The sequence below is a fragment of the Dactylosporangium sp. NPDC050688 genome, from assembly GCF_040654515.1.
Classification (GTDB): Bacteria; Actinomycetota; Actinomycetes; order Mycobacteriales; family Micromonosporaceae; genus Dactylosporangium.
In genome coordinates, this window is record NZ_JBFAIC010000061.1 from 3,397 (window position 1) to 59,334 (window position 55,938).

Consider the following 55,938-nt stretch of genomic DNA (forward strand, 5'->3'; position numbering starts at 1 on the left):
CTGGCCGCCCGCACCGTCACCTCCGCTACGCTCCGGCGCCGCCGCGAGCCAAACCTGCACCCATGGTTCGCGGCCCGAGCCGCTCCGCTGGCCGCCCGCACCGTCACCTCCGCTACGCTCCGGCGCCGCCGCGAGCCAAACCTGCACCCATGGTTCGCGGCCCGAGCCGCTCCGCTGGCCGCTCACGTGGTCAGCAGCAGCGTGCCGTCGGCGTCGACGCGTACGTCGTACACGCGTAGCGGCGGCTGGCCGGTGCTTGAGCAACCCGTCGCCAGGTCGTACACGTGCTGGTGCAACGGGCAGATCACGACCTTCGCGTCGATGAGCCCGTCGGCGATGGGGCCCCCGGCGTGCGGGCAGATCGCCGACACGGCCCGCACCGCACCGCTGCGCAGCCGGAAGACCGCGACCTGCTCGCCGTCGACGGCGTAGGCGCGGCCCTCACCGACGGGGATGTCCGTCACCGGCCCGAGCCGGTGGATGGTGCCCGCGTCCACCGGCGGGACGCCGCCCGCGACCGTGGTCATCGGACCGGCACCTGCGGCAGCGGCACCAGCGGCAGCGCGGTGCGGAACTGGCCGGGCACCGTCGGGTCCTGCCCTTCCTTCCACGGGTCACGGTACGCGGCCACCGCGGCCTCCATCCGTTCGTCGAGGCCGGCGCCGAGCCCTTCGCTGTCCTCCACGATGACGGCGCGCAGCCGTTCGATGCCCAGCCGCGGCACGAACGCGTAGGTGCGCTCCAGCCAGTTGGCGTGCTCCCGGTAGTACTGCAGGAACCGGCCGGCCAGCCGGATGACCTCGGCCGGGGTGTCGACGGTGGCGAGCAGGTCACCCTTGCGGATGTGCGCGCCCGCGGCGCCGCCGACGTAGATCTCCCAGCGGTCGCCGTCGATCGCGACGACGCCGAGGTCCTTCACGTACGCCTCGGCGCAGTTGCGCGGGCAGCCGGTGACGGCGAGCTTCATCTTCCCGGGGCTCTCCAGGCCCTGGAACCGGGTCTCGATCGCGATGCCGAGCGCCGTGGAGTCGCCGACACCGAAGCGGCAGTAGTCGGAGCCGACGCACGTCTTCACCGTGCGCATGCTCTTGCCGTACGCGTACCCGGACGGCATGTCGAGGTCCGCCCACACCTTCGGCAGGTCCTCCTTGCGGATGCCGAGCAGGTCGATGCGCTGCCCGCCGGTCAACTTGACCATCGGCACCGCGTACTTGTCGGCGACGTCGGCGATGCGGCGCAGCTGCTCGGGGGTGGTGACGCCGCCCTTCATCTGCGGCACGACGGAGAACGTGCCGTCACGCTGGATGTTGGCGTGCACCCGGTCGTTGATGAACCGGGCGCCGCGCTCGTCGACGTAGTCGTCGCCCCACAGCATCCGCAGCAGCGACACCAGGCCCATCTTGCTCTTCGCGTCCTCCTCACCGCCGGCGAGGGCGTCGAAGACCGCGGACACGCTACGCAGGTTCTGCGCGCGGATCGCGGCGATCAGGTCCGGCTTGCTCAGCGGCACGCCGGGCACGTACCAGTTCGCCGACGGGTCCTCCTCGGCGGCGCCGCCGGCGGCCCAGTCGACGATCTGCTGCACCAGCGCCTTGCACGACCCGCAGCCCTTGCCGGCCCGGGTGCGTTCCATCACGCCGGTCAACGTCTTCATCGTGCCGGTCGCCTCGACGATCGCCGTCTTGCTCACGCCGTTGCAGTTGCACACCTGCGCGTCGCCGGCCAGCTCGGCCGCGGACACGTCCGCGCTGGGCCCGCCGAGGTCGAACAGCAGCCGCACCCGTTCCTGCGGCAGCGGCAGCCCCTGGTCGAACGCCTGCATCAGGTACCCGACCTTCCCGACGTCGCCGAGCAGGGTCGCGCCGACGAGCCGGTCGCCGCGGATGATGACGCTCTTGTACACGCCGCGGCTGGGCTCGGCGAACACCACGAACTCGTCGCCGGGTGCCGGGGTGGTGATCCCCATCGCGGCCACGTCCACGCCGGCGACCTTGAGCTTCGTCGCGGTTCGCGACCCGTGGTAGGCGGCGTGCGGGTCGCGGCCGGTGACGTGGTCGGCGAGCACCCGCGCCTGCTCCCACAGGGGCGCGACCAGCCCGTACGTCTCGCCGCGGTGCTGCACGCACTCGCCGACCGCGTAGATGTCGGGCTCGTCGAGGCAGCGCAGCTGGTCGTCCACGACGATGCCGCGCTCCACCGTCAGGCCGCTGACCTCGGCCAGGGCCGTGTTCGGGCGGATCCCCGCGGCGACGACCACCATGTCGCAGGCGATGACCCGCCCGTCCGCGAAGCGGACACCCCGCACCTTGTCGGTGCCTTCGATCGCCACGGTACGGGCGGCAAGCTCGACGGTGATGCCGAGCCGCTCGACGCTCGCCTTCAGGATCGCCCCGCCCTGCGCGTCGAGCTGGGCGTTCATCAGGTGCCCGGCGGCGTGCACGAGCGTGACGGCGACGCCGTGCTGCTGCAGCCCGCGGGCCGCTTCCAGGCCGAGCAGCCCGCCACCGATGACAACGGCGCGTTCGTGGTCGCGGGCGTACCGGATCATCCCGCGCGTGTCGTCGATCGTGCGGAACGTGAAGACGCCCTGGTGGTAGCCGCGCCGCGGGTGATGCAGGTGCTCGATCGGCGGGATGAACGGCCGGCTGCCCGTGGCGATGATCAGCTTGTCGTAGCGCAGCTCGTTGCCCTCGGAGTCCAGCACGACCTTCGCGAACCGGTCGATGCGCTCCACCCTGACCCCGGCGCGCAGGTCGATGCCGTTCGTCGCGTACCAGGGCAGGCTGTTGAGGAAGATGCCGTCCTCGTCCTCGACGCCGGACAGCACGTTGGACAGCATGATCCGGTTGTAGTTGCCGTACGGCTCCTCACCGAACATCGTGATCGAGTACTGGCCGCGCCCGCCGCGCTCCAGGATCTCCTCCACGGCCCGCGCCCCGGCCATCCCGTTGCCGACGACGACGAGCCGCTGCTTGCCGGCTTCTCGGTCTTCGGCCATCGCTACACCTCCACCAGGCCGAGGTCCACGACGATCGACCCGGTCACGCCCTCGGGCGCCCCGACGAGCAGTTCCACGACGGTGCCGCCGTCGAGGTCCTCCACCACCCGCAGCGGCACGTGCACGTCGCTCTTCGCCCCGATCGGGAAGTACCGCATCGGCGTGCCGTCGCGGGTGAGCACCACGTACACCAGCTCACCGGAGGTGTTGCCGCCGCGGAAGTACACCGTCTGCGCGATCACCCCGACCGGCACCGTGTACGTGAGCGCCGCGTCCAACGGCACCGGCGACTCGATCCCCTTCCCGGCGAACGGAAACACACCCTGCAGGAAACGTGGCGTCGACTGCACCTCAGCCGTCCTCTCCGCCGGACGGACCCCGGCTCCCCCCGATCGTCGCGACCGGCGGTTACACCCCCATACCGCACTTGTTACGCCCGGCGGTGCGGGTCCTATCCGCCCCGTGATCCACGCTGTGAACGGCCCCGGCACAATCGCCCCTGTGACCCGGTTCGGGATCCAGGACTACGACCCCCGCTGGACCAGCGGCCGCAAGCGCATCGCCGCCCTGCACGGTGAGCGGCTCGCCGCACTGGCCGGGCTGGTGCTGCGGCACGTCTGGGTGGTCTGGGACCTCGACGACGACACGTGGTTCGCCGACGCGCCGGTCGTGCTGGACTTCGCCGTCGGTGGCGAGGCGGCGGGTCGCGCGGCCGCCGGTGATCTTGCCGGGGTGATCAAAGTCGCAGCGTGGTCATCCAGACGACCATGCCGCGACTTTGATCACCCCGATGGTCCGGCCGGCGGCACGTCGCCACCACCTGAGCGCCCGCGCGTCGCCTGCCGGGGGTCAGCCGAGGTGCTCGCCGTACACGTGGTCGACGGTCATCGTCATCAGCACGCGGCGGTCGGTGACCATGACGGTGCGGTACTCGTCCCAGTCAGGATGCTCGCCGGCGGCGCGGCGGTAGTAGTCGACGAGCGCCTCGACCTCCGAGCCGAGCGGGTCGGTGCCGGGACCGGTGAGCGTGGCGAGGCCCTCCGCGGTCGCCCAGGACCGGCCGTCGGGGCTGGTCACCTCCAGGGTCGCGCGCGGGTCGCGGCGCAGGTTCGCGGTCTTGGCCCGGCCCTCGGTCATAGACACATAGATGACGGAGGCGGCCCGGTCGTAGAACGGCATGACCGGTGACAACTGTGGGCGGCCGTCGCTCTTGATGGTGGCCAGGACACCGAGGCGGCTGGCGGCGAGCAGATCCCGCGGATCGTATGTCATCACACCATCATGCTGCAGCCGGCGCGGCGCTGAGGGCGGCGGCGAGGTCCGCGGTACGGCCGAGCAGCCGGGCTGTGGCGATCGGGTCCATGTAGTCGTCGTAGGAGACGATCTCGCCGTTGCGGACGCGGATGACGGCAAGGGCGCGGAACCGGTACGGCTCGCCGGTCACCAGCGAGCGGCCGTGGTGCTCGATCTGCGCGACGACGACCTCGGGGTCGTCCGTGTCGCGCACGAGGGCGTCGACGCCGTCCATGTCGAACAGCTGCCGCGAGCCGGCCGCGGCGCCGTGGTACGCGCGGATCGCGTCCCGGCCGCGCAGCTCGGGTGGCTGGCCGGGCAGGGCGAACGGGTACCGCAGCACGCCGTCCTCGGCGAACAGGTCGGCGAAGACGACGCCGTCCCCGGCCACCATGCGGCGTACCTGCTCGACCACCTGGCGCGGGCTGTCCATGCGGCACCTCCGTACAATCGGAACCATGACCCCGGTTCGACGATACGGAACGCCCGCCCCGGTTGACAATGGCTGAGCCGCGGCTGCGCGCCGACGCCCGCCGCAACCGCGACCGCGTCCTGGCCGCCGCCCGCGAGGCGTTCGCCGAGGGCGGGTTCGCGGTGCCCCTGGACGACATCGCCGCCCGCGCCGGCGTCGGACCCGGCACCGTGTACCGGCACTTCCCGACGAAGGAGAGCCTGTTCCAGGCCGTGGTCACCGCCAGGGTCACCGACCTCGTCGCCGAGGCCCGGCGCCGCGCCGACGACGGTGACGACCCGGGCGGCGCGTTCTTCGGATTCCTCGCCCACCTGGGCGCGGAGGCAGCAGCGAAACGCGACACCTCCGACGCGATCAGCGTCCCCGGCCCGCTGCGGCAGGCGATGCACGACGCGATCGACACCCTGCTGACGCGTGCCCAGGCGGCCGGCGCGGTGAAGGCCGGGGTGAGCGCCGCCGACCTGGTCGTGTTCCTGAAGAGCCTGCTCGCCGCCGTCCACGACGACCCCGACCCGGGCCGCGCCGAACGGCTCCTCGCCGTCCTCACCGACGGCCTGCGCCCGTGACCGGGTGGCAGCCCGGGCCGCAGCAGCGCTGCACGACGTGGCCGCACTGTGGAGCGCCGGGCTCGCCTGGCCCGCCGGCGTCGTCCGCGCCGCCTGCGCCGTGCTGCCCGACGGCGGCGACTCCCTCGCGATGCTCGCCGGGCTGCCGGAGGCGACCGCCGACGACACCGACGTCGAGCCGCTGCTGGAGGCGGCGCTCGCCGAGGTCGGCCTCGCCTACCACCCGCCGGGCAGCGCCACCGTGCTCGACCACGCGGTCACGGCGAAAGCCCGGGAGCTGCTCGCCGGCACCATCACTGCGCAGGCGCTCGCCCGGTGGGCGTACCAGGTGAACGGCCTGAACCAGATACCCGCGCTGGAGCCCTTCGGCTTGCTCCACGCCAGCTACGGCTACGAGCCCGGCGACCCGAACCCGCTCGACGACGACGTGTACGCCGAGGCGCGCGCGCTCATCGCCCGGGCAGACAGGCGTCCGTGACGCTCGCCGTCGCCGCGGCGATCACCGCGTCCAGCCGGTCCCTGGTCGCCGCCAGCCCCGTGATCTGCGCGTCGATCCGGTCGCGCTCCGCGGCGAGCAACGCCAGCGTCTGCGGGGTGGCGTAGCCGGTGTACACGCATGGCAACAGCTCCAGGATGCGCCGGCTGGACAGGCCCGCCGCGTACAGCTGCTGCACCAGCACGACCCGGTCGACGGCGCCATCGGGGTACGTGCGCTGCCCGGACGCGGAGCGTTCCGCGGTGAGCAGGCCCTGCTCCTCGTAGTAGCGCAGCGCCCGCACGCTCACACCGGCCTTCGCGGCCACCTCACCGATGCGCATTCTGCGACCCTCCCCACAACACTTGCCTCTGACGTCAACGTCAGGTTTTAGCGTAACCGGCATGGAGATCAACGGATCGGTTGCGCTCGTCACGGGCGCCAACCGTGGCCTCGGCCGGCACTTTGCCCTGGAACTGCTCGAACGCGGCGCGTCGAAGGTGTACGCGACCGCCCGCGACCCGCGCGCCGTGGACCTGCCCGGCGCGCAGGTGCTGCGCCTGGACATCACCGACGCCGGCAGTGTCGCCGCGGCCGCCGGTGCCGCCCAGGACGTGGACCTGCTGGTGAACAACGCCGGCGTCGTCGCGCACACCAACCTGCTCGACGGCGACCTGGACGCCATCCGGCTGGAGATGGAGACACACTACTTCGGCACGCTGCGCGTGGTGCGCGCGTTCGCGCCGGTCCTCGCCCGCAACGGCGGCGGCGCCATCCTCAACATGCTGTCGGTGCTGTCGTGGGCGAACTACGACGGCGCCAACTCCTACAGCGCCGCGAAGGCCGCCCAGTGGAGCCTCACCAACGGCATCCGCCTCGAACTGGCCGGCCACGGCACCACGGTCACCGGCGTGCACCTCGGCGCCGCCGACACCGACATGATGGCCGGCTTCGACGTGCCGAAGCTGGATCCACGGTACGTGGTGACGACCGCCCTCGACGGTGTCGCCGCCGGACTGCGCGAGGTCCTCGTCGACGACGCCAGCCGCGCCGCGAAGGCCGCCCTCGCCGGCGTCTAGGGTCGGGTGCGTGCCGTCGCTCGTGACGCCCGCGCTGCCCGCCGGGACCCTCGCCGCACTCACCCAGCCGACCATCCCCGGCGACGGCGGGCTGCGGCTACGGCCCTGGCGGGCGGCCGACGCACCGACCGGGACCGGCTTTCACACACCCCACTCGCCGCGGCACCCCGCTGCACCGACCTGACCAAACACAAGGCCGTCGACCATCCGGGGGTCGGGCGGATCACCCTGGACCGCGACACCTGTTCGTCGCCGGCGACGACCTGCGCATCACCCGGGCACACCGCCGGACCCGGCACCGACGACGCGCAGTGGCTCGAGCTGGCCGTCGTCCTGGGCACGCAGACGTTCGCCTGAGCGGGTATCGTCCGGCCGGTGACGGGGCTGCTGCTGGTGACCGGCGCGACCGGTTCGTTGGGTCGTCGCGTGTACCAGCGTGCTGCCGCCTCCGGCTGGAACACCGCCGGCACGTACTTCGCCGCCCCCGAGCGCTCCGCCGACCTCCGCCTCGACCTCCGCCTCGACATCCGCGACCGGGCCGCCGTGCACGCCGCGCTGCGCGGCCTGCGCCCCGCCGTGGTGATCCACACCGCGGCCAGCCGGGACCGCGGCGACTGGCGGTCCATCGCCGACGGCGCCGCCCACGTCGCCCTCGCCGCCGCCGAGGTCGGCGCCCGACTGGTCCACCTGTCCAGCGACGCGATCTTCTCCGGCCGCGAGGTCCACTACACCGAGGACGCCCTGCCGGACCCGACGTACCGGTACGGCGCCGCGAAGGCCGCCGCCGAGACCGCCGTGCAGGCGATCGACCCTGCCGCCGTCCTCGTGCGCACCTCCACGATCGTCGGCGACGGCCGCAGCGCCCACGAAACCCTCACTCACGCCCTGTCCACCGGCGAACGCAGCGGGTACCTGTTCACCGACGAGATCCGCATGCCGGTCCACGTCGACGACCTCGCCGACGCGCTGCTGGAGCTCGCCGCGTCCGACGTGCGGGGTCCGTTGCACGTGACCGGCCCCGAACCGGTCAGCCGGCACGCCCTCGGGCTGATGGTCGCCGCCCGCGACGGCCTCGACCCGGCGACGATCCCGGCGGCCCGCAGCGCCGACGTCATGCCGGGCCGCCCCCTCGACGTCCGCCTCGACTGCACCCTGGCCCGGTCCCTGCTGCGGACCCCGCTGCGCCCCGCGTCACAGTTCATGACCGTGCCCCTGCGCTGACCGCATGCCGTGCCGGGCGACGAACTCCAGGAGCGGCGTTGCTAACGAACGTGCGACAGGGGATCAAAAGTTGGTCAACGTGAGTGGGATGGTCCTGGGCTGATCTCGGCGGAATGACGCCGCCGATTAATGGCTCACGGTGTGTCGTTGCATGAGTGCGACGTACCCGTCTTCCAGGGTTGGTGGGACGGAGGTCGCGTCGCGGCTCGGGCGTGCCGGGCTGATGACACGGTACTGGGTGCCGGCTTCGCGGGTGACCGCCGATACGACGACGCCGTCGGTGGGTGGCGCCCCGGCGCTGCTCATCTGCCAGGTGGCTCCCTCGGCGGTTCGGGTCAGGTCGGTCACTGAGCCGGTGTAGATGACCTGGCCGGCGGCGAGTACTGCCGTGTCGTGGCAGGTCTGTGCGACGTCCTCCACGATGTGGGTGCTGAGCAGCACGGTGCGTTGCCCGGCGAGCCCGGCGAGCAGGGTCCGGAATCGGATACGTTCCTGCGGGTCGAGGCCGGCGGTCGGTTCGTCGACGATCAGCAGGGCCGGGTCGCCGAGCAGCGCCTGGGCGATGCCGACGCGGCGGCGCATGCCGCCGGAGAAGCCCTTCATCCGGCGGCCGGCGACGTCGGCCAACCCCACCATGTCGAGGAGTTCCCCGACTTGCCGGCGGCGGGCTGTCGTGTCATCCAGGCCTTTGAGCAGGGCCACGTAGTCGAGGAACTCACGGGGCGACAGGTCCGGGTAGAGCCCCAGCTCCTGGGGTACGTAGCCGAGCCGGCGTTGAACGTTGCGCCGCCCGGATCGGGTCGTCATGTCGTATCCGCCGATGCGCACCTGGCCCTTTCCGGGAGCGATGACACCGGCCATGATCCGCATGAGGGTGGTCTTGCCGGCACCGTTGCCGCCGAGCAGGCCGAACATTCCGCCCTGGACGGTCAGGTCGACTCCCCGTAAGGCGGTGACGCGGCCGAACGAGCGACGCAGTCCCGTGATCGCGATGTCCATGTCGTACACCTTCCGGTCGTCAGGCCGTACGCCGGCGGCTACGCAGCAGGCCGGCCGTCAGGAGCGGGAGCAGGCCGGCGACGACGAGCAGGCTGATGCTCGCCGCCGCGGCGGATCCGGTCGGCACCGGCCGCAGGACCGGCAGCGGGCCGGGTATGCCGGCGTGCAGGACCGGCGTCCCCAACAGCCAGCTCGCCGCGTAGCTGCCGATCGGGCTCAACAGGGAGCCGGTGGGAGTGGGCAGTGTCGCCGGCAGGAGCAGGTTGCCCCAGAACCAGTAGCCGACGAACAGCACCCGGAACAGCGGCGTGGTCAGGACCAAGGGGCAGACCAGCGCGTATCCAGCGACGAAGACCAACGCCGGGGCGAGGACCGCGGCGAACGCTGCGAGGCCCCAGGGGATCATCGCCGGGTCTCCCCGGCGGACCGTCTCGTAGCCGGCCGCGACGAGCATCGCGGCCAGGGCCGGTGCACCGGTCGCCGTGACACTGCCGAGGAACGTTCCGGTGAGCCGGCCCGCCGGTCCGGGTGGCAGGCTCGCCAGCAGTTCGGCGGTGTGCAACCGGCGGTCGCGCAGCAGCCTGTCGGCCAGTGCCATCCCGAACGCGATCGGCAGGATCACGGAGAACAGGAACGCCCACCGGGTCATCACCTCCTGGGCCGGGGCGCCGGGTGGTGCCGGCGCGTACCGGGGGCCCATCCCGAACCGGCCGGCGGCGAGTGACCCCGCCAGCAGTGCGATCGTGATCCACAGGGACCGCTTGCGGATCTGCATCCAGAACTCGTATCGGCAGACGGCCAGCATCTCCCGCACTCCGGTCATGCTTCCTCCTCGGTCAGCATCCGCTCCGGTCGCCGGAGCAGGATCAGGACCCCGGCGGCGAACGGCGCGATCGTGGCGGTGAGAACGAGCCGGTCGGTCATCCAGCCCGGGTAGGCGCCGAGCCGACTGACCGGAAACAGATACAGCGGCCTGGCCCAGTCATGCGCCGCGAAGCCTGAGGCGAACAGCTGCTGCGCCAGCCACACGCCGCCGGCGGCGGTGGTGGCCAGTAGCAGGCTGCGGGTGAGCAGCGCGATGAAGACCGCCAGGCCTCCCAACCAGGCCATGGCCGGCGCCCAGAGCAGCGGTGACGCGACCACCGGTGGCCCCGACCACAGACCCGCCGCCCAGAGGACGCCGGTGAAGGCAACAGCGGCAGCGGAAGTGGCACCGGCCAGCACCCCGAGCCGGCGGCCCAGGACCGTCGCGTACCGGGTGGGGAGCGAGAGGTGCAACTCACGTGCCCGGTCGGTGGCGACGACCGACGTCGCCGCCATCGCCACCGCCAGGGGGAGCAACGCCTCCAGTCCGGTGATCAGGACCAGGGACACCTGCGGACGCCCGGCGCCGTCACCGGCGGTGAGAGCCGCCACCGCCGCCGCCACCACAAGGGCCAGGGCCGGTCCACAACCGGCGGCCCAGCCGAGCCTTCCTGCCTCGTGTCTCCACATCTCCACGTCGCTTGAGTGCACCTGCCGCCCACCCCGGTTCACTCGCCAGCATAGTGATCCAGGTCACAAACCGAACCGGACGATCCGCGACGACGCCAGCCTGGGCGCGATCGCCAGCACTCCACCCACCAGGGCGGCGGAGACGACCAGCGGAGGCCACGACGTGCGCCACATCGCCTCGGCCGCGCCACCGACGGCACCATCGACGGAGCCGGATGCCAGCAGAACCCGCAGCACCCACACGGCCAGAGCAGCCGACAGACCGACCGCCGGACGCCACGCCACCGAGCAGGCGAAGCTCACCGCGGACAGCAGGACCATCGGACCGAGCCAGGCGGCCAGCAGTCTGCCCGGACCACCCGCCCCGGCCACACTCAGCACCAGGGAGCCGATCAGCGCAGCCACGAAGACCGCACCGAGCACAAGGGTCAACCGGGCGAGCAGAACGGTACGCACCGACGTCGGCGTGGCCCGGACCAGTTCGCCGGGCAGCTCGTCTCCCCCGCACGCGCCCGCCACCGCAAGCGCCGCGGCCAACGGTACGACCACCGCGAGCACCGGCTGCGCCGGGACCGACACCCAACCGGCGAGCACGATGCCGGCGACGAGCACCACGGCGGAGACAGCCCACACCCGCCAGCCCACCAACCGCCATTGGTGGGCGAGCAATCCGGCCGCACGTGCCACCGGACGCGCACCGGGCACCGCCCGGTAGACCGGTGGCCCGGCGGCGCGACCACCAGCGTACGAAGCAGCGAGCCGGCGACGTACCGCAACGAGGACAGCGGCAGGCGCAGGCGCCAGCCGGGACCGGACACCCTCAGCCATGTGTTGCCAACCGGCGACCTCCTGCCGGCACGCCACACACTGTGAAAGGTGCGCCGCGACTGCCGCCGCGTCATGCGCGGGGAGCGTGCCAGCCACGTACTCGGCGAGCTGCTCGGTCGGATGTCTCATCGCCGTCCTCCCTGCCCGGCCGCCCGCTGGGCAGCCGCACACCCGTCGTCCGTGTCATTGGCCAAAGCCCGAGCCAGCACGGCTCGGGCGTGGAACAAGCGGCTCTTGACCGTGCCGACCGGCACATCGAGGACGACGGCGACCTCGTCGCGAGTGAGCCCGGCGCCGAAGGTGAGGTCCAGCACCTCCCGATGGATCGACGGCAATCCGGCCATCGCCACCGCCACCGCCCGCGCATCCGCGCGGGCGAGCGTGACCGCCTCCGGGCCAGGCTCGTCGGCGGCCAGCCCGACGGCTGCGTCGATCGGGACGTGCACCGGGCCGCCATGGACGCCCAGACGGCGCAGCGCCTGCCTCCGACATATGCCGAACAGCCAGGTCCGGACCGTGGACCGGCCCTGGAAGGAGCCAGCCCCCCGCCAGACCGCCAGCAGCGTGTCCTGAACCGTCTCCTCGGCGCGGTGCCGATCGGCAAGCAGCCCCTCGGCATAGGACAACAACGCCGGCCCATGCCGGACGTACAGCCCTTCGAGGGCAGACTCGTCACCGGCGGCCACCAGACACAGCAGCCGCCGGTCGGCATCCTGCTGCCCGTCGACCGTCGCACCCATCCCACCTGGGTAGCGGCCCCGCCCCGGCACGTTCACAGCAGCGAACCAGATGTGACTCAAACCACTCGGATGGCGGACCAACAACACCGACGGCAGTTGCTCCACCCGGGTGGGCCGGGCCAGCTACCTGGCCACCATGCGCGCCCGCAGACCTCGACGACGGCGATCGGCACATTTCATGACCGTGCCCCTACGCTGACCGCATGCCGTGCCGGGCGACGAACTCCAGGAAGTCCCCGGCGACAGGCTCGTGGTTCGCGTCGTCGTGGAAGTGGAACCAGACCTGGTCGTGGCAGCGGCCGCCGGTCACCGGGAACCCCCAGTGGTCCCCGGTGCCGACCACCGCGACGGCGACGAACGTGCGGTCCGGGAACTCGGCGTCGTTGACGGTCCGCAGGTTGTCGCGGTACTCGTGCGGACGGGCCACGACCGGGAACAGCTCGAGGAACCCGAAGATCCCGCCGCCGTACTGCGTCATGAACGCCTTGTACTGCTCCGGCAGCACCACGCCCATCGCCCGCTCGACGGCGGCGATCTCCGCGGCGGTGGCGGTGCGCCCGTAGACGAGGCCGAGTCCGTGCTCGGCGTCGGCAGCGGCGGTCCTTCGCAGCACCGGCTCGGCGAGCCGGTGGAACTCGGCCTGATCCATGCCGCGCACCCTACGACCCGGTGGCGCACCACCGACGGGTGGCCGCTGTCCCGTCGGCCGGACCACCGTGGTGATCGAAGTCGCGTCGTGGTCGTTCAGGCGACCAGGCCGCGACTCCGTGGTCGAGAAGCTGCCTCCACTCGGTGCGCAGTGACCGGCGGTGAGGAACATGTCGCTGGAGCCGGAAATCCAGGCAAGCCGGCCGTGCAATTGGTGATCTTGGCGCCGCCGTAGAACTGGCTGGTGTCGGCCTCTCCCGAGCCGGGCAGCGTCTTCACCGAGCTGACCACCCGGACCGCTACGGCGGTGCCCCCGTGCTTGGCAGCCATCCGCCACAGCATCGCGTCGGAGTACCCGTCCACCTCGACAATGATCCGGTTGTGTTCGGGGTCGGGATACGACGGTCGGCGGCGTGCCCGAGCGCGGACGCGGTGCGCCGGACAGCCCGGTCGAGGAGCGGCGAGCTCATCGATGTCGAGCGTGGCGCTGGTGGTGGTGAGCCTGGTGAGCAGCGTCAGGGGCGTCGCCGTGGGCGGTGCCGACCGGCTCGCGGGCGGACGGGGCGCGTCGAAGCCCAGACCGGCGTCGAGGGCGGGAACGAGATCGGCCGGGTGCAGGTCGAGGCGGTAGGCCAACTCGATCAGGACGCGGACGGGCTGGCTGGGCAGGCCGCCGGCCGTGTCGCTCTTGTGCAGGTGGTGGGGGTGGATGCCGAGCAGCTCGCCGAGTTCCCACAGCGACAGTCCGGATGCCTGCATGCGGGCGTAGAGCAGGTCATGGTCCATCAGGAGTGCCAGGCCCAGTGCCGGGAGCGTGCGGCGAGGTCGGGGTCGAGCTGGAACACGGCGAGGCCGCGTTCACCGAGCCAGCCCTGGACGCGTTCGGTGAGCCCGACGTCGCCGCCGTACCGGCGGATACACTCCCAGCCGTGCGGATCGGCCACGGCCGGGTCTCCACCGGCGATCAGAGCCCCAGCGCCCAACCCCGACGCGCTTACCGCGGCCGGCTGCGAGCAGATCTTCGTCGACAAGGCGTCCGGCAAGCTCGCCCGCCGACCCGAGTTGTCCAAGGCGCTGCTGGTCGCCCACCGCCGCGGCGACCAATTCGTAGTCACCAAGTTCGGCCTAGGTCGATCGCTCGAACACCTCATCGACCTGCCGGCCCAACTGCAGGAGCGCGGCGTCGACCTGGTCGGCCTGGCTGCCGCCCGCGCCCGCGGCCGTACTGGCGGGCAGAAACCCAAGCTCACCCTGCGCCAGGCTCGCATTGCCCGGCAGATCTACGAGGAAGTCGGCCCCGGCGGCCGCCGCGTGCACACCGTCGAGCAGATCGCCGCCGAGTTCGGCGTCACCCGGCCCACCATCTACCGGCATCTCGCCAAACTGCCTGCCGACGCCGGGTGATCCGCCAACCTCGTCCAGAACTCGGACAGCGGACGGACTGGCGACCTGCCGGGCGGCTCGACGATCCGCCGGATCATCTGGACTGAAGCCGCTGAGGTTCCCAGTCAGATCGGCTGACCTTTGTCCTGTCTCGTTTGATCTGAGGCATTGACCCTCCGTTGACCTGCGGTGCCTCAACTTGATTGAGACTGGCGGTTGCCTGGCGTCTCATTCTGGTTGAGGCAACTCGCCGTCGGACGAGGTGAAGCCGACGAACCGCATTTCGGCTGGTTTGTCTTGTGTGGCCAGGCGGGTTACTTCGTAGAAGCCGGTCGGTCCGCCTGGTTGTGGCGGCAGATAGAACCGGGTCCGGCTTCCGAGTTCGTTGGTGGCGTAGCCGGTCTGGCCGGCAAGCGGCCCGTCGAGGTGGATGCCGGCGCAGAAGTCGATGGCCGGCATGGTCACGACACGGTCGAGTCGGTACCGGCCGGCGATTTGCTCGTGGGTGAGATCCGGCTCGATCAGCGCCGATGTGCCGTCGGACATGGTCAGCAGTAGTCGTCCGTTCCTGTCGGTCGGGCGGGCGCTGACCACTCCGAGGCGTTCCGGGTCCGTTGGAAACGGGTCCAATTCGGGCAGGATGTTCAGCCAGGCGGCAAGTTCTGCCGAGAGATTGGTGTCTGTGAGGAGGTGCATGACGGGTTTGAGATCGTGCAGCATTCGCTGGATGCCAAGAAGCCGATGGTAGTCCTGGTAGTCGTCGGTGCCGCTCAAGAGCCGGAAGCTCTCCGCGACGTTCTCACCAGGCTTGACGTAGTCGTCATCGGTGATCGGTTTGGCGCGCAGTTCCGCAGCGCGGGCCATCGCCCGCGGGCGAGTGAAGCCGAACTTTCTGAGGGCTTGGCCGGCGATGCTGTCCGGCCGGACGTTTGCGGGTAGGAGGTCGGGGCGTCGACCGGCGGCGAGTCCGGCCGTCGTGAGCTGAACGAGGTTGCCGACGGCGATATCGATCGGGAAGTTCTGCTCCAGTGCCCAGTCGATCAGGGCTGCGGCCAGGTCGAGGTCGGCGCGGGGGCGCGTCCGTGGTCGTCCTTGCTGCTCGTGGCGAACGTCGGACACGGCAGAGTCGATGAGCGCGAGCCACCAGTGAGCTGCTGAGACGGATGTGGATTGGTGGTCGAGCAGCCATTGTTTGCGGACGGACTGATCGGTCGCGAGCAGGTGACGGTAGAGGTCCTCAAAGTCGGTCATGGTCTCCGTCGCTGTGTCGTTGCGCTTGGAACCGTGCTTCCTGTCGCTGTCTGTCGCACCATTGCTGGAGTGGGTCACGCGGGCCCATGAACTCGTAGTCTTCGATTCCGGTGCGCCGGCGTACTTCTTCGGCGAAGCGGCTGCCCTCGGCGCTCACGGTGAGCGGGAACGCCTCGGCTGCCAGATGCCGCCAGTAGGGTGAGACGAGGATGCCGGCCAGACTGACTGTCTCGGGATAGTTGATCAGGCGGAGCAGCGGATCGTTCGGGTTGACGCGGACGTTGCTATGGCCGGTCGCGGTGTCGAGCCGGCCGATCCGAGCCGCGGCCCAGTAGCCCTGCTCGGTCCAGCGCAGCGTGATGTGTGCTGCTTCGTCGTATGCGGCGGCGACCTCGGCGCGGCCGTGCCGCCGGATCAGGTTGTGGTGCCGGCGTTGAGCGGCGACGACTTCGGGCAGCGCGGCGGCGTCGGCCTGGTCCTCGACGCGGTCGTCGCGCGCTCCGATCCAGATGTTGTGCTGGAGGCAGACGTTCTGATCGTTCGTCACCCAGGTGTGGACGGTTTCAGTGATCGCGCGGGCGGCTGCGCATCTGCGGCAGGCTGGTCGATAGTCCCGGCGATGCCGGATGTTCTGGATGCGGCCGACCAGTGGTAAGGGCGGGTCCGTTTCCGGCGAGCGCAGTTCGGGCAGGGCGAGCAGCAGCGACCGTCGTGGTAGCCCGGTGAGGATCGTCAGATCGTGGATCGTCGGGGAATCGCCGCTGCGCAGACCGGCGTGGGCGCGCAGGTGCTCGATGGTGAGGTGGTTGGCGTTGGCGAGGCGCCGTTCGTATGACTGGCAGGTCTCGTCCTGAACCGGGACGACCACGCGGGGCAGCACCTGCCTGGGTCGCTCAAGGCGGAGGACGAGTGGCGGCGCCGGTGTCATGACGCCGGCCTCTTGCGCCGGGCTGGCTGCGGTGCGGTGTCTTCGGCGGCGTGGTCGAGGCGGATGCCCCGGGTGATCTTCTCGGTGCCGTCCATGATGGCGCTGATCGCGGACGCCCGGACCAGATGCGACAGGCTGCTGATCACGCCGCCGGTGCGCTGATGCAGGTATTTGGCCAGCGTGACCAGGCTGCCCGGCGCATGGTGGTGCAGGCGGAGCGCGTCTTCGAGCGCGGCGACGAGTCCTTTCCATTCCTGTTGGAAGGGGAAGGGGAACGGGCCGGTGCGGACCATGACGCAGCGGCCGGCGATCTGCTTGCCGCGGATGCCGGTGAACAGCCCGGAGGACTCGACGTTGATCCCGGAGTAGACGAACGTGGCGGGCAGGTGCTCCGTGAAGTACTTCAGGTGGTCGGACATGTCCTCACCAGCACTGGTGGCCAGGTTGAGATTGTGGATCTCGTCGACGATCACCAGGTCGGTGCGGGCATCGGTGAGGACCTGGCAGACGGCGTCGGCGATGTCGGTGACGTTGTAGCGGGGCTTGACCGTGGGCAGGCCCAGGAACCGGGCGAACTCCGCGGCCAGTTTGCGCGGGGAACCTTTCGGTGGGGTGGTGACGTAGACGACCGGGATCCGTTCCTCGCCCGGGTGCCGGCGGCGGACCAGCAGTTCGTGTGTGCGGCCGAGCTGTTTGATCGCGGTGCTCTTGCCGGTGGCCCACGCGCCGGAGACGATCAGGCCGCGGCGAGCGGAGATCTCCCGCTGGTTGAGCATGGTCAGCAGCCGCCCCTGCCGCATCACCTCCCGGACCGTGGAGGTGGCCACCACGACGAGTTCGGAGTGGTAGCGGATGCGTTCCTCGTCGTATGCCATCCGGGTGTCATCGTCCAGACCGGCCCGGTCCGGCAGCGTCGTGGTCACCGGGTCGGCGTCGACGAACTGCCGCCAGCCGGGCAGGGTGGTTGTCGGTGTGCGGTAGTCGGTGACGATCACGTCGTCGGGGATGCTGCTCACCACCACGTCTCCGCTTCCTTGCGGGCGTCGAAGACACCGAGAGGGATCACCTCGGCGAGTGGGCCGTCATCGACGGCGGTTTCATCCTCGATGCTGTCCACCGTGCCCGGTTCCGGCTCGGGTTCAGGCTCGGGCTGCCAGGCCGGTGGCGCGGTGGCCCGGGTGCGGCCGGCAATACGTTGCTCCCGCCGGGACAGTTTCTGTCCAGCAGTACCGCCGGTCTCCGCCCGGTCGATCAGGGCCGTGGCGGCCTCAGCGATCTGCTGTTCGGTCACCGGATCCCCGCCGCGGCGGGCCAGCGCCTTGCGGGCGTGGTCCCATGCCTGTTCCCCGAAGGGGACGGCAGCGGTGCGCAGGTGCGTCCACGGGACGGTGATCCACCCACTGTCGTGGTGGTTGCGCACCCAGCCAAAACGGCTGGGACGACACCGCCGTAACCCGCCGATCGAAGTCGAGCCGCATCACGTGATCGCGTTCCAACCACGACTCGTAGCCCACGTGATCACCCGTCTTCGCGAACCACCACCACCCAGGAAACCCGCGCTGCCTCCGCCGCGACGAGAACTTCCGAACCGGCATCACCCGCTCGAACGGCGCGTTCCAACCGACCGTCAGCGCCTCACGCCGACGATCCCCGCCCACCACCGCGAACTCGACATCGAACCCGGACGCAGCCGCCGGCGCCACTTCGGCCCAGACGCGAACGGCGGTCACCGGCGTACTCCTCTAATCCGGCGTACAGAGCAGGACCAGAAGAACCTACCGGCATGCCTCAGATTCAATGAGACAACACGCCGGATGCCTCGGACCCGGTGAGACTGCCTCAGCTCGGCTGAGACAGGACAACCTTCGGTGTCACTCAACAACGGGCTTGGACGCCGAGGCCGCGATTTCATCGCCTGCCCCGCGCATAACAGTGATTATGGTGTACACACTTACGGCGGGTTTATCGGATTATCGGTAATCGCAATCCGGTAATGCGGCGTGTCGTGTGCTGGAGTTGCCGCTGGAAGATCTACGCTCGTCGCCGTGAAGGAAGCCAGGGAACGCGGTGCGGCGGTTGTCCATGCGAGGGTTCCGGACAAGGCCCGGGACGACGGTCCGGACAGCGGGGAAGGAAGCGCGGACGCCGAGCGACACGCTCCGCGGGAAAGCCGGCGGGGCACCGGCCGCAAAGCCGGACAGGCCACGGGGCAGGCAGCGGGACAGGCAGCGGGGCACAGCACCGAACCGGCGGTCGGATCAGCACCTCATCCGATCAGCGGGCTGCGGCCCGGATCAGCGCCGCAGCCGGCGACCAGACCGCCAACCGGACCAGCGACCGGCTCAGCGACCGGCTCAGCGACCGGATCGGGAACCCGAGCAGCGAGCGGAGCAACGGGCGGATCGCCGGGCGAGCACGATGCCGACGGTGATGAGCGGCCGTGTGCGCACTGCGGCCGGCCCGTTCCGCAGCGCAACGCCGCCGGGCGGCCGTTCCGGTACTGCCGCGACAACGACGGCGAGTGCCAGCGCGCGGCCCGCAATGCCCGGTTGCGGCACCGCTCCTCCCCCGGGTTGAGTGGTCAGGTCGCGCGGGCGTTCGAGGTGGCCGAGCGGCTCGACCAGGTGGTGGAGGCGCTGGTGGAGGCGCTGCACGGCGAGCTGTCCCCGGCCGGCGTCGAACGGCAGATCGCGCACGCCAGGGCGGAGGCGGCCGCGAGTGTCCTGGCCGCGCACACCGAACGCGACGACGCCCGCTCCGCCGTGCAGCAGGCCCGCGCGGCGGTGAACGCTGCCGAGGCCGCGGCCCGGGCGGCCCAGGCGGACGCGGACGCGGCCCGGGAGCAGACGGCCGCCGCCGAGCACGCAGCACGGCAGGCCGCCGAGCAGGCCCGGCAGGAGATCGAGCGGGCGCGCACCGAGGCCGCCGTCCTCGTCGCGGAGGCCCGGCACGCCGCCGAGCAACAGGTCGCGGCGGCGGAGACCGCCGCGGAGCAGCTGGTCGCCGCCGCGAGAAGCAGCGCCGAGCAGCAGGTCGCCGTCGCAGAGGCCGCCGCCGAGCGGGTGAAGGAAGCCGCCGACCACCAGATCGCCGCGGCGCAGGCCGCGGCCCGGGATGCTGACGCGGCGGCCACGCTCGCCAATGTGGAACGCGACGCGGCCCGCAGGGAAGCGGCGACGGAAGCGGCGTTGCGGGCCGAGGCGTACCGGGAACGTGACACCGCCCGCGCCGCCGCCGACGCGGCCGGCCGGGACCGTGACGCGCTGGAGCGGACGCTGGTAAACCAGCGGGACGAGGTGACCCGGTTGCAGCGGCGGCTGGAGACGGTCCAGGCCACCGCGGACCGCCTCGAGGGTGACAACCGGCGGTTGGAAGGTGAACTGGAGCGGGTGAAAGATCGGGCGGAGGATCTACGCTCGCAGCTGGCGCGGGCGGTGCAGCGGGAGGTCACGGCGCAGGCGCAGGTACAACAGCAGCTGGCGACGCTGACCGGGGCCCTGGCACAACTGGCGGGTTCCCGTCAACCGGCGCCGTCACCTGCCGAAACTACGGACGGGTGAGACGCGCCACGGCGCGGCTGAACTGGTCGATCAATGAAACCCAACGTAAAATAACCGTACCGACCCGGCGACTGGACTACCGCAGGACCGGCAAGGTCGTGTAATCTGCCCGCCCGCAGTGGGAATCGTCAGACCACGTGGTGTCGTTGGTTACAACGAAGCGCAACACGATTCGAAGGGGAAGACCGACCATGGGCGAGCGCATGCTGCGCGGCAGCCGTCTCGGAGCCGTCAGCTACGAGTCCGACCGCAACACCGAGCTGGCTCCGCGTCAGACCCGAGAATACCTGTGCGCCAAGGGGCACCAGTTCGAGGTGCCGTTCGCTGTCGACGCCGAGGTCCCGATGACCTGGGAGTGCAAGTTCGACGGCAGTGTCGCCCGGCTGGTGGACGGCAACGAGCCGGAGGCGAAGAAGGCGAAGCCGCCGCGCACCCACTGGGACATGCTGCTGGAGCGGCGTTCGATCGCGGAGCTCGAGGACATCCTCAACGAGCGCCTCGAAGAGGTCCGCCACCGCCGCGGTCGTTCCGCCTAAGCGCGACCCCGGACGAAACACAGGCAAGGAACACCGCATAAACACGCACGACAACGTGGACGCCCCGGCGGTCGATGACCGCCGGGGCGCTCTGCGTGCCGACTGCGGCAGCTGTTTCGCGCTGTGCTGCGTCGCGCCGGCGTTCGCCCGGTCCGCGGACTTCGCGATCGACAAGCCCGCCGGCCACGCCTGCCCCAACCTCGCGGCCGGCGGGTTCGGCTGCGGCATCCACGGTGACCTGCGGCGGCGCGGGTTCGCCGGCTGCACCGTCTACGACTGTTTCGGCGCCGGCCAGCAGGTCGCGCAGGTGACGTTCGGCGGCCGCGACTGGCGGCAGGACCCGGCGTCGGCGCCGCTGATGTTCGCCGTGTTCCCCGTGATGCGGCACCTGCACGAGCTGCTGTGGTACCTGACGCAAGCCCGTGACCTGCCGGCCGCCGCGCCGGTCCACGCCCGCCTCGACGACGCGATCGCCGGCACCCGCCGCCTCACCGGCCTGCCCGCCGCCGACCTCACCGGGGTCGACGTCGACGCGCACCGCGCGCAGGTGGTGCCGCTGCTGCGGGAGGCGAGCGAGCTGGCCAGGGCGGCTCAGCACCGCAACCGCCGCCCGTACCAGGGCAGGCACCTGGTCGGCAAGGACCTACGGCGCACCGATCTGCGGGGTGCGGACCTGCGCGGCGCGTCAGCGGTCGGCGCGGACCTGCGCGGCGCGGATCTCACCGCCGCCGACGTGACCGGGGCGGACCTGCGCGGCGCCGACCTCCGCGGGGCGGACCTGCGCGGCGTGCTGTTCCTGGTCCAGGCGCAGCTGGACGCGGCCCGCGGCGACGGCACGACCCGCCTGCCCCGCGCGTTCAGCCGCCCCGCGCACTGGCCAGGCCGTCGCTGACAGCGACAGCACTACCCGCCTGCGCTCAGCCGTCCCGCGCACCGGCCAGAGCGTCGCTAGCGCCGCGACCTGCGGGTGTTCAGCCGTACGGCGCACCGGCCAGAGCGTCGCTGACGGTGGCGTGCACCGGGATCCGGCCGGTGAGCCCGACCGTCTCCAGCAGCCCCGCCAGGAACGGTGAGGGCGCGGCGAGCCGCAGATAGCCTCCGTCGGCGACGCACCGGTTGTGGCTGTACGCGAACGTGCCGAGCCCGACCGAGTCGCAGAACTCGACGTTGCCGAGGTCCACCACGATCCGGGAGCGGCCGCGGTCCAGCGCGCCGTGCATCGCCTCGCGTAACCGTGGTGCCGAGTCGATGTCCAGGGCTCCGCTCACCGCCATGAGCACGACACCGTCGGCACGGTCCGTCACTGCTACATCCATCACTCGATCCTGTACCGGTTCGCCGCGGCTCGCAGGACAGCGGGTACGTTGCTGCGATGCTCGCCCGTCTGCTCACGGCCGCGGCCCTGGCCAGGACCGCTGACGCGGGTGCCGCGGTCGTGCTGCTGCTCGCGTCGGTGCGGCACACCGGCGACCCGGCGCTGGGCGCGCTGATCCTGGCGGCGTTGCTGGTGCCGCACGTGCTCGCCGGTCCGTTCGTCGGGCTCGTCACCGACCGTGCCCGCCGCCCGCGGCTGGTGCACGCGGGGTTCGCGGCGGTGTTCGGCGCGGCACTCGGCGGGGTGCTGCTGCTGACGGGTGTGGCGCCGGCGCCGCTGGTGGTCGCGCTGGCGCTCGTCGCGGGGGCGTGCGGGCCGATGATCTTCGGTGGGCTGTCGAGTCGGCTGGATGATGTGGTACTGCCACCGCGCCGCCCGCACGCGCGGGGCCTGGACGCGGCGACGTACAACGTGGCGGAGATCGCGGGCCCGGCGGCGGGGGCGCTGCTGGTGACGGCGCTGGGGGTGCCGGTGACGGCGCTGGTGCTGGGCGGTGCGTGCCTGCTCGCGGCGGCGGTCCTGCTCACCGTCACCGGCCCGGCCGCGCCGCCGGATCACGCTGTCGGGCCCGGCGACACGGCAGCAGCGAGCACCGGCAGCGCGGCAGCAGCGAGCACCGGCGGCGCGGTCGCCACGGCTCCCACCGTCACGACGGCGGCGCCGCGGGTCGGGGTGGGTGCCGGTCTGGCGGCGATCGTGCGCAGCCGCCCGCTGCTGGCGGTGACGGCCGCGACCGGCGTCGCCGCGTACGGCGCCGGGATGATCACCCCGGTGGCGGTGGTGCTCGGTGTGGCGGCGGGGCACCCGGCCGGTGGTGGGTTGCTGGTGACGGCGCTGGGGGCGGGTGCGTTGTGCGGTTCGCTGCTGGTGGCGCGGTTCCCGGTACGCCCCGCGGCGCACCTGGTCGTGGTCGGCTGCCTGCTGGGGGTGGGGGTGGGGGCGGTGTTCGCGGCGCTGGCCGGCGCGGTCGCCGGTGGGGTGCCGTGGCCGGCGCTGGTGGCGGTGTTCGCGGTCGCCGGGGTCCTGGACGGGCCGTTGCTGTCCTCGCAGCTGCAGGTCCGGTCCCAGCACGCACCGCCGGGAACCCGTACGCAGGTGTTCACGCTCGGCGCGGGGATCAAGCTGACGGCGGCGGCGGTGGGTGCGGGCACGTTCACGCTGGTGGCGGGGGCCCCGCCGGCGGTCCTGGCCGGGTTCCTGGCCGCCAGCCACCTCCTTGCCGCCGCGCTGGGCGCGCTGCTGCTGCGCACCCACCGCCGACGCGCAAACGGCCGCAGCACCCGGAAACCCGTCACGTGAGGTGCAGTTCCAGCACGGTCCCACCGGCGGTGAACGGCTTGCGCCCCGTCGCGGTGAACCCGGCCCGCACATAGGTGCGCATCGCCGCGTCGTTGCCGGCGGCGACCTCCAGCTCGACCCGGCACGAGCCGCGCTGCCGGGCCCACCCGGCGACCGCGTCCACGAGCCGCCCGGCGGCCCCGCGCCCGCGCGCGGCCGGGCACACCCACATGCTGATCAGGTGCGTGACACCGGGCTGGGCCGGGGTCGTCCACCCGCACGCGATCCCGACGGGTTCGGCACCGTCGAACACCGCGAACGAACTGCCGTGCGGCGGCCAGTCCCGCCACTGCGTCTCGCTGCGGCCCGCCTCACGGGCGTGGCTGCTGGCGAACACGGCCGGGCTGTCCAGCAGCGCCGCGAGCCGCAGCCGCCGTTTCAGCTGCCACTCATCGCCGGTCAGCGCCCGTGTCTGCCAGTGCCCTGGCGCCGGTACCGCGGTCACCGGGCCGCGTGGTCGGCGTCCAGCTGCGCCACGACGGGTCGTACGACGTCGTCGAGATGCCGTACGAGGACGGCGACGGCCCGGTCGGCGGCGGCGTCGACGTGCCGGTCCTGCGTCGGGGTCGGCAGCCCGTCCAGCGGCAGCGGCGTCTCCAGCAGCAGCGTGCCCCGCAGGTGCGGGTGCCGGGCGAGGTCCTGCGCGGACGGCTGCACGAACTGCCCGAACAGCTCCGGCCAGCCGCGCCACCCTCGGTCGCGCCACCAGGTGCGGGACGCGGTCAGCTGCGCCGGCAGCGGCGACACCAGCTCCACCCGGGCGGTGAGCCCACCGTCGAACGGGTTGCGCAGGCACTGCGCGGTCAGCACCCGCCGGTGCCAGCGCACGTACCCGGGGTCGAGGGCGGGCGGGACGGCGACGGTCCACGCGACGCACGCGAACGCGACGGGTGCGATGTCACCGACGGTCGCGGCGAACTCGGCGGCGCGGTCACGCACGGCGGTGAGGTACCGGTCCCGGTCACGGTCGACCCAGAACGTCTTCACACCTTGCGACGGTAGCCCGTCCATGGTCACCCCGTGCCCAGGACCGGCGCGCCGGGGGCCGCGGTCCCGCCTGCGGTGTGCAGGACGGCGGCGGCGACCGCGCGGCGCAGGTCGGCACGGCAGAGCAGGTCGCTGCTGTCGGCGTACTGGTCGATGCCGCCGACGGGTGGCAGCACGGCGACGGCCGGGTCGCTGATCGCGGCGGTCAACGCGGCCGCGTACCGGCCGGCGTCGATCACCTGATACGGCCGGTCGAAGTACGGCCGGCGGGCCGTCTCCAGGGCCGCGCACAGCCCGAGGGTGTTCTGCCGCCGTGCGGTGTCCTCCAGCGCCCCGCACACGTCGTCGACGTCGATGCCGGGTCCGGGCAGCGCGGCGTGGGCGGTGCCGAGCCATTTGCTGTACGGCGGCCACCGCCGCGCCTGCAGCAGCCGCAGCCGCATCAGCTGCCGGACGAGCCGTGCGGTGACGACCCGCGCGCCGAGCACGTCACCGGCCTCGAGGGCCCGGCCGGGGAACGCCTCCTCCTGCGCCAGATGCGTCCACTGCGCGGCCAGCACGTACCGCCACACGTCCGTCGGGTACCAGGCGACCAGGTCCCGCAACGCGGTCAGCTCGCCGTGGTCGTCGTGGTAGACGGCACCGCCGACGGTTTCGGCGAACACCTGCGTGGGGTGGCGAGCCAGTCCAGCAGGGTCCCGGTGAACGGCGCCCCGAACCGGGTCCGGGTCCACCCGGCCACGGTGGTGATGTCGACGCGGTGCGCGACGGGCCCGCCGGTCGCGGTCATCACCCGCACCCGCGCGTCCGGCGGCGTGAAATGCGTCGGCCACCCCAGCACGTGTTTCGGCAGCCGCTGCCGCAGGGTCGCGTCGACCGCGGCGGCGTGCCGGGCGTGGTCGGCGGGGTCGAGGACCAGGGTGAGCTGCGGCCCCCAGTCGTGGTCGGTGGACCGCGGCGTGTCGTAGCCGAGCACGTCGCTGCCGGGCCCGATGCGCGCGGCGGCGTGCGGCAGCCCGGGGAAGTGCCGGTCCAGCAGCGGCCGGACCGCGTCCCGGTAGAACACCTCACACAGCCGCACCCCGGGCACGAACGCGCCGGTCACAGCACGAGCGCCGGGTGGCGGGGGTCGTCGGCGCGCACGACGATGTCGGCGAGGGCCTGCGGCATCACCTCCTCGTCGTAGCGCTGGAACGCCGGCAACGTCCACTGCATTTCCGCCGGGGTGCGCCGCGCGATCGCCGCCGCGGTCTGCGCCAGGTGGACGGTGACGTCGAAGTCGAGACCGGCGCCGAGCAGCATCGTGCCCGACATCACGACGACCGTCCCGGCGGGCAGCTGCAGGTACGCGGCGCGGGTCGCCCGGTCGGTGACCGGGTCCCACAGCGACGGCAGGACCCGTCCGGTGCCGCCCGCCGCGGCGGGGGTCAGCACCTCACGGGTGATCGCCCGCAGGTCCAGCCAGTCCTCGTAGTACGCGTCAGGGTTGGTACGGCCACGCTCCAGCCGCAGCGACGCCTGCCGCAGGAACCCACCGGCGGGGATGTGCACCGCGTGCCCGCCGTCGGCGTCGATCTGCGCGACGACCCGGTCGGCGAGGGCGGCCCCACCGGCGGTCGGTGCCCCGTCGACCGCGACCCGGGTCGCGTGGGTCGTGGCCACCCGGGCGGCGATGCCGGCGGCGAGCCCACCGACGGTGACGGGGCGGGCCTTCACGCGCTGTGGTGGCGGTGCTGCGGGTCGATCACGTCACCTTCGAGGACCTCGCCCTGCACGACGTCACCGGCGCCGGGCTGCACCGGCACGGGCCCCGGTTCGGCGCGGGTCGCCTTGACGATCCTGGGGCCGAACAGGTCCCCGGCCGCGGCGGCGGAGATCCGCGCCTCGGTCGCCTGCCGGATCCGCCGCCCGGTGAACGCCCGCACCGGCGGCACGAGCAGCAGCAACCCGACGGTGTCGGTGATGAACCCGGGGCCGAGCAGCAGCAGCGCCCCGGCGAGCCCGGCGACACCGGTGCCGGCGTCACCGCCGGGTGGGCGCCCTTCGTTGACCGCGGACCGCAGCCGCTGCCACGCCCGGACCCCTTCACGTTTGAGCAGCACCGCTCCGAGCACCGTGGTCACGATCCCGGCGAGGACCGCCCACCACCAGCCGATCGCGTGCGCGACGAGCACGAACACGACGATCTCGGCGATGACCAGCAGCAGCGCCCCGGCAGCGGCGAATCCGAACACCCGCATCGTCACACCTCAACTGTTCTGCCGGGTCCGCTGCCTGGCGTCGGCACGCGCGTCACGGGACCTACCGCCGGCGGCGGCGCGTCGCAGCGCCTCCCACCGGGCGGCCGCACCCCACACGGTGACCCGCCACAACGCTTCCTGCACGATCGACGAGCTCATCTTCGAGTGCCCGCGCTGCCGTTCGGTGAACGTGATCGGCACCTCCTGCACCCGGAACCCGTTGCGGTGCGCCCGCCATGCCAGGTCGACCTGGAAACAGTACCCCTGCGACTCGATCGAACCGAGGTCGATCTTGTCCAGGACGGTGGTGCGGTAGGCACGGTACCCGCCGGTCGCGTCCCGCAGCGGCATGCCGAGCGCCAGCCGCACGTACACGTTGCCGCTGCGGGAGATCAGGTGCCGGTGCCACGGCCATCCGACGGTCTTGCCGCCGGTGACGTAGCGGGAGCCGAGCACGACGTCGGCGTCGCCGAGCGCGTCGAGCAGCCGCGACAGTTCCTCCGGGGCGTGCGACCCGTCGGCGTCCATCTCCACGACCGCGTCGTAGCCCTGGTCGCTGCCCCACGCGAACCCTGCCAGGTACGCCGCGCCGAGCCCCTGCTTGCCGGGCCGGTGCAGCACGTGCACGGCCGGGTCGGCGGCGGCGAGCTCATCGGCGATGCGCCCGGTGCCGTCGGGACTGTTGTCGTCGGCGACGAGGACGTCGACGGCAGGGGTGGCGGCCCGGACCCGCCCGACGATGAGCCGCAGGTTGTCGGCCTCGTTGTAGGTGGGGATGATGACGAGGACCCTGCCGACCCCGGGGTACAGGTTCACGCCTCGGTCGGTTGCGCTCACACGTCCTCCTCGGTCGGTTGGCGCCGGTCGCGCCGCCGGACGGCGGCGGCGGCCACCAGTGCGGCAATACCCAGCACCACGATCACATATTCGGGACCCGCGCCCAGCGTCGTGGCGAGCGTCCGCCCGCTGCCGAGGCGCACCTCACCGACGATCACGGCAGCGTCGTTGAACCGGGTCTCCTGGTGGGTGCCGCCGGCGGCGTCGACGAACGCGCTGATCCCGACGGTGGAGGCCATGAGCGCGTCCCGGCCGTGTTCGACGGCCCGCAGCCGCACCATCGCCAGCTGCTGGCGGGCTTCGGCCTCGTCGAACGTGGCGTTGTTCGTCTGTACCGCCAGCAGCTGCGCCCCGCCGGTGACGGTGTCGCGGACGAGCCCGTCGTAGGCGACCTCGAAGCAGATGACGTCACCGACGGTCGCCGGCCCGACCCTCAGCACCCCGGGCGTGTGCCCGGGGGTCATGTCGGAGACCCGGTCGACCTCTTTGCTGACGATGCGGGCGATGTCCCGCAGCGGCATCGTCTCGGCGAACGGCACCGGGTGCCGTTTCGTGTACCGCGCCGACACGCCGCCCTGCCGCGGGTTGCCGGCCGCGTCGACGTCGGGTTCCCAGACGAGACCGGCGTTCTCGACACCGACGCCGGGGTCGGTGAGGACGGCCCCGACGAGGATCGGCACGCCGACGGCGCGGGCGGCGGTGCTGATCGCGGCGGCGGCGTCGGCGTTGCGCAGCGGGTCGATGTCGGAGGAGTTCTCCGGCCACACGACGAGGTCGGGGCGGCGGGCACCGTCCTGCGTGACGGCCCGGCCCAGTTCGACGGTGGCGCGCACGTGGTTGTCGAGCACGGCGCGGCGCTGCTCGTTGAAGTCCAGGCCGAGCCGCGGCACGTTGCCCTGCACCACCGCCACGTACACGCCGCCGCCACCGGGCCGGTGCACCGGCGCGAGCAGCGCCGCGGCGACGAGCAGCACCGCGGCGGCGGGCCCGGCGACCAGGTTCACCCTGCGACTCCACCCGCGGGTGACAGTGGTCCCGGCCGCGTCGTGGGGTGTGCTGGTACGCAGCAACGGCACAGCGAGGAGGGCACCGGTGAGCGCGACGGCGAACGTGACGAGCGGGGCACCGCCGGCGGCGGCGAGCCGCAGCAGCGGTGACGTGTCCTGGCTGAACGCGAGCCGCCCCCACGGGAACCCGCCGAACGGGGCCCGGTCCCGTAACGCTTCCTGCGCGGTCCACGCGGCGGCGAGCGCCGGCGCCCACAGCCACGCCCGGGCCCGCAGCGGGCTGATCCAGGCGGTGGCGGCGCCGAGCAGCCCGATGAACAGTGCCTGCAGCGTCGACAGCAGCAGCCACGGCACCATGCCGGTGTGCAGGTTCGTCCATGACAGCAGCGGCGTGAAGAACCCGGCGCCGGTGAGGACCCCGAGCCCGAACCCGGCCCGCAGCCGCCGCCCGTGCACGGCGACAGCGGCGGCGGCGACCGCGATCGGCGCGCACCACCACCACCCGTACGGGGGGAACGCGACGAGCATCACCGGCCCGGCAGCGGCGGCGAGGAGCGTGGCGGCCCACAGCGGCAGCGGCGCCGGCAAGAGGCGACCGGCCGGGGCAGTCGGGGTAGCAACGTCCGGCGCCGGGCTGCCCTGCCTTTCTGGGCTGCCTGGGCTGTCTGCCGCGCTGCCGGTGCTGACCAAGGTCACCTGCGCCATCCCCTGCCGTGTCGAGCGGCCCGCCACCCCCACCGCTCGGGTGGGGCAGGGCCTGCGCGCCGGTGCGGCCCGCGGCGCCAATTATGCGGCCCCGGCACGCCGGACAGGGAACCGGCGGTGGTGCCCGCCGCTGTGAATGTGCTGGGATGTGGCTGGACTGTGCCCGGCCCGTGACAAGGGCCGCTGACCTGGGCCCTGACGTACGCCCCTGACATGGGCCCCTATCACGTGCCGGGCCGGCCGTCACCACACCCTCGCGACCGTTGCCGGTGCCCGCCGGGCGGCTGCCTGCGGGGGCGGCCGTGGCGGTGGTGCGCTTCGGGGCGGAAATCGGGCCGCGACCGAGGTCGCGGCCCGCGCTCCCAGGCCCTTGTCCGGCCGGTGCCGCAGGAGTGTGCGGGCGCGGCCTTCGTTCCGGCGCGGCGCGGGCTGGCTGCCCGGGACGTGCCGTTGTCTACTGGTCGCGTGACCCCCCTGCCCTGACACCGGTGGATGCCCGGCCCGCGGCCCCCGCCGACCCCCGCCCGCTGGATCCGGTGGCGTCCCGTCGGTTGACGGGGACGTCCGGTCAGTGGGCGTTGGGGAGTAGCGAACCGTGGTCACCCGCGCCGAAGTAGGACGCAAAGACGTTACGCGCTCGGCGGGGGGCCCTGTCAACCGTCGCATGCAATGTAATTCACCCCGATCGGCGTGTCGGGTGCTCGGGGTGCGGTGTGTCGGGCCTCGTTCACCCGCCGCGGATGACCCGCCGCCCGGAGTGTACGGCTGCCCCGCCCGTCACCCGCTGTGCAGGTACGCGCGCAGCAGCGCCGCGGCGGCGGCCGGGTGTTCGGCGGCGAGGAGCCCCGCGGGGGCAAGGACGTACCGGTCGTCGACGGTGACGTGCGGTGCGCGGGGCAGCGCCCACCCGCCGGCGTGGTCGTGCACGACGGGGTGCAGCGCGGCGCGGGCCGCGGCCGGGTCGGCGTGCCGGAACACGCCACCGGACGCGACGAGCGTGCCGACGTTGCGCAGGTCCCGGCCGCTGCGCGCGTGCCGGCGCACCCCGATGACGGCCGCGGCGGCGGCGACGCCGAGGTCACCGCCGGCGACGGTGACGCGTTCACGGGCGGCGGCGGCGTGGACCCCGTCGACGTTCCACCGCACCCCGAGGTCCCCTTCGACGGTCCTGGCCCGCCACAGCGTCCCCGCGACCCCGCCCCCGCCGTCGCCGCCGTCGGGCACGAGGCAGCTGTACACGTCGGTGGTCGCCCCACCGACGTCCACGACCAGCAGATCGCAGCCGTCGGGGCGGGCGCCGGCGAGCCCGTCGGCGAACAGGGACACGCCGGTGAGGACCGCGTCCGGGGTCGCCATCCGCACCAGCCGCGGGAACCTCGGCCCGCGCGACAGGTGCTTGCCGCCGATGACGTGCCGCAGGAACACGTCACGGATCGCGGCGCGGGCCGGGCCCGGGTCCAGCACCCCGATGCGGGGCAGCACGTTCCCGGCGCCGACCGCCGGCACCCCCCGCCCCGTCAGCACGTCCACGGCGGTGTCCCGCACGTCGCTGTTGCCGGCCACGACGACCGGAACCCGCCACCGGGCCGCGGCGACCCGCCGCGCGTTGTGCAGCAGCACGTCACCGTCGCCGCCGTCGGTGCCGCCGACGAGCAGCAGCACGTCGGGCCGGTCCGCGCGCACGGCCCGGATCCCGGCGGGGTCCTGCGGACCGGCGGCGACGTGCACGACCCGCGCCCCCGCCGACAACGCGACCCGGTGCGCGGCGTCGGCGGACACCAGCGCCTCGTACCCGATCACCGCCAGGCGCAGCCCACCCCCGGCCGACGAGCAGCAGTACACGTCCGTGGCCGGCCCGGCGTGCGCCCGCGCGTCGGCGAGCAGCGCGTCGACGCCGTGCAGGACGTCACCGCCGGTCGTCGGGTGGGTGCCGGTCCGCACGAGGGTGCCGTCGGTGACGTCGACGACGGCGAGTTTCGTGTCCGTCGACCCGACGTCCACACACGCGACCAGCACCACAGCACCCCGGCGGTTACGGCACGACGACGGTGCCGGTCGCCGACACCGCCAGCAGCGGCGGGTCCAGCACCTGCGCCGCCGACGAACGCACCTGCGGCGTACCCCGGCACACGACGTGACACGCGAAGTCGACGGTCCTGGACCGGGTCCCGACCCGGGTGATCGTCGCGGTCACCTCCAGCACGTCACCGGCGTGGACCGGCGCGTGGAACGCGACCGTCGAGTACCCGGCGAACAGGCCCTCGTCACCGTCGGTGCGGATGCACAGCTCGGTGGCGACGTCACCGAACAGCGCCAGGCTGTACGCGCCGTCGACGAGGTTCCCCGCGTAATGCGCATGCGAGTACGGCACGTACCGCCGGTGCACCACCTGCACCCCGACCTGCGCGCCGGTCACCGGGCACCGACCGCGTGCACGAGGTACGAGGCGACCTCCCGCGGGGTGGTGCCCCGCCCGAAGATCCGGTCGACGCCGAGGTCAGCGGTCTGCAGCTCGTCGAAGCGGGGCCCGCCGACGACGAGCAGCGGCCGCCGCGCCGCCGGGAACGCCTCCCGGAACGCCGCCGACATCTCCCGCGTATTGGAAAGGTGCGCGTCGCGTTGCGTGACGACCTGACTGACCAGGACCGCGTCGGCCTTCTCCGCGCGGGCGTGCTCGACGAGCGCGGGGACCGCGACCTGCGCGCCGAGGTTCACCACCCGGCACTCCCGGTAGTACTCGAGGCCTTTCTCACCGGCGATGCCTTTCACGTTGAGGATGGCGTCGATACCGACGGTGTGCGCGTCGGTGCCGATGCACGCACCGACGACGACGAGTTTGCGGCGCAGCTTCGCCCGGATCGCCGCGTTGACCTCTTTCGCCGACAGCAGCGGGTAGTCACGTTCAGCGACGATCACCTTGCCGGGTTCGACGAGATGGTTGACCCGCCCGTACACGACGAAGAACGTGTGCTGCTCACCGATCGCCCGGGTGTGCACGACCATCGCCGGGTCGATGCCCATCTTCCCGGCCAGCTGCAACGCCGCGCCCTCACCGCGTTTGTCGGCGGTGAGCGGCAGCGTGAAACTCACCTGCACCATGCCGTCGCCGGTGGTGTCCCCGTACGGCCGCACCACGGCGCTCATGCCGGTCCCTCCTGCGCGTCGAGCAGTTCGATCGCCGGGTTCCAGTACCCGGGGCCGCGCGCGGCGACCCCGTCGAGGCCTTTGCCCCGGTCGGCGGGGCGGCGCATGATCCCGAACGTGCCCTCACCGATCGCGGTCAGCAGCCCCTGCCTGCCGATCTGCCGCAGCAATGTCACCGCCTCGTCCAGCACCGTGTGCGCCCGCTGCCGGATGAACGGCCCGGGCGTGAAGTCCTCGTGCAGGTTCCCGGCGGCGCCCAGCACGTACCGCACGTTCTGCAGCGCGATGTCCCGGTCCGACAGCCACGGCGTCACCACCGCCTCCGTCATCATCCCCACCAGCAGGATCCCCTGCCCGGTCAGGACCCCGGCGAGGTTGAAGAACCCGTCGAGGAGGTTGCCGCGGAACACGTCACCGGTCATGTGTTTCGTCGGCGGCATCCACTTCAGCGGCGCGTCCGGGAACAGTTCCCGCGCCAGCAGCGCATGCGCCAGCTCCAACCGGAACGACTCCGGCAGGTCCGGGTTGATCTCGAACGCGTGCCCCAGCCCCAGCTGCCAGTCCGCAAGCCCCGCCTCGTGCGCGAAGTACTCGTTGAGCAGCTGCGACACCGTCACCGTGTGCGCCGCGTCGACCGCGTCCGCGGTCGTGAGGTAGTTGTCCTCACCGGTGTTGATGATGATCCCGGCCCGGGCGTGGACCTGCCGGGAGAACCGCTGGTCGACGAACGTGCGGATCGGGTTGATGTCCCGGAACAGGATCCCGTACATCGAGTCGTTGAGCATCATGTCGAGCCGTTCCAGCCCGGCGAGCGTCGCGATCTCCGGCATGCACAGCCCCGACGCGTAGTTCGTCAGCCGCACGTACCGGCCGACCTCCTTCGACGTGTCGTCCAGCGCCGCCCGCATCAGCCGGAAGTTCTCCTGCGTCGCGTACGTCCCGGCGAACCCTTCCCGGGTCGCGCCCTCCGGCACGTAGTCCAGCAGCGACTGCCCGGTCGAACGGATCACCGCGATCACGTCCGCACCCGCCCGCGCCGCCGCCTGCGCCTGCGGGATGTCCTCATGGATGTCACCGGTCGCGACGATCAGGTAGATCCACGGCCGCTGCCGCGGGTCGCCGTGCCGGCGGATCAGCCGCTCCCGCTCCGCACGGCGCCGGTCGATACGCGCCAGCCCCGCTTTCACCGCCCGGGTCCCGGCCCGCCGCGCCGCCGCCGGTACCGCACCGGCCCGGGGTTCGCGGAACGTGACACTGCCCGCCGCCGCCTTCTGCGCCAGCAACGTCAAATCCTGGTGCCCGTCGCGCAGCAGCGCCTCGAACACCGGCCCGGTCACCCCGTGCTCGAGCCCGACCTGCTCCACGACCGTGTCCACGAGCCGGTTCACCCACGGGATCCCGTCCGGGTCCGCGCCGCTGATCCCGGCCAGCCGCAGCGTCGCCCGCTCCACCGACACCGTCGTGTGCGACCGTGCCAGCTCCACCACCGGCTTCCCGGCGGCGGCCGCCAGCCGCCGCGCGGTCGCGACCGTGCGCCGGTCCAGTTTCAGCTTGCTCACCGCGGCTCCTGCCTGACATGGATCGGCCGGCCCCGCAGCACCGTCACCCGCGCCCGCGGGTTGTCCTCCGTGTGCAGCACCTCGCTGATGTCCTCCGTCGTGTCCCACACCGTGAACGTCGCCGACCAGCCCGGGTTCAGCACCCCCTCGTCGTCGACGCCGACGGCCCGCCACCCGCCGCGGGTGTGCGCCGCGAACGCCGCCTTCGCCCCGATACGCTGCACCGGGTTGTGGTGCCGCATCGCCGCCCGGCACGACCCCCACGGGTCCAGGTCCGTCACCGGCGAGTCCGACCCGAACGCCAGCAGCACCCCCACCCCCGCCAGGGCCCCGATCGGGTTCGACGCCAGCGACCGGGCCTTGCCGAGCCGCTGCGCGTACATGCCGTGCTCACCGCCCCACAACCGGTCGAACGCCGGCTGCACACTGGCCACGATCCCGTGGTCGACCAGCCCCGCGATCAACGCCTTGTCCAGCAGCTCCACGTGCTCGATGCGGTGCCGCCCGGCCCGGATCCGCTCCAGCCCGACCCGTTTCGCGGCGCCCGCGAACCCGTCCAGGACCGTCGCGATCGCCTGGTCGCCGATGGCGTGGAACCCGCCCTGCACCCCGTGCTTCGCGCAGTCCACCAGGTGCTCCGTGACCTGCGCCGCGCTCAGGTACCCGTGCCCGTGCTCCCCGCCGCCCTCACTGCCGGCCGCACCGGCGGCCCCGTCCAGGTAGGCGCTGCGCAGGTGCGCGGTGCGGGCGCCGAGCGCACCGTCGGCGTACAGGTCCCCGGCCGCGCCGACCGCACCGAGCTCCCTGGCTTTCGCGGCCGCGTTCGGCTCGCCCCACAGCCCGAACACCTGCGGGTACCCGTCGCCGTGCGACAACGCCGCGACGAAGTCCGCCTCGCCGGACGTGCCGGGCCCGCCGCACTCGTGCACCGACGCGATCCCCAGCGACGCGGCGTGGGCGAGCGCGGCCCGTTGCGCGTCGAGGACCTGCGCGTGCGTCACCGACCCGAACGCGACCTCCCGCACCAGGTGATGCGCGTCGCGGCGCAGCCACCCGGACGCGTCGTACCCGGCCGCCGCCCGCACCTGCCCGGTGAGCAGCCCGCTGGACACCAGCGCCGCGTGCACGCACGCCCGGGACAGGTACACGCCGCGGCCGCCGCCGGCCCGGTCGAGCTCCGCCGCGGTCGGGGTCCGCTGGTCGGCCCACCCGGACTCGTCCCAGCCGTGCCCGATGACGATCGCGTCCGCCGGCAGCGTCGCGGCGTGCGCGGCGACCGCGTCCAGGACCGCCGCCCGGGAGCGGGTGCCGGCGAGGTTCAGCCCGCGCAGCGTGAACCCGGTCGCCGTGGTGTGCACGTGCGCGTCGACGAACGCCGGGGTGACCAGGGCCCCGTCGAGGTCCACGACCCGGTCGACGCGGCCGCCGGCGACGCTCGGCGCGTCGGCGGTCGGGCCGAGCCAGGCGATCGTGTCACCGTCGACGAGCATCGCGGTCGCGGACGGGTCGGCCGGGGTGTGGACGCGGCCGTCACGGAAGAGGGTTCGCATGCGGCTCAGTCTGCCAACCCGGGCGGCGCTTCGGCCCCCAGCCGCGCCTCAAAGAGGGCCCTGACACCACTACTGACACCACTACTGGCGCCGCTGTCGCCGCTGTCGCCGCGCAGCAGCCGCAGCGCGTAGTCGGCGTGGCCGGGCACGTACCCGTTGCCGATGAGCATGGTCACGTCGGCGGCGAGCCCTTCGGCGCCGAGCGCGGCGGCGGGGAACGACGTGGCCATGGAGAAGAAGATCACAGTGCCGCCGGGGGCGGTGGCCAGGATCGCGGCGTGTTCGCAGCCGGGGACGTCGACGCAGACGACGGTGACGTCCGCGGCCCCGGCGCCCGCACCGCCGCCGGCCGCGCCGTCGAGGGCGGCGGCAAGCCCGACGGCGTCGCGGGCATCGGCGATGAGCACGGTGTCGGCGAGGCCGGCGGCGGTGAGCCGGGCCCGTTCGGCGTCGTCGCGGACCACGCCGACGGTACGGACCGCCAGGTGGCCGCCCGCGTCCCCACTGCCGCCGCGGCCGGTCGCTTCCCGGGCGGCGTCGCGGGCCGCGGCCAGGGCCAGGGAGCCGCTCTTGCCGGCCGCGCCGAGCACCGCCACCGTCAGCGGCCTGCCCGACTCCGCCACCGTGCCGTCCGTCTGGGTGCGGGTGTGCAGGGACTGGCGCACGACCCGGGCGACCAGCGCCGGCGCCCCGCACACGTCCAGCACCGCGAGCGCCAGCTGCGGGTCCAGGTCGCCGGGCAGCACCGCGGCGATCGACCGGGCGAACAGGATCGCGTGCCCGTCGCACGGCACCTGCTCCGACAGCCCGTCCCAGTCGCGCAGCCCGTCGGCGATGTGCAGCGGCGTCAGCGTCAACGACACCAGCGTCGCCACCTGGTCCCCGACCCGCAGCCCCAGCGGCGAGTCCGGGCCGACGGCCTCGACGGTGCCGATGAGCATCCCGCCGGAGCCGGTGACCGGGTTGTGCATCTTGCCGCGGCTGCCGACGATGTCCAGCACCGCGGCGCGGATCTTCCCGCCGTCGCCGGCATGCTCGGTGCGCAACTGATGGAACGACGCGGCGTCCAGGTTGAGCCGCCGCACCCGGATGCGGACCTCGTCGGCGCCGATGACCGGGTCAGGGTCCAGCCGGTCCGCGGCCTGGGGCAGCACCCCGGCCGGCGCCAGCACCCGATGCAACCCGATCGGCGAAGTCATTTCCCGCACTGCCACAAGTTAGCCGAAGATTTTCCGGCACACCAGCGAACAGGCGGGAAAAACTACCGTACCGGGGTGGTCGACAGCGTCAACACATGCTCCACCAGGCCGATCAGCACCGCCTTGCTCGACTCCCGGTCCCGCGCATCACACAACAGCAACGGCACATGCCCGTCCAGATCCAGAGCCTCCCGCACCTCCGCCTCCGTGTACGCCGACGCATCCTCGAAACAGTTCACCGCCACCACGAACGGCGTGCCCCGCCGCTCGAAGTAGTCGATCGACGGGAAGCAGTCCGCCAACCGGCGCGTATCGGCCAGCACCACCGCCCCCAACGCACCCAGCGCCAGCTCGTCCCACAGGAACCAGAACCGGTCCTGCCCCGGCGTACCGAACAGGTACAGCACCACGTCCTGCCCGATCGTGATCCGCCCGAAGTCCATCGCCACCGTCGTGGTCGACTTGCGCTCCACCCCGGTCAGATCGTCCGTGCCGATCCCCGCCGCCGTCAACGACTCCTCCGTCTGCAACGGCCGGATCTCACTCAGTTGAACGCCTCACCCACCTGACCGATCTCGTCCGAGCCCAGCCGCAACGGCGGCACCTCCGCCGACACGTCCACCTGCACACCCCGGCGCAGCCGCGCCACCACCGACGGCAGCCGCTCGTCCGCCAGCTCCAGCGCCGCCACCCGCAGCCCGTCCAGCCGCCGGGCCAGGGACCGACCGATCCGCACCGACAGCACCAGCGTCAGCACCACCGCCAGCAGACCCAGCGCACCCGCCACCCCCAGCCGCAGGAAGATCGCGTCCGACGCGTCCTGCGCCGCCTGTACGTTGTGCCGCTGCACCTGCGCCCGGAAGTTCTTCAGCTCCACGTTCACCGGGTCGAACGCCGACCGCCACGCCCGCAGGTCGATCCCCGCCGCCTCCGCCGGCCCCGGCGCCGTGCCCAGCAGCTGGTTCTCCAGCTGCGTCAGCTTCAGCATCGCCCCACCACCGGACAACGCACCGAACTGCGCCTGCGTCCGCGCCGGCAGCAGCGTCACCCCGTACGGCAGGATCAGCCGCTGCTGCCCGACCAGCGCCACCAGCTCCGTGTGCGCCTGCGGCGTGAACACGTTGCTCACCGCCGCCTCGGTGACCAGCGCGTCCTCCTGCGAGAACAGGTCCCGCGACAGGCCGAGCACGAACACGCCCGTCGCCTCCTCGGTCACCTCGGAGTCCTGGTGGTTCGTCACCGACTCCGCGATGCCGTACGTGCCGGTGATGATCGCCGAGTACGCCTGCCGCACCGCACTGGACTGCCCGCCACCGTCGGCGAGCTGCCGCAGCTGCGGCAACCCGTCCAACGCCCGCACCGACGACGCGATCGCCTGCTTCGACTCCTCGCTCGCCACATCCTGCAGGTCCCCGTCCGCGGCCAGCTGCCGGAACGCCGCCACCGCCACGTCGGTCCTCGCGCGCTGCTCCCGCACCGCCGCCGCGTCCTTGCGGCCACCGGCCACGTACACGGTCGTCAGCTGCCGCTCGACCTGCAGCTGCTCGACCATCGCCTCCGCCGGCTCGGTCACCTTGTCCGCGACCAGCTTCGAGTTGCGCAGGTCCAGGGCCGGCTGAAGGGTGAAGCTCACCGCGAACAACCAGATCGCCGCGAGCATGACGATCGGGATCGCCAGCATCGCATTGATCTTCGCGCGGATCGACCAACGGTGGTTCATGAGACCTCGGGCATCGCTCGGGTTGCGGTTCGGTTGCGGACCGCCACCGTAAGCGTGACCGGCGGTGACCCACCGTCATGTCACAGGCTCCGCTTTTCCGCCCAGCCGGATGACAGACAGAAGGATCTCCCGCCACGACTCGATACTCCGAAGAATCTTCGCTAGTGTGACGGTTCTAGCGGAGAATTTCTGGAGGTGTGTCGTGCAGCCGTACGCGTATCAACGCCACGAGCTCGTCGAGCCGGACTGGCGGCGCCTCCCCGGCTGGCGCGACGTCACCCGCGACGAATGGGAATCCGCCCAATGGCAACGGGCCCACTGCGTCAAGAACATCAACCAGCTGCGCACCGTCTACGGCGACCTCATCTCCGCCGACTTCTACGACGACCTCGCCCTCGACCAGGCCAACCAGGCCACCATGTCGATGCTCGTCCCACCCCAAATGATCAACACGATGGTCCCCACCGGCGAGATCACCGACAAAACCCTCCTCGCCGACCCCATCCGCCGCTACATGCTGCCCGTCGCCTCCGACCGGCTCACCGACTTCCCCTCCCACCCTCACGCCAGCCGCGACTCACTCCACGAACACGACATGTGGGTCGCCGAAGGCCTCACCCACCGCTACCCCACCAAGGTCCTCGCCGAACTGCTGTCCACCTGCCCCCAGTACTGCGGCCACTGCACCCGCATGGACCTCGTCGGCAACAGCACTCCCGCCGTCGCCAAACTCAAGCTCTCCCTCAAGCCCGTCGACCGCTACGACGCCATGATCAACTACCTCAAGGGGCAACCCGGCGTCCGCGACGTCGTCGTCTCCGGCGGGGACGTCGCCAACGTCCCCTGGCCCCAGCTCGAGACCTTCCTCATGCGACTGCTCGCCATCGACACCATCCGCGACATCCGCCTCGCCACCAAGGCCCTCGCCGGCCTGCCCCAGCACTGGCTGCAGCCCACCGTCGTCGAAGGCCTCGAACGCGTCGCCCGCACCGCCGCCCGCCGCGGCGTCAACCTCGCCATCCACACCCACGTCAACCACGCCCAGTCCCTCACCCCGCTCGTCGCCAAGGCCGCCCACACCGCCCTCGAGGTCGGCGTCCGCGACGTACGCAACCAGGGCGTCCTCATGCGCGGCGTCAACGCCACCGCCGCCGACCTGCTCGACCTGTGCTTCGCACTGCAGGGCGAGGCCGGCATCCTGCCGTACTACTTCTACATGTGCGACATGATCCCCAACGCCGAGCACTGGCGCGTCGCCGTCTGGCAGGCCCAGCAGCTCCAGCACGACATCATGGGCTACCTGCCCGGCTACGCCACCCCGCGCATCGTCTGCGACGTGCCCTTCGTCGGCAAGCGCTGGGTCCACATGGTCACCGAGTACGACCGGGAACGCGGCATCACCTACTGGACGAAGAACTACCGCACCTCCATCGAGGACTCGTCCATGGACCTCGACCGCACCTACCCGTACTACGACCCCATCGACACCCTGCCCGCCTCCGGCATCGCCAAGTGGCGAGCCGAGACGCAACTCCCCCTGGTCGCCTACTCTGGGTGAGTGCGCCGTAACCTTCTGCGCCTCCTCGGGCTGGGTCTCGCCGCGGTCGCCCTCATCCTCTACATCAACTCCATCGGCGACGACGGAGGCGACACCAGCGGCGGCCAGACCGGCGGCGGGACCGACCCCGACCCAGCCGCACGGCTGCAGTGCGCCAAGAACAGCCGCATCGCCGCCGCCCGCGCGACCGCCGCACCCACCACCCGCGAAACCCGCACCCCGGAGCAACTGGCGACCGCCTGGGCCCAGGCCCACTCCAGCACCCTGCTCGCCGGCCTGCACCGCGTGTACGAGCGGCCCGACCGCATCGACCTCGCCTTCGACGCCGAGGCCCACACCGTCGCCGTGCTGACGTTCCGCTCCTACGAGCTACTCGGCTGGCACCTCGACGCGGTCGTCGCCTGCCAGCAGCCCTTGGCCGACCAGCCCTCCACACCGGCCACCTCGCCCAGCGGTCCCTGAGCAAGCAAAAACGGAAATCTGCCGCGCAGCGGCCGCTTTTTGTTCTGACGTGGCGGTAGCCACGTCATCTAACGCATCCTAGGACGCTAGGATAAGAGGTGGGAGCTGGACCTGGTGCCAGGCGAGATCGCCGCCGGCCCCGTCGCAGGCCGTCCAGGAACGCCAGGACGGCCTCAACATGACCCGGGTCGCCTTCAGGGGCACACCAGGTCGGCGAGCCGGTCGTCCGCACCGCCGCGGCCCCTGGCGCTCACGGATCCCCGCGAGTAGACCCACCGCGTTGAACGGTTCGACCCCGTGGGAGGAGCACGACGCAGTATCGCAACGGTGCAATACGGGCCGCCAGCAGCTCGGCCAGCTCGACCAGAGCACGCCGGGTCAGCGCGACGGCCTGCCGGACGAGCAGCCGGGCGTGCTCCCGCGTGCAGAACCACTCACGGCAGCCGACCTCCATGAGCCGCACGACCAGCTGCGGGCGTCCAAGGCGGTGACCCCTATGCCGGTGCGCACAGTGCGTGAGGCTTCCTAGGATACTAGGTGGACACTTCAGGACACCGACAGGGAGTGGACCGCGCCGGCGCGGGTGCCGAAGTACATGGCGCCCTTCCAGACTGCGGGGGTCGACTCGATACAGCCGCCGATCTTCATCTCCCAGAGGAGCTTCGGCTGGGCGTTGGTGTCCTTGACGTCGTACGCGTGCATGACTCCGGAGCAGTCGCCGATGAAGAGCGTGTCGTCCACGACGACCGGGGACTGCCAGGTCTCGTTGCCCGGCACGTGGAACTTCCAGCGGACCGCGCCCGTCTGGCGGTCCAGGCCCAGCACGTCGCCGCCGGTGGTGTCGAAGATCGCGATGTCCTTGAACAGCGCCGGGGTGCCCCAGATGCCGGCCGGCTTGGTGCCCTGGTCCTTGACCGACCACACGACCGGGTTGTCCGGCTTGGACGGGTCCAGCTTCAGCATCTGCCCGACCTGCTTGGCGCGGGCGTTGCCCTTCTCGTACTCGGAGCCGACGTACAGGAAGCCGGCCTCGTCGATGACGATCGAGGCGTCGGTGTCGTCGCCGGTCCAGAAGCGGAACACCCGGGTGGGGGTCTTGCCCTCCTTCAGCCCGCTGATGTCCCAGCCCTGCACGAGCCCGCCGGAGTTGGCGAAGTACACGACGTTCTTGTAGATCGACACGGAGTTCTCGATGGAGACGTTGGTGTCGCCGAAGTCCTTGAGCAGCTGCTCGTCCCAGCCGGGGGTGTTGAACACCAGCTTCGGGTTCACCGTGACCTTGCCGTTGGCGTCGTAGCCGCGGTTGAGCTTCACGATGTGGAACTGGCTGTTCTCGCCGCCCTCGAACAGGTAGTCGTCGATGATGAGGCCGGAGCCGTCCCAGTCGTCGTTCCACATCGTCGGCTTCACCGCGCTCGCCGACAGTTTCCACAGCTCGGTGGGCTTGTCGCGGTCCAGGGCGATGACCCGGTAGTAGTTGTCGCGGGAGCCGGAGTACAGCAGCGGGTAGCCGTCCGGGTCCATCGTCACGGTGCCCTTGATGATGTCGCCGGTCGGGAAGTCCGGCAGGATGCGTTCGCCGGTGGCGGCGTCCAGGAAGTGGATGGCACCGTCGTACGCGCCGAACACGACCCAGGTCCGGCCGTCCTTTTCGAAGACCGCGGGCTGGCCGGTCCAGCCGTTGCCGCACCACTGCGTCGTCTTGCCCTTGTCCTCCGACATCCGGCACATGCCGCCGGTCTTCGGGAACTGCCACTTGTGCACCGGCATCGTGCGCGGCACCGGGCCCTGCCCGTAGTAGGTGCGGGTCGGGTTGCCGCGGAACGTCAGCAGGCCCTGCACCTTCGTCCCGTACGGCTTGCCGACCAGCTCCGGGTCCGACCAGCCGGTGAACGCCGGCTTCGCCGGTGACGGCGAGGTCGAGGCGGCCTGCGCGCCGGTGGAGGGCGTGTCCGGCGTCTGCGACGCGGCGTCGCGCAACGCGTAGGCGGTCGTGGCGATGCCGCCCAGGACGAGCACAAGAGCGCCGGCGAGCATGAGACGGAGGGTCCCCGTACGTGACATGGCGACATTATGTCGATCCCTTGCCACTGGGCGGCTCCCCCGAACGGCGCTACGAGCTCCGTGCTCCCCGCCTCACCCGGGCTTCTCGAAGTGCTGGTAGTCCACTCCGGTGCGCCATGCGCCGCCCCACGCGAAGCCTTCGGCCTTGAACGCGGTGACGACCGCGTCGCCGGCCACGATCATTCCGGTCCTGACGTTGCGCCGGTCGAGGTAGTCCTTGCCGGCCGGCGGCATGATCAGTTTAGCCTGCAGGTAGGGGTTCTCGACGGTGTTGATGTCGATCGCCCGGCCGTAGGCGTGGTTCGACCAGTGCTTGGTGTTGGGCACGTCGCGGCAGTTGAAGCCCGACGTGTTGTCCGCCGCCATCGAGGCGTCGTCGCTGCCGTCGTACGCCTCGATGGTGCGCATGCTGCGGATCGGGAAGCGGGCCGCGTACAGCTTCGCGAAGACCCGCACGACCGCGTCGGCGATCGCCCGGTGCACGACGAGCTCGCCGACCTGCGGGGCGCCGGTGAAGTCGACGTAGGACAGGCGCAGCAGGCGCAGGTCGTCGAGGCCGACGGGGCAGCCCGGCCGCCACGACACGCCGGTCATCCGCTGCCGGACCTCGGGCGTCAGCACCTCCACCGTGCCGACGAACGCGGCGGTTGCCGACGGTGACGGCGACGGTGGCGCCGCCGGGGAGGTCGCCGACACGGTGGGTGACGGGGGTGCGCCGCTCGCCGGGGTGCCGCCGGTGCCGCCGCCGCAGCCCGCGAGCAGCAGCGGGACCAGCGCGAGCACCGGGATCAGGCGGATCGGCAGGCGGATCGGCATGGGATCGATACTATGTGTCGTGCCGGTTGACCAGCGCAGACGACGCGCCCTGCGGGCCATGCTCGCGACCGTTGCCGTGCTGGCGGTGCTGGCCGCCTGTGGCGGGAAGCCTGCTGGCTCGGCCCGGCCGGTCGCCTCCCCCACCGCCGGACCGTCCAGCGAGGCGCCGCCGCCGGTCGATGCGTCACCGTCGGTGTCGGCCTCGACCTCGCCGTCCCGGCCGCTGTCGCCGTCGCCGTCGCCGTCGGTGTCGGTGTCGGTGTCGGTGTCGGTGTCGGTGTCGGTGTCGGTGTCGGTGTCGAAGAAGGCGGCCGCGGCCGGCACGACGGCCGCGGCGAACGACGCGTCCCGGTTGCGGACCCTGCCGGGCACCACCACCCAGGTGGTGATCGTGCAGGCGGCGAGCGTGTCGGCGACCACGGCGAGCCTGCAGGCGTATGCGAAGACGGGCGGGGTCTGGCGGCCGGTGCTGTCGGCGATGACGGCCCGCATCGGCGGCAACGGCTTCAGCGGCGACAAGCACGAGGGCGACAAGACGACCCCGACGGGGGTGTACGCGTTCGACGCCACCATGTACGGCATCGCCGCCGACCCGGGGGTCCGCTACACCTACCACCGGATCGTGCAGGACGACTGGTGGGACGAGAACAGCTCCTCGCCGGGCTACAACACGTTCCACCACGGGGCAGACCCGGGCGGGCCGAGCGAGCCGCTGTGGCAGATCAGCCCGCAGTACACGTACTTCGCGGTCATCCGGTACAACATGCCGGCGACGCCGGGGCGCGGCTCCGGGATCTTCCTGCACCAGTCCAACGGCAACCCGACGCTCGGGTGCGTGAGCCTGGCCCAGCCGGACCTGGTGGCGTTGCTGCGCTGGCTGGATCCGGCGGCGAACCCGCGCATCGTGCTGTCGCCGACCGCGCAGCTGTCGCGGTACTGACGCCGCCGGCCGCACGGGCGCGCCGTCACACGGTGTGGACGGTGCCGCAGTCGGGGCAGGCGAAGACGTGCAGGTCGCCGTCGAGACGCAGGCCGGTCGGGCGCCGGTGGCTGTCGCCGTGCGGCGCGGACCAGTCCAGGTCCTGCTCCTCGAGCGGGATCCAGTGGTACGTCTCACTGTCGTACTCCTGCTCGGCGATGAGCAGCAGCAGGTCGGTCGGGTTGCCGCAGTGCGGGCAGGGGGTCTGGCCGGGGCGGCGCGGGTAGCCGCCGACCTTCCAGCCGGGTGCGACGAACCCGGCGGCCACGCCGGGCGGCATGCGGTCGCGCACGGGGGCGGGCAGGGCGTCGGCGCCGGGGCGGTCGGTGATCTGCTCCGGGTGCAGCACGCACGGCACCGGGATCCACTCGGCCCGCTCGACGTCGCCCTGCGGCGGGTCGGTGAGCAGGTCCCCGGGCAGGTCCGCGGAGCGGCGGCGGCGCACCTGCACGGCTGGGCCGCGGCTGGGCCGGAGGTGTTCGACCGGGCACCACAGCACCTGCAGCAGGTCGAAGCCCTCGGCGCCGGCGCGGCCGCCGGGGATGCTGCGGGGCAGGTCGGGCACGTCGGAGGCCCACAGCTGGGCGACCGGCACGAGCGGGTTGGGCCGGGCGTGGCGGTGCCCGTCGCGCAGCTGCTGGGTGCACACCGGCCAGGGCTCGCCGGCGGGCCAGGCGAGGGGGCCGCCGGCGTGGCTGTCGCCGACGCCCGGCGTCCCGCGTCGCGGGTGCAGGCGGGTGGCGGTCCTGCCGAGGCCGGCCAGCTCCGGGTACTCGGCGAGGATCTCCGGCGCGAGCGGCGGAGTGATCATGAAGTCGAGGATAGCCGTGGCGAAAGTGGCAAAGCGGGAACATCGCGTAGCTTGCTCGTTCTGCGCAACCGCTTGGCAACCGAGCCACGAGATGATCATGGTGGCGGAGGCCGTTGCTGGCGCGTTGCGCAATTGTTACCGGCAACAACAATTTCGAAATCGTGGCGGCCTTGTGCCCACCGGCCACGGGGGAATACGTTGCCGGACACAACAATCACCGTCGTCCCCATGCCCCACCCCCGACGGTGGACTTCCGCCCGAACACCCCTAGCGCCCGGTCGAGGCGCATATCCGAAAGGACCCGTGCAACATGCGCAAAGGGATCCTCTCCCTGTTGGCGGTAGGCGTCCTCGCCACCGGCGGGCTCACCGCCTGCGGCGACGACAAGGCTGCCGAGCCCGGCACCGGCGGCAACGCCAAGAAGGCAAAGATCGGCGTCATCCTGCCCGACAGCAAGTCCTCGGCCCGCTGGGAGACCGCGGACCGCAAATACCTCGAGCAGGCGTTCAAGACCGCCGGCGTCGACTACGACATCCAGAACGCGCAGAACGACAAGGCCGCGTTCCAGACCATCGCCGAGCAGATGATCACGGGCGGCGTCAACGTCCTCATGATCGTCAACCTGGACTCCGGCACCGGCAAGGCCGTGCTGGACAAGGCGAAGGCCGCCGGCGTCGCCACCATCGACTACGACCGGCTCACGCTGGGCGGCTCCGCGGCGTACTACGTCAGCTTCGACAACGTCGCGGTCGGCAAGCTGCAGGGTGAGGGCCTGGTCAAGTGCCTCACCGACGCGAAGGCGACCAAGCCGATCATCGCCGAGCTCAACGGCTCCCAGACCGACAACAACGCCACGCTGTTCAAGCAGGGCTACGACGGCGTGCTCAAGGCCAAGTACGACAGCAACGAGTACGTCAAGGGCCCGGACCAGTGGGTTCCCGATTGGGACAACACCACCGCCGGCACCGTGTTCGAGCAGATGCTGACCTCGACGCCGAACATCGCGGGCGTCCTGGCCGCCAACGACGGCCTCGGCAACGCCGCGATCAACATCCTCAAGAAGCAGAAGCTCAACGGCAAGGTCCCGGTCACCGGCCAGGACGCGACCGTGCAGGGCCTGCAGAACATCCTCAACGGCGACCAGTGCATGACCGTCTACAAGGCCGTCAAGCAGGAGGCCGACGCGGCCGCCAAGCTCGCCATCGGCCTGGCCAAGGGCGAGAAGGGCGCCACCTCGCAGAAGGTGACCGACCCGGAGGGCAAGCGTGAGGTCGACGCCGTCCTGCTGACCCCGAAGGCGATCACGAAGGACAACGTGAAGGACGTCGTCGACGACGGCTACGTCACGGTCGCCGAACTGTGCACCGGCGACTTCGCCGCCAAGTGCGCCGCGGCGGGCATCAAGTAACCACCGGTTCGCAGGGCCCGGCGTCCGCAGTCCCCGCTGCGGACGCCGGGTCGCCGCCTGTGAACGGCCACCCGTCGGACATGCAAGAAGGAGCATCGTGACCGACACACCTCTGCTGGAGGTCCGTGGGCTCAACAAGAGCTTCGGACCGGTCCAGGTCCTGCGCGACGTGGACTTCTCCGCGTACGCCGGCCAGGTCACCGCCCTCGTCGGCGACAACGGCGCCGGAAAGTCCACCCTGGTCAAGTGCCTCGGCGGGATCTACTCGATCGACTCCGGCGAGTACCTGTTCGACGGCAAGCCGGTCAGCGTCCACGGGCCGCGCGACGCTGCCGCGCTCGGGGTCGAGATCGTCTACCAGGACCTCGCGCTCTGCGACAACCTCGACATCGTCCAGAACATGTTCCTCGGCCGCGAGATCAAAAGCGGCATCGTCCTGGACGACATCACGATGGAGCAGAAGGCCGCGGAGACCCTCGCGGGGCTGTCGGTGCGCACCGTCAAGTCGGTCCGCCAGCACGTGTCGAGCCTGTCCGGCGGCCAGCGGCAGACCGTCGCCATCGCCAAGGCCGTGCTGTGGAACAACCGCCTGGTCGTGCTCGACGAGCCGACCGCGGCCCTCGGCGTCGCGCAGACCGCCCAGGTCCTCGAGCTGGTGCGCCGCCTCGCCGACAACGGCCTCGCCGTGGTGCTCATCTCGCACAACATGAACGACGTGTTCGCGGTCGCCGACCGCATCGCCGCGCTGTTCCTCGGGCAGATGTGCGCCCAGGTGAGTGCCAGCGACGTCACCCACGCGCAGGTCGTGGAACTCATCACCGCCGGTCGCAGCGGCGACCTCGGGCTGCGCCAGAACGGAGCGACCGTATGAACGGTCCGAAGCGAAGCGGAGGAGCCGTGCATCATCGGCTCAGTGTCGGGTCAGGGCGGCGCCGGAGCGCAGCGGAGGTGACGTCATGACCGTGTCCACGGTGCCGCCGGAGGAGAAGGTGTCCGGTGGTCAGGCGCCGACGCTGGGGCTCTACGTCCGCACGTACCTCGCGAAGGTGCGCGGCGGGGACATGGGCGCGCTGCCCGCGATCCTCGGCCTGGTCGTGCTGACGATCATCTTCTCCGCCGCGCGTCCGGTGTTCTTCAGCGCGGCCAACTTCGCCAACCTGCTCTCGCAGGGCGCCGCGATCACGGTCATCGCCATGGGCCTGGTGTTCGTGCTGCTGCTCGGTGAGATCGACCTGTCCGCCGGCTTCGCCAGCGGCGTGTGCGCGGCCGTGCTGGCGACCCTGCTGACCACGCACGGCTTCCCCTGGTACGTCGCGATCCTCGGCGCGATCCTCACCGGCGTCGTGATCGGCGTCGTCATCGGCCTGCTGGTGGCGAAGATCGGCATCCCGTCGTTCGTGGTGACGCTCGCCGCGTTCCTCGCCTTCCAGGGTGCGGTGCTGCTGCTCATCAAGGGCGGCACGATCATCGCCGTCGACGACCCGACCATCAAGAAGATCAACTTTGACGGCCGGTTCACCCCGCTGCAGGGCTGGATCCTGTACGGCATCACCATTGCCGCCCTCGCCGCGCTGCAGCTGTGGAAGCGCGCCAGCCGTGCCCGCCGCGGCCTGGCCGTGGAGCCGATGTCGGTGGTCACGCTGCGGGTCGGCGGCGTCGCCGCGCTCATGGGCATCGGCGTCTACGTGCTCAACCTCGAGCGCGGCCGCAACATCCTGTTCTCGCAGAAGGGCGTGCCGATGGTCGTCCTGCTCATCGGCATCCTGCTGGTGGTCTGGACGTTCGTGCTGGGCCGCACCGCCTACGGCCGGCACCTGTACGCCGTCGGCGGCAACAAGGAGGCGGCCCGCCGGGCCGGCATCAACGTCGACGGGATCCGCATCTCCGTCTTCGTCGTCTGCTCGGCGATGGCGGCGGTCGGCGGCATCATCGCCGCGTCGCGGCAGGCGTCCGTCGACCCGAACACCGGCGGCAGCAACGTGCTGCTCTACGCCGTCGGCGCGGCCGTCATCGGCGGCACCAGCCTCTTCGGCGGCAAGGGCCGGGTCCTCGACGCGGTCCTCGGCGGCGCGGTCGTCGCCGTCATCGAGAACGGCATGGGCCTCATGCAGTACAGCGCCGGGCAGAAGTTCATCGTCACCGGTGTCGTCCTGCTCGCCGCCGCCGGCATCGACGCACTGTCGCGCCGACGGGCCGCGTCCGCCGGACTGAGATAGCCGCACCGTCCTGCCGGCCCCACAGGGCCGGCCCCGGCTCACCCCAGGCGGGTACCCGCCGGGAGCCACGTTGCCGGAACGGCTCTGTTCCGGCCGGCAGGACGGCCGTACGGTTAGCGGCAGGCACCACCAACGAGAAAGTCGAGCATGCGCGTCGGACCCAGCCAGGAGGAGATCCGTAGGAGCAACCTCGGTGCTCTCCTGCGTTCCGTGCACCTCCACGGCGCCATGTCCCGCGCCGACCTCACCACCAGCCTCGGACTCAACCGCAGCACGATCGGCGCGCTGACCGCCGACCTCGCCGCCGCCGGGCTGGTGACCGAGGGCGTGCCCCGCGAGCAGCGGGGCCGGGCGGGCCGCCCGTCACTGGTCGTGCGCCCCGAGTCCGAGCACGTGTACGTCTTCGCGTTCGCCGTCGAGGTCGACCGCATCGTCGCGGCCCGCGTCGGCCTCGGCGGCGTCGTGCTGGACCGGCACGCCGCGGTGCGGGAACGCGGCGACCGCAGCGCCGCGCAGGTCGTCGCGCCGATCGCCGACTTCGTGCGCAAGATGCAGCAGGCCGCCCCGCCCGGCGCCCGGCTCGTCGGCAGCGCCGCGGCGGTCTCCGCCATGGTGCGCCGCGAGGACGGGTTCGTCCGGCTCGGCCCCGAGCTCGGCTGGGTCGACCAGCCGCTCGGCGAGGCCCTCGCCGAGGTCATCGTCAGCACCGGCGTCGACCTCTTCCCCGCCACCGGCCTGCGCGTGCCCGCCGGATCCGCGACCGGAGGCACGGCCGCCGTGCCGGCGCAGCGGCAGGCCCCCGACGCCGACCTGGTCGACGCCGGGGTCGCAGCGCCGGCCCGCACCGCGGCCGGCGGCACCGGGGGCGACCCCGACGACCTGCTCGACGACGACCTCCCCGACCCCGGCGAGCCGGGACGGCCGCTGGTGCAGGTGCGCAACAACGCCGACCTCGCCGCGCTCGCCGAGCACGCCCGCGGCGCCGCCGTCGGCTGCGACAACGTCGTCTACCTGTACGGCGACGCCGGCGTCGGCGGCGGGATCATCGCCGCCGGGCGCCCCGTCACCGGCCACGGTGGCTACGGCGGCGAGGTCGGCCACATGGTCGTCAACCCGGCCGGCAAGCCGTGCAGCTGCGGCTCGCACGGCTGCTGGGAGACCGAGATCGGCGAGCACGCCCTGCTCGCGGCCGCCGGGCGCAACCCGTCCGCCGGGCGCGAGGGCATCCTCGCCGTGGTCGACGCCGCCGGGCGCGGCGACGCGTCGGCGCAGGCGGCGGTCCGGCAGGTCGGCGACTGGCTCGGCTTCGGCGTGGCCAACCTCGTCAACATCTTCAACCCGGAGATGGTCATCTTCGGTGGCACGCTGCGGGAGGTGTACCTGGCCTCCGCCGCACAGGTGCGCAGCCGCCTCAACCGCAACGCCCTGCCCGCCTGCCGCGAGCACGTCCGGCTGCGCACCCCGGTCCTCGGCGAGGACGCCGCCCTGCTCGGCGCCGCGGAACTCGCGTTCGAGCCGCTGTTCGCCGACCCGCTCGACTTCGCCTGACCCTCTCGCACCCGGTCCCCACCCGGTCCTGCCGGGTCCGGCCGGGTGCGGTGCGGTTGCCGGGCCGCCCGACGCCTCAGCTCCCGCGCCTGTCGCCCGATCTGGCAGGTCACTGGACGACATCGGCGACAGGGGGCGACATTGCTGGGCACGTTGCTGCGCGCCGCCGCCCCGACCCGCGGGTACGCGATCCTCTGCGGCGCCGCCGCCACCGTCACCGCAGCATTGTTCGCCGCGCTCGTCACCGGCGCTGGCGGGCCGGTCACCGCGCAGAACACCTCCAACGTCGCGCTGTTCGCCGCGGCCCTCGCCGCCGCCTGCGGCTGCCTGGCCACGGCGTGGGTGACGGCGCGGCGGCCGGCCGCCGCCCGCGTGCGGTGGGCGTGGGCCCTGACCGGGCTCGGCGCCCTGTCCTGGGCCGCCGGGCAGCTGTGCTGCATCTGGTACGAGACGGTCCTGCGCACCGACGTGCCGTTCCCGTCCGTCGCGGACGCCGGGTACTTCTGGATGATGCCGCTGACCGCCGCAGGGCTGCTGGTGCTGCCGGTGCGCCGGCTGAGCGTCGCGCAGCAGGCCCGCAGCATCCTCGACGGCCTCATGATCGCCGCGTCGCTGCTGCTCATCACCTGGAACCTGATCCTCGGGCCGCTCGCCGCGCAGGGCGCCGACAGCACCCTCGCGCTGCTGGTCACCCTGTGGTACCCGGCCGGCGACGTCGTCGTGCTCACCATCGTGCTGTTCATCCTCGCCCGGCTGCGCAGCGGCGGGCCGCGGCCCATGTCGCTGCCGCTGGTCGGCGGCGGGCTCGCCGCGTTCACCGTGTCCGACAGCGGCTACGCCTACCTGACCCTCATCGACGACTACGGCTCCGGCGCCGTGCTCGACCTGGGCTGGTTCATCGGCTTCGCGCTGATCCTGCTCGCCTCCCGCAAGCCCGACGGCCGGCCCGAGGCCGAGGACGCCGACGCGCTGGTGCGCCCCCTCGGCGTCATGCTGCCCTACATCGCGGTCCTCGGCGCGCTGGCGACCAGCACGTTCGAGGTGCTCCGGCACGCCACCCACGACCCGGTCGTGACCATGACCCGCTCCGTGATCATCCTGCTCATCGTCGGCCGGCAGCTGCTCACCCTGCTGGAGAACCGCAGCCTGACCCGCGACTTGGAGCACCGCGTCGAGGTCCGCACCGCCGAGCTGCGCGCCAGCCAGCAGCGCTTCCAGGCACTCGTGCAGCACAGCTCCGACGTCGTCACCGTCGTGTCGCTCGACGGCGTCGTCACGTACCAGTCCGAGTCGATCGCCCGGGTCTTCGGCTACGACCGGGAGCAGATCGCCGGGCGGCGGCTCACCGAGTTCCTGCCCGACGACGCCCGCGAACGGCTCGAGGAGGCGTTCGGCGCGGTCGCCGGCGCCCCGTACGCCAGCCGCGTCGTGGAGATCCCGATGCGCCACGCCGACGGCCAGCACCGCCTCGCCGAGGTCACCGTCACCAACCTGCTCGGCGACCGCAACGTGCAGGGCCTCGTGCTCAACGCCCGCGACATCTCCGAACGCAAGGAGCTGGAGGACCAGCTCGTCCACGAGGCCTTCCACGACGGCCTCACGAAGCTGGCGAACCGGGCCCTGTTCAAGGACCGCGTCGAGCTGGCGCTGCGCCGCCGCGGCGAGGCCGACATCGCCGTGCTGTTCCTGGACCTCGACGGGTTCAAGGAGGTCAACGACAGCCTCGGGCACGCCGCCGGCGACCACCTGCTCGTCCAGGTCGCCGGTCGGCTCACCGCCGCGGTGCGCCCCGGCGACACCGTGGCCCGCTTCGGCGGCGACGAGTTCGCCGTCCTCATCGACCTGACCGGCACCGCCGGCGACGCGGCCGGTGACGCCGACAAGCTCGCCACCCGCATCATCGACGGGCTGGACCGCCAGTTCGACATCGACAACACCGAGATCCACGTCCAGGCGTCCATCGGCATCGCCGTCACCGGCCCGGACGCCACCGACGCCGACCAGCTGATGCGCAACGCCGACCTGGCCATGTACCGGGCCAAGGCGGCCGGCGAGGGCACCTTCGCCCGGTACGACCCGGCGATGCACTCGGGTCTCGTCGACCGGCTGCAGCTCGCCGCCGACCTGCGCCGCGCCCTGGAGACAGGCGGCGAGCTCGTCCTGTACTACCAGCCGACGATCGAGCTGCGCTCCGGCACCGTCACCGGCTTCGAGGCGCTCCTGCGCTGGCAGCACCCGGTGCGCGGGATGATCTCCCCCGCCGACTTCATCCCGCTCGCCGAGTCCACGGGCCTCATCCGCCCGCTCGGCCAGTGGGTCCTCGCCGAGGCCAGCCGGCAGTGCGTCGAATGGAGCCGGCACGACCCCGACCGGCCGCTGACCATGGCGGTCAACGTGTCCGGCCGCCAGTTCGACCAGACCGACCTGCCGGCGATCGTCGCCGGGGTCCTCGCCGTCACCGGGCTGTCCGCGGAGCGGCTGTGCCTGGAGATGACCGAGAGCGTCCTGATGACCGACACCGAGGAGAACCTCGCGGTCCTGCTCAGCCTCAAGGAGATCGGCGTCAAGCTGGCCATCGACGACTTCGGCACCGGGTACTCGTCGCTGGCGTACCTGCGCCGCTTCCCCGTCGACACGCTGAAGATCGACCGGTCGTTCGTGGAACGCATCGGCGGCGCCACGCCCGACGCGGCCCTCGCCCGCACGATCGTGCAGCTCGGGCAGAGCCTCGGGATGGCCACCGTCGCGGAGGGCATCGAACAGTACGCGCAGTTCCACGCCCTGCGCCGGATGGGCTGCGACGTCGGCCAGGGCTACTACTTCTCCCGGCCGCTGCCCGCCGACGAGGCCGGCGCGCTGCTGCGCGACCCGGCCGCCCTGGCCGCCTGAAGCCCCGCCGTGTGAAGCCCGCCGCCCGCAGCCGCACCGCCGGCGCATGACCTGCTCGACCGGCGCCGCCGCGAGGTTGCCGGCACGGTGCGGGACGGCCTCGATCCGCCCCGCACCCGCAACGGGGGTCCTTCGCAGCCGCGCGCCGCCCCGTGCCGATGTGTGGACCGACCCGCACGACCACCCGCTTTGCGAAGGAGCCCGGTACATGACGGCTGTCACCGACCAGGCGCGTCTGGACCTTCCCGGTCACTGGCCGGCCGCCCTCGGCCCGCGAGCCCTGGCGGCGTTCGACGTGCCCACGCCGTTCCTGGCGGTCGACCTGAGCACCGTCGTGGACCGGTACACCGCGTTCGCCGCCGCGATCCCGGGCGTGTCCACCTTCTACGCGATGAAGTGCAACCCCAGCACCGACATCCTCGGCACCCTCGCCGCCCTCGGCTCCGGCTTCGAGGTCGCGTCCATCGGCGAGCTGCGGATGCTGCAGGAGATCGGCGTCGACCCCGCCGAGGTGCTCTACAGCAACCCGATCAAGCCGCCCACCGCGATCGTGGAGGCGCGCAAGGCCGGCCTGTGGCGCTTCAGCTTCGACTCCGAGGGCGAGCTGCACAAGCTTGCCCAGCTCGTGCCCGGCGCCGCGGTCTACATCCGGCTGCGGGTGGACGACTCCACCAGCAGCTTCCCGCTGTCGCGCAAGTTCGGCGCCGAGGCCCACGAGGCGCGGGCGCTGCTGCTGCTCGCCCGGCAGCTGGGCCTGCGGCCGTACGGTGTCACCTTCCACGTCGGCTCGCAGTGCGCCACGACGAGCGCGTGGCGGCAGGCGATCGCGGCCGCCGGCCGGCTGATGGCGGTCCTCGCCACCGACGGCGTCCACCTGGAGATGCTCGACCTGGGCGGCGGGTTCCCGGCCCGGTACGTCGAGCGCGTCCCGTCCCTCGACCAGATCGCCGGCGCGATCGTGCCCGCGTTGGAGGAGCTGCTGCCGTACCGGCCGCGGCTGCTGGCGGCGGAGCCTGGCCGGCACCTCGTCGCGGAGAGCTCCGTCATGGTCGCCTCCGTGCTCGGCCGCGAGGTCCGCGCAGGGGAGAACTGGCTGTATCTCGACGTCGGCGCGTACCACGGCATGATGGAGACCCAGCAGACCGTGCAGCAGTGGCGGTTCCCGCTGTGGACGTCCCGCACCGACCACGCGCTGGTGCCGCACCTGCCGTTCACCGTCACCGGCCCGTCGTGCGACAGCTCCGACACGATGTTCTACGGCGTGCACCTGCCCTCCACCGTCGACGTCGGCGACCGGTTGTACATCGGCTCCGCGGGGGCGTACACGCTCAGCTACGCGTCGCACTTCAACGGCTTCCCGCCGCCGCGGCCCGTCTTCGTCGGCGGCGTGGCCCCGTCGGCACCGCCCGTGCACCTCCCGGCGGCCCGGGCCGGCGGCAGCTGATGGCCGTGGCCGTTGCGCCCCCGCGGACGCACCGGCCCGCACGCCCGCCCCGCCACCGCAGCGTCACCCCCGGCGGGCGCCGGCGCGCCGGGCGGCTGCGCGAGCTGATGGTGTCCGGGCTGGTCGACTCGTTCGGCCTGGCGCTGGGCTGGACGGTCTTCAACCTGGTCGCCGTCGAGCGCGGCGGCCTCGCCCTCGCCGGGCTGTTCAACGCCGCCATGCTCGTCGGCGTCATGCTGTCCGCGCCCGTCACCGGCCGGCTCGCCCGGCACCTGCCCGGCCGCACCCTGCTGCTGCTCGCCGCCGGCACCGAGGGACTGCTGCGGGTCGCGACCCTGGCCGCGCTGCTCGCCGGCTACGACGGCAGGGTCATCGCGGCCGGGATCGTGCTCATGCACGTCGCCGCCTACGCCGGGTTCGCCGCGATGCGCGCCGAGGTCGCCGCCGTCGACGCCCGGCCGCAGGCCATGACCCGCTATGCGCTGTCGATCGCGGCGGTCGAGGCCGCCGGTGCCGGTGTCGCGGCGCTCCTGCCGCTGCACGGCCGCTTCCTGATCGCCGTGTTCATGGTGTACGCCCTGAGCCTCGTGCCCACCGTCCTGACCGCCCGCCGGGCCCGGGTCCGCGACGCCGGGACCATCCCCGGCACCGGGCCCGTCACCGGGGCGGGCGCGCCGCTCACCCGGGCCGCCCGGCGGCTCGCCCGGCGCGAGCACGCCCGGGTCCGGTCCGCCCGGCCCAGGCTGCCGTGGCCCGTCCTGGCCGGCGGCGGGACCGTCACCCTGCTGGCCGCCGGGCCGACGCTGCTGTCGGTCGCGCTCGCCAGCGAGCTGCACGGGCAGCAGGCGGTGGCGGGGGCGGCAATCGCGTTCAGCGCCGGGTGCCTGCTGTCGTCCTCCGCCGTGACCGCCGTCGACCGGCTCCGGCTCCCCCCGCAGGTCACCTGGCCGATGTGGGGCGTCGGCATGCTCGCCGGGTGGTTGCTCGCCCCGGCGCACCTGCTCGGCCTGTTCGCCGCGCAGCTGCTGTCGGGGCTGAGCATGACCGCGTTCGAGGGCGGGATGGACGCGCGGATCGCCCGCGACGCCCCACCGGGCACGGTGACCACGGTGCTGGCGTGGAGCGCCTCGACCCGCGCCCTCGGTGGCGCGGTCGCGGTGCGGCTGCTGCCGGCGCTCGTCGCCGCGCCCGCGATCGGCCTGACCATCGGCCTGACCAGCGGCGTCGCCGCGGCGGCACTGGCCGCCGCGGCACTGACCGCGCTCGTCTGCAGCCGCCTGCCCCGCCGCGCCCCGGTCCGGGGCGAAAAGCGCTGAGGGCGCCCCGTAGCGGGGCGCCCTCAGCGGATGTGGTGCGGAACCTTCAATGTCCTGCCTCGGCGTGGTACCGCTCGACGAGATCCGAACGGATCCGGCCGCGGTCGGACACCTCAATGCCCTTCGACAGGGCCCATTCACGGATGGCCCGGTTCTGCTCCCGCTCCGCGCGGGCGGACAGGACCGGCCGGACCCGGCCGGCCGGACGAGCCGGCGCGGCAGGTGCCGGGGTGAGACGGCCGACCTTCGTCGCCGCACCGACGAACTGCGCGAGGGCGTCGCGGAGTTCGGCGGC

General features: G+C 72.4%; 58 protein-coding genes and 2 pseudogenes (1 of these 60 only partly in view). 20 read left to right on the forward strand and 40 right to left on the reverse strand.

What is annotated here, in order from left to right:
- Nucleotides 1-182 precede the first annotated feature (182 nt).
- The 5 genes from AB0H83_RS39475 to AB0H83_RS39495 form a co-directional block, all read right to left on the reverse strand.
- Nucleotides 183-527, reverse strand: a complete 345-nt coding sequence (locus tag AB0H83_RS39475) for a Rieske (2Fe-2S) protein (protein WP_360104650.1) — start codon at nucleotides 525-527, stop codon at nucleotides 183-185.
- On the reverse strand, nucleotides 524-2,998 hold the full coding sequence (gene nirB / locus AB0H83_RS39480) for a nitrite reductase large subunit NirB (RefSeq protein ID WP_360104653.1): 2,475 nt from the start codon (nucleotides 2,996-2,998) through the stop codon (nucleotides 524-526). The genes AB0H83_RS39475 and nirB overlap by 4 nt, the downstream gene beginning before the upstream one ends.
- 2 nt (nucleotides 2,999-3,000) lie before the next feature.
- Nucleotides 3,001-3,348 (reverse strand): molybdopterin oxidoreductase, encoded by a 348-nt coding sequence (locus AB0H83_RS39485; RefSeq protein ID WP_360104656.1) that lies wholly within the window; start codon nucleotides 3,346-3,348, stop codon nucleotides 3,001-3,003.
- A 499-nt stretch (nucleotides 3,349-3,847) separates the two neighbouring features.
- Entirely contained in the window at nucleotides 3,848-4,270 is a 423-nt protein-coding gene (locus tag AB0H83_RS39490; protein WP_360104659.1) for a PPOX class F420-dependent oxidoreductase, read from the reverse strand.
- A gap of 7 nt (nucleotides 4,271-4,277) precedes the next feature.
- A complete protein-coding gene (locus AB0H83_RS39495; RefSeq protein WP_360104662.1) occupies nucleotides 4,278-4,724 on the reverse strand; it encodes a nuclear transport factor 2 family protein in 447 nt (148 codons plus the stop codon).
- 68 nt (nucleotides 4,725-4,792) lie between these two features.
- Between AB0H83_RS39495 and AB0H83_RS39500 the strand changes: the two genes are divergently transcribed.
- Complete coding sequence (locus AB0H83_RS39500) at nucleotides 4,793-5,329, forward strand: helix-turn-helix domain-containing protein (RefSeq protein ID WP_360104665.1); 537 nt, start codon at nucleotides 4,793-4,795, stop codon at nucleotides 5,327-5,329.
- 4 nt (nucleotides 5,330-5,333) lie between these two features.
- Nucleotides 5,334-5,807, forward strand: a complete 474-nt coding sequence (locus AB0H83_RS39505) for a hypothetical protein (RefSeq protein ID WP_360104668.1) — start codon at nucleotides 5,334-5,336, stop codon at nucleotides 5,805-5,807.
- On the opposite strand, the gene AB0H83_RS39510 is transcribed toward AB0H83_RS39505, so the two are convergent.
- Entirely contained in the window at nucleotides 5,779-6,147 is a 369-nt protein-coding gene (locus AB0H83_RS39510) for a MerR family transcriptional regulator (RefSeq protein WP_360104671.1), read from the reverse strand. The two genes, AB0H83_RS39505 and AB0H83_RS39510, sit on opposite strands and share 29 nt — an antisense overlap.
- 61 nt (nucleotides 6,148-6,208) lie before the next feature.
- Here AB0H83_RS39510 and AB0H83_RS39515 point away from each other — a divergent pair, with 61 nt between their 5' ends.
- The 3 genes from AB0H83_RS39515 to AB0H83_RS39525 all read left to right on the forward strand — a co-directional run bounded on the left by AB0H83_RS39515 (nucleotide 6,209) and on the right by AB0H83_RS39525 (nucleotide 8,104).
- A complete protein-coding gene (locus AB0H83_RS39515; protein ID WP_360104674.1) occupies nucleotides 6,209-6,883 on the forward strand; it encodes an SDR family oxidoreductase in 675 nt (224 codons plus the stop codon).
- Between the two features lie 10 nt (nucleotides 6,884-6,893).
- Complete coding sequence (locus AB0H83_RS39520; RefSeq protein ID WP_360104677.1) at nucleotides 6,894-7,067, forward strand: hypothetical protein; 174 nt, start codon at nucleotides 6,894-6,896, stop codon at nucleotides 7,065-7,067.
- A 191-nt stretch (nucleotides 7,068-7,258) separates the two neighbouring features.
- Nucleotides 7,259-8,104: a sugar nucleotide-binding protein gene (locus tag AB0H83_RS39525; RefSeq protein WP_360104680.1), complete on the forward strand. Its 846-nt coding sequence runs from the start codon at nucleotides 7,259-7,261 to the stop codon at nucleotides 8,102-8,104.
- Nucleotides 8,105-8,230: 126 nt separating this feature from the next.
- Here the strand turns inward: AB0H83_RS39525 and AB0H83_RS39530 are convergent, their stop codons facing one another.
- From AB0H83_RS39530 to AB0H83_RS39570, 9 genes and pseudogenes are all read right to left on the reverse strand, one after another.
- Nucleotides 8,231-9,103 carry an ABC transporter ATP-binding protein gene (locus AB0H83_RS39530; protein ID WP_360104683.1) on the reverse strand — a complete coding sequence of 291 codons (873 nt, stop codon included), beginning with the start codon at nucleotides 9,101-9,103 and terminating at the stop codon, nucleotides 8,231-8,233.
- Between the two features lie 19 nt (nucleotides 9,104-9,122).
- Nucleotides 9,123-9,926 (reverse strand): hypothetical protein, encoded by an 804-nt coding sequence (locus AB0H83_RS39535; protein WP_360104686.1) that lies wholly within the window; start codon nucleotides 9,924-9,926, stop codon nucleotides 9,123-9,125.
- Complete coding sequence (locus AB0H83_RS39540) at nucleotides 9,923-10,603, reverse strand: hypothetical protein (RefSeq protein ID WP_360104689.1); 681 nt, start codon at nucleotides 10,601-10,603, stop codon at nucleotides 9,923-9,925. The genes AB0H83_RS39535 and AB0H83_RS39540 overlap by 4 nt, the downstream gene beginning before the upstream one ends.
- A 57-nt stretch (nucleotides 10,604-10,660) precedes the next feature.
- On the reverse strand, nucleotides 10,661-11,212 hold the full coding sequence (locus AB0H83_RS39545; RefSeq protein ID WP_360104850.1) for a hypothetical protein: 552 nt from the start codon (nucleotides 11,210-11,212) through the stop codon (nucleotides 10,661-10,663).
- A gap of 249 nt (nucleotides 11,213-11,461) precedes the next feature.
- Nucleotides 11,462-11,554, reverse strand: a pseudogene (locus AB0H83_RS39550) (zf-HC2 domain-containing protein); the annotation flags it as partial.
- On the reverse strand, nucleotides 11,551-12,165 hold the full coding sequence (locus AB0H83_RS39555) for a sigma-70 family RNA polymerase sigma factor (protein WP_360104692.1): 615 nt from the start codon (nucleotides 12,163-12,165) through the stop codon (nucleotides 11,551-11,553). The pseudogene AB0H83_RS39550 and the gene AB0H83_RS39555, both read right to left, overlap by 4 nt.
- A 190-nt stretch (nucleotides 12,166-12,355) precedes the next feature.
- Nucleotides 12,356-12,814 (reverse strand): SMI1/KNR4 family protein, encoded by a 459-nt coding sequence (locus AB0H83_RS39560; protein WP_360104695.1) that lies wholly within the window; start codon nucleotides 12,812-12,814, stop codon nucleotides 12,356-12,358.
- A gap of 95 nt (nucleotides 12,815-12,909) precedes the next feature.
- Complete coding sequence (locus AB0H83_RS39565) at nucleotides 12,910-13,599, reverse strand: hypothetical protein (protein WP_360104697.1); 690 nt, start codon at nucleotides 13,597-13,599, stop codon at nucleotides 12,910-12,912.
- Nucleotides 13,599-13,757: a hypothetical protein gene (locus AB0H83_RS39570; protein ID WP_360104853.1), complete on the reverse strand. Its 159-nt coding sequence runs from the start codon at nucleotides 13,755-13,757 to the stop codon at nucleotides 13,599-13,601. The genes AB0H83_RS39565 and AB0H83_RS39570 overlap by 1 nt, the downstream gene beginning before the upstream one ends.
- Between AB0H83_RS39570 and AB0H83_RS39575 the strand changes: the two genes are divergently transcribed.
- Nucleotides 13,699-14,217 (forward strand): recombinase family protein, encoded by a 519-nt coding sequence (locus AB0H83_RS39575; RefSeq protein ID WP_360104700.1) that lies wholly within the window; start codon nucleotides 13,699-13,701, stop codon nucleotides 14,215-14,217. The genes AB0H83_RS39570 and AB0H83_RS39575 overlap by 59 nt on opposite strands.
- Nucleotides 14,218-14,424: 207 nt before the next feature.
- Here the strand turns inward: AB0H83_RS39575 and AB0H83_RS39580 are convergent, their stop codons facing one another.
- From AB0H83_RS39580 to AB0H83_RS39595, 4 genes are read right to left on the reverse strand one after another with little or no spacing between them, the layout of a single operon-like run.
- On the reverse strand, nucleotides 14,425-15,447 hold the full coding sequence (locus AB0H83_RS39580) for a hypothetical protein (RefSeq protein ID WP_360104703.1): 1,023 nt from the start codon (nucleotides 15,445-15,447) through the stop codon (nucleotides 14,425-14,427).
- Nucleotides 15,434-16,315, reverse strand: coding sequence for a TniQ family protein (locus AB0H83_RS39585; protein WP_360104706.1), 882 nt, complete (start codon nucleotides 16,313-16,315; stop codon nucleotides 15,434-15,436). Before AB0H83_RS39585 ends, AB0H83_RS39580 begins: the two co-directional genes overlap by 14 nt.
- 56 nt (nucleotides 16,316-16,371) lie before the next feature.
- Nucleotides 16,372-17,397: an ATP-binding protein gene (locus tag AB0H83_RS39590; RefSeq protein ID WP_360104709.1), complete on the reverse strand. Its 1,026-nt coding sequence runs from the start codon at nucleotides 17,395-17,397 to the stop codon at nucleotides 16,372-16,374.
- The gene (locus tag AB0H83_RS39595) at nucleotides 17,388-17,666 is read right to left on the reverse strand and encodes a hypothetical protein (protein WP_360104712.1); all 279 of its coding nucleotides are present in this window, start codon (nucleotides 17,664-17,666) and stop codon (nucleotides 17,388-17,390) included. The genes AB0H83_RS39590 and AB0H83_RS39595 overlap by 10 nt, the downstream gene beginning before the upstream one ends.
- 1,258 nt (nucleotides 17,667-18,924) lie before the next feature.
- Between AB0H83_RS39595 and AB0H83_RS39600 the strand changes: the two genes are divergently transcribed.
- From AB0H83_RS39600 to AB0H83_RS39610, 3 genes are all read left to right on the forward strand, one after another.
- Nucleotides 18,925-19,935: a serine/threonine protein kinase gene (locus tag AB0H83_RS39600; protein WP_360104715.1), complete on the forward strand. Its 1,011-nt coding sequence runs from the start codon at nucleotides 18,925-18,927 to the stop codon at nucleotides 19,933-19,935.
- A gap of 191 nt (nucleotides 19,936-20,126) precedes the next feature.
- Nucleotides 20,127-20,471 (forward strand): RNA polymerase-binding protein RbpA, encoded by a 345-nt coding sequence (locus AB0H83_RS39605; protein WP_033364323.1) that lies wholly within the window; start codon nucleotides 20,127-20,129, stop codon nucleotides 20,469-20,471.
- A gap of 55 nt (nucleotides 20,472-20,526) precedes the next feature.
- On the forward strand, nucleotides 20,527-21,363 hold the full coding sequence (locus AB0H83_RS39610) for a pentapeptide repeat-containing protein (protein ID WP_360104719.1): 837 nt from the start codon (nucleotides 20,527-20,529) through the stop codon (nucleotides 21,361-21,363).
- Nucleotides 21,364-21,442: 79 nt separating this feature from the next.
- Here the strand turns inward: AB0H83_RS39610 and AB0H83_RS39615 are convergent, their stop codons facing one another.
- The gene (locus AB0H83_RS39615) at nucleotides 21,443-21,787 is read right to left on the reverse strand and encodes an STAS domain-containing protein (RefSeq protein WP_360104722.1); all 345 of its coding nucleotides are present in this window, start codon (nucleotides 21,785-21,787) and stop codon (nucleotides 21,443-21,445) included.
- Nucleotides 21,788-21,843: 56 nt separating this feature from the next.
- On the opposite strand from AB0H83_RS39615, the gene AB0H83_RS39620 reads away from it, so the two are divergent.
- Complete coding sequence (locus AB0H83_RS39620) at nucleotides 21,844-23,145, forward strand: MFS transporter (protein WP_360104725.1); 1,302 nt, start codon at nucleotides 21,844-21,846, stop codon at nucleotides 23,143-23,145.
- Here AB0H83_RS39620 and AB0H83_RS39625 read toward each other — a convergent pair.
- The 16 genes and pseudogenes from AB0H83_RS39625 to AB0H83_RS39700 all read right to left on the reverse strand — a co-directional run bounded on the left by AB0H83_RS39625 (nucleotide 23,138) and on the right by AB0H83_RS39700 (nucleotide 38,132).
- Complete coding sequence (locus AB0H83_RS39625) at nucleotides 23,138-23,629, reverse strand: GNAT family N-acetyltransferase (protein WP_360104728.1); 492 nt, start codon at nucleotides 23,627-23,629, stop codon at nucleotides 23,138-23,140. The genes AB0H83_RS39620 and AB0H83_RS39625 overlap by 8 nt on opposite strands.
- Nucleotides 23,626-24,171, reverse strand: coding sequence for a hypothetical protein (locus tag AB0H83_RS39630; protein ID WP_360104731.1), 546 nt, complete (start codon nucleotides 24,169-24,171; stop codon nucleotides 23,626-23,628). The genes AB0H83_RS39625 and AB0H83_RS39630 overlap by 4 nt, the downstream gene beginning before the upstream one ends.
- Nucleotides 24,172-24,197: 26 nt before the next feature.
- A complete protein-coding gene (locus AB0H83_RS39635; RefSeq protein ID WP_360104734.1) occupies nucleotides 24,198-24,836 on the reverse strand; it encodes a DUF4037 domain-containing protein in 639 nt (212 codons plus the stop codon).
- Nucleotides 24,782-25,276 (reverse strand): hypothetical protein, encoded by a 495-nt coding sequence (locus AB0H83_RS39640; RefSeq protein ID WP_360104737.1) that lies wholly within the window; start codon nucleotides 25,274-25,276, stop codon nucleotides 24,782-24,784. Before AB0H83_RS39640 ends, AB0H83_RS39635 begins: the two co-directional genes overlap by 55 nt.
- The gene (locus tag AB0H83_RS39645; RefSeq protein ID WP_360104740.1) at nucleotides 25,273-25,887 is read right to left on the reverse strand and encodes a uridine kinase; all 615 of its coding nucleotides are present in this window, start codon (nucleotides 25,885-25,887) and stop codon (nucleotides 25,273-25,275) included. The genes AB0H83_RS39640 and AB0H83_RS39645 overlap by 4 nt, the downstream gene beginning before the upstream one ends.
- Nucleotides 25,884-26,411: an FxsA family protein gene (locus tag AB0H83_RS39650; protein ID WP_360104743.1), complete on the reverse strand. Its 528-nt coding sequence runs from the start codon at nucleotides 26,409-26,411 to the stop codon at nucleotides 25,884-25,886. The genes AB0H83_RS39645 and AB0H83_RS39650 overlap by 4 nt, the downstream gene beginning before the upstream one ends.
- A 9-nt stretch (nucleotides 26,412-26,420) precedes the next feature.
- Nucleotides 26,421-27,248: a polyprenol monophosphomannose synthase gene (locus AB0H83_RS39655; RefSeq protein WP_360104746.1), complete on the reverse strand. Its 828-nt coding sequence runs from the start codon at nucleotides 27,246-27,248 to the stop codon at nucleotides 26,421-26,423.
- The gene (gene lnt, locus AB0H83_RS39660; RefSeq protein WP_360104835.1) at nucleotides 27,245-28,783 is read right to left on the reverse strand and encodes an apolipoprotein N-acyltransferase; all 1,539 of its coding nucleotides are present in this window, start codon (nucleotides 28,781-28,783) and stop codon (nucleotides 27,245-27,247) included. Before lnt ends, AB0H83_RS39655 begins: the two co-directional genes overlap by 4 nt.
- A gap of 954 nt (nucleotides 28,784-29,737) precedes the next feature.
- Nucleotides 29,738-30,979, reverse strand: coding sequence for a glutamate mutase L (locus tag AB0H83_RS39665; RefSeq protein WP_360104749.1), 1,242 nt, complete (start codon nucleotides 30,977-30,979; stop codon nucleotides 29,738-29,740).
- A gap of 13 nt (nucleotides 30,980-30,992) precedes the next feature.
- Entirely contained in the window at nucleotides 30,993-31,376 is a 384-nt protein-coding gene (locus AB0H83_RS39670) for a hotdog domain-containing protein (protein ID WP_360104752.1), read from the reverse strand.
- Nucleotides 31,373-32,104, reverse strand: a complete 732-nt coding sequence (locus tag AB0H83_RS39675; RefSeq protein ID WP_360104755.1) for an OAM dimerization domain-containing protein — start codon at nucleotides 32,102-32,104, stop codon at nucleotides 31,373-31,375. The genes AB0H83_RS39670 and AB0H83_RS39675 overlap by 4 nt, the downstream gene beginning before the upstream one ends.
- Nucleotides 32,101-33,663, reverse strand: a complete 1,563-nt coding sequence (locus AB0H83_RS39680) for a lysine 5,6-aminomutase subunit alpha (protein WP_360104758.1) — start codon at nucleotides 33,661-33,663, stop codon at nucleotides 32,101-32,103. The genes AB0H83_RS39675 and AB0H83_RS39680 overlap by 4 nt, the downstream gene beginning before the upstream one ends.
- On the reverse strand, nucleotides 33,660-35,222 hold the full coding sequence (locus tag AB0H83_RS39685) for an amidohydrolase family protein (RefSeq protein ID WP_360104838.1): 1,563 nt from the start codon (nucleotides 35,220-35,222) through the stop codon (nucleotides 33,660-33,662). The genes AB0H83_RS39680 and AB0H83_RS39685 overlap by 4 nt, the downstream gene beginning before the upstream one ends.
- Entirely contained in the window at nucleotides 35,219-36,412 is a 1,194-nt protein-coding gene (locus AB0H83_RS39690) for a zinc-binding alcohol dehydrogenase (RefSeq protein ID WP_360104761.1), read from the reverse strand. The genes AB0H83_RS39685 and AB0H83_RS39690 overlap by 4 nt, the downstream gene beginning before the upstream one ends.
- 62 nt (nucleotides 36,413-36,474) lie before the next feature.
- Nucleotides 36,475-36,960: pseudogene (locus AB0H83_RS39695) on the reverse strand (ATP/GTP-binding protein); the annotation flags it as partial.
- A complete protein-coding gene (locus tag AB0H83_RS39700; RefSeq protein ID WP_360104764.1) occupies nucleotides 36,957-38,132 on the reverse strand; it encodes a nitrate- and nitrite sensing domain-containing protein in 1,176 nt (391 codons plus the stop codon). The pseudogene AB0H83_RS39695 and the gene AB0H83_RS39700, both read right to left, overlap by 4 nt.
- A 154-nt stretch (nucleotides 38,133-38,286) precedes the next feature.
- On the opposite strand from AB0H83_RS39700, the gene AB0H83_RS39705 reads away from it, so the two are divergent.
- Both AB0H83_RS39705 and AB0H83_RS39710 read left to right on the forward strand, forming a co-directional pair.
- Nucleotides 38,287-39,690 carry a lysine 2,3-aminomutase gene (locus AB0H83_RS39705; RefSeq protein WP_360104841.1) on the forward strand — a complete coding sequence of 468 codons (1,404 nt, stop codon included), beginning with the start codon at nucleotides 38,287-38,289 and terminating at the stop codon, nucleotides 39,688-39,690.
- A complete protein-coding gene (locus AB0H83_RS39710; RefSeq protein ID WP_360104766.1) occupies nucleotides 39,691-40,152 on the forward strand; it encodes a hypothetical protein in 462 nt (153 codons plus the stop codon).
- A 546-nt stretch (nucleotides 40,153-40,698) separates the two neighbouring features.
- Here the strand turns inward: AB0H83_RS39710 and AB0H83_RS39715 are convergent.
- The gene (locus tag AB0H83_RS39715; RefSeq protein ID WP_360104769.1) at nucleotides 40,699-42,216 is read right to left on the reverse strand and encodes a PQQ-binding-like beta-propeller repeat protein; all 1,518 of its coding nucleotides are present in this window, start codon (nucleotides 42,214-42,216) and stop codon (nucleotides 40,699-40,701) included.
- A 72-nt stretch (nucleotides 42,217-42,288) separates the two neighbouring features.
- A complete protein-coding gene (locus AB0H83_RS39720; protein WP_360104772.1) occupies nucleotides 42,289-43,452 on the reverse strand; it encodes a M15 family metallopeptidase in 1,164 nt (387 codons plus the stop codon).
- Between AB0H83_RS39720 and AB0H83_RS39725 the strand changes: the two genes are divergently transcribed.
- Nucleotides 43,415-43,972 (forward strand): L,D-transpeptidase family protein, encoded by a 558-nt coding sequence (locus AB0H83_RS39725; protein WP_360104775.1) that lies wholly within the window; start codon nucleotides 43,415-43,417, stop codon nucleotides 43,970-43,972. The two genes, AB0H83_RS39720 and AB0H83_RS39725, sit on opposite strands and share 38 nt — an antisense overlap.
- Before the next feature lie 25 nt (nucleotides 43,973-43,997).
- Here the strand turns inward: AB0H83_RS39725 and AB0H83_RS39730 are convergent, their stop codons facing one another.
- The gene (locus AB0H83_RS39730; RefSeq protein ID WP_360104778.1) at nucleotides 43,998-44,822 is read right to left on the reverse strand and encodes a hypothetical protein; all 825 of its coding nucleotides are present in this window, start codon (nucleotides 44,820-44,822) and stop codon (nucleotides 43,998-44,000) included.
- 310 nt (nucleotides 44,823-45,132) lie between these two features.
- Here AB0H83_RS39730 and AB0H83_RS39735 point away from each other — a divergent pair, with 310 nt between their 5' ends.
- The 7 genes from AB0H83_RS39735 to AB0H83_RS39765 all read left to right on the forward strand — a co-directional run bounded on the left by AB0H83_RS39735 (nucleotide 45,133) and on the right by AB0H83_RS39765 (nucleotide 55,643).
- On the forward strand, nucleotides 45,133-46,230 hold the full coding sequence (locus AB0H83_RS39735) for a substrate-binding domain-containing protein (protein WP_360104781.1): 1,098 nt from the start codon (nucleotides 45,133-45,135) through the stop codon (nucleotides 46,228-46,230).
- Between the two features lie 97 nt (nucleotides 46,231-46,327).
- Nucleotides 46,328-47,101 (forward strand): ATP-binding cassette domain-containing protein, encoded by a 774-nt coding sequence (locus tag AB0H83_RS39740; RefSeq protein WP_360104784.1) that lies wholly within the window; start codon nucleotides 46,328-46,330, stop codon nucleotides 47,099-47,101.
- An 85-nt stretch (nucleotides 47,102-47,186) separates the two neighbouring features.
- Nucleotides 47,187-48,446 (forward strand): ABC transporter permease, encoded by a 1,260-nt coding sequence (locus tag AB0H83_RS39745; RefSeq protein WP_360104787.1) that lies wholly within the window; start codon nucleotides 47,187-47,189, stop codon nucleotides 48,444-48,446.
- 147 nt (nucleotides 48,447-48,593) lie between these two features.
- Complete coding sequence (locus tag AB0H83_RS39750) at nucleotides 48,594-49,994, forward strand: ROK family protein (protein WP_360104790.1); 1,401 nt, start codon at nucleotides 48,594-48,596, stop codon at nucleotides 49,992-49,994.
- A gap of 141 nt (nucleotides 49,995-50,135) precedes the next feature.
- Complete coding sequence (locus AB0H83_RS39755) at nucleotides 50,136-52,883, forward strand: EAL domain-containing protein (RefSeq protein ID WP_360104793.1); 2,748 nt, start codon at nucleotides 50,136-50,138, stop codon at nucleotides 52,881-52,883.
- 208 nt (nucleotides 52,884-53,091) lie between these two features.
- Nucleotides 53,092-54,327 carry a type III PLP-dependent enzyme gene (locus AB0H83_RS39760; RefSeq protein ID WP_360104796.1) on the forward strand — a complete coding sequence of 412 codons (1,236 nt, stop codon included), beginning with the start codon at nucleotides 53,092-53,094 and terminating at the stop codon, nucleotides 54,325-54,327.
- A gap of 5 nt (nucleotides 54,328-54,332) precedes the next feature.
- A complete protein-coding gene (locus AB0H83_RS39765) occupies nucleotides 54,333-55,643 on the forward strand; it encodes a hypothetical protein (RefSeq protein ID WP_360104799.1) in 1,311 nt (436 codons plus the stop codon).
- Between the two features lie 46 nt (nucleotides 55,644-55,689).
- Here the strand turns inward: AB0H83_RS39765 and AB0H83_RS39770 are convergent, their stop codons facing one another.
- Nucleotides 55,690-55,938, reverse strand: the 3' portion of a protein-coding gene (locus AB0H83_RS39770; RefSeq protein ID WP_360104802.1) for an Lsr2 family protein. It continues 117 nt past the right edge of the window; 249 of the gene's 366 nt are visible here — the last part of the coding sequence; the start codon falls outside the window, past its right edge — the gene reads right to left on this strand; the stop codon is at nucleotides 55,690-55,692.

Bases quoted from the DNA above. Each gene is read 5' to 3' on its own strand.
- AB0H83_RS39560 (WP_360104695.1), bottom strand. From the start codon at position 12,814: ATGGATCAGGCCGAGTTCCACCGGCTCGCCGAGCCGGTGCTGCGAAGG.
- AB0H83_RS39620 (WP_360104725.1), top strand. From the start codon at position 21,844: ATGCTCGCCCGTCTGCTCACGGCCGCGGCCCTGGCCAGGACCGCTGAC.
- AB0H83_RS39565 (WP_360104697.1), bottom strand. From the start codon at position 13,599: ATGGACCATGACCTGCTCTACGCCCGCATGCAGGCATCCGGACTGTCG.
- nirB (WP_360104653.1), bottom strand. From the start codon at position 2,998: ATGGCCGAAGACCGAGAAGCCGGCAAGCAGCGGCTCGTCGTCGTCGGC.
- AB0H83_RS39500 (WP_360104665.1), top strand. From the start codon at position 4,793: ATGGCTGAGCCGCGGCTGCGCGCCGACGCCCGCCGCAACCGCGACCGC.
- AB0H83_RS39605 (WP_033364323.1), top strand. From the start codon at position 20,127: ATGGGCGAGCGCATGCTGCGCGGCAGCCGTCTCGGAGCCGTCAGCTAC.
- AB0H83_RS39750 (WP_360104790.1), top strand. From the start codon at position 48,594: ATGCGCGTCGGACCCAGCCAGGAGGAGATCCGTAGGAGCAACCTCGGT.
- AB0H83_RS39735 (WP_360104781.1), top strand. From the start codon at position 45,133: ATGCGCAAAGGGATCCTCTCCCTGTTGGCGGTAGGCGTCCTCGCCACC.
- AB0H83_RS39615 (WP_360104722.1), bottom strand. From the start codon at position 21,787: ATGGATGTAGCAGTGACGGACCGTGCCGACGGTGTCGTGCTCATGGCG.
- AB0H83_RS39490 (WP_360104659.1), bottom strand. From the start codon at position 4,270: ATGACATACGATCCGCGGGATCTGCTCGCCGCCAGCCGCCTCGGTGTC.
- AB0H83_RS39745 (WP_360104787.1), top strand. From the start codon at position 47,187: ATGACCGTGTCCACGGTGCCGCCGGAGGAGAAGGTGTCCGGTGGTCAG.
- AB0H83_RS39555 (WP_360104692.1), bottom strand. From the start codon at position 12,165: ATGGGTGCGACGGTCGACGGGCAGCAGGATGCCGACCGGCGGCTGCTG.
- AB0H83_RS39760 (WP_360104796.1), top strand. From the start codon at position 53,092: ATGACGGCTGTCACCGACCAGGCGCGTCTGGACCTTCCCGGTCACTGG.
- AB0H83_RS39535 (WP_360104686.1), bottom strand. From the start codon at position 9,926: ATGACCGGAGTGCGGGAGATGCTGGCCGTCTGCCGATACGAGTTCTGG.
- AB0H83_RS39715 (WP_360104769.1), bottom strand. From the start codon at position 42,216: ATGTCACGTACGGGGACCCTCCGTCTCATGCTCGCCGGCGCTCTTGTG.
- AB0H83_RS39510 (WP_360104671.1), bottom strand. From the start codon at position 6,147: ATGCGCATCGGTGAGGTGGCCGCGAAGGCCGGTGTGAGCGTGCGGGCG.
- AB0H83_RS39475 (WP_360104650.1), bottom strand. From the start codon at position 527: ATGACCACGGTCGCGGGCGGCGTCCCGCCGGTGGACGCGGGCACCATC.
- AB0H83_RS39650 (WP_360104743.1), bottom strand. From the start codon at position 26,411: ATGCGGGTGTTCGGATTCGCCGCTGCCGGGGCGCTGCTGCTGGTCATC.
- AB0H83_RS39730 (WP_360104778.1), bottom strand. From the start codon at position 44,822: ATGATCACTCCGCCGCTCGCGCCGGAGATCCTCGCCGAGTACCCGGAG.
- AB0H83_RS39530 (WP_360104683.1), bottom strand. From the start codon at position 9,103: ATGGACATCGCGATCACGGGACTGCGTCGCTCGTTCGGCCGCGTCACC.
- AB0H83_RS39495 (WP_360104662.1), bottom strand. From the start codon at position 4,724: ATGGACAGCCCGCGCCAGGTGGTCGAGCAGGTACGCCGCATGGTGGCC.
- AB0H83_RS39675 (WP_360104755.1), bottom strand. From the start codon at position 32,104: ATGAGCGCCGTGGTGCGGCCGTACGGGGACACCACCGGCGACGGCATG.
- AB0H83_RS39690 (WP_360104761.1), bottom strand. From the start codon at position 36,412: ATGACTTCGCCGATCGGGTTGCATCGGGTGCTGGCGCCGGCCGGGGTG.
- AB0H83_RS39700 (WP_360104764.1), bottom strand. From the start codon at position 38,132: ATGAACCACCGTTGGTCGATCCGCGCGAAGATCAATGCGATGCTGGCG.
- lnt (WP_360104835.1), bottom strand. From the start codon at position 28,783: ATGCTCGTCGCGTTCCCCCCGTACGGGTGGTGGTGGTGCGCGCCGATC.
- AB0H83_RS39515 (WP_360104674.1), top strand. From the start codon at position 6,209: ATGGAGATCAACGGATCGGTTGCGCTCGTCACGGGCGCCAACCGTGGC.
- AB0H83_RS39580 (WP_360104703.1), bottom strand. From the start codon at position 15,447: ATGACCGACTTTGAGGACCTCTACCGTCACCTGCTCGCGACCGATCAG.